At 73.8% G+C, this 57,347-nt stretch carries 46 protein-coding genes and 3 pseudogenes (1 of these 49 running past the window's edge); 27 read left to right on the forward strand and 22 right to left on the reverse strand.

Annotated elements, in window-relative coordinates:
* Window positions 1–538: 538 nt before the first annotated feature.
* Entirely contained in the window at window positions 539–988 is a 450-nt protein-coding gene (locus ACFC1R_RS22730) for a PTS glucose transporter subunit IIA (protein ID WP_375941335.1), read from the forward strand.
* 184 nt (window positions 989–1,172) lie between these two features.
* On the forward strand, window positions 1,173–2,843 hold the full coding sequence (gene ptsP / locus ACFC1R_RS22735) for a phosphoenolpyruvate--protein phosphotransferase (RefSeq protein ID WP_375941337.1): 1,671 nt from the start codon (window positions 1,173–1,175) through the stop codon (window positions 2,841–2,843).
* Window positions 2,844–2,921: 78 nt separating this feature from the next.
* On the opposite strand, the gene ACFC1R_RS22740 is transcribed toward ptsP, so the two are convergent.
* The 3 genes from ACFC1R_RS22740 to ACFC1R_RS22750 all read right to left on the reverse strand — a co-directional run bounded on the left by ACFC1R_RS22740 (window position 2,922) and on the right by ACFC1R_RS22750 (window position 6,785).
* Window positions 2,922–4,958 carry an acetoacetate--CoA ligase gene (locus tag ACFC1R_RS22740; RefSeq protein ID WP_375941339.1) on the reverse strand — a complete coding sequence of 679 codons (2,037 nt, stop codon included), beginning with the start codon at window positions 4,956–4,958 and terminating at the stop codon, window positions 2,922–2,924.
* A gap of 298 nt (window positions 4,959–5,256) precedes the next feature.
* Window positions 5,257–5,814, reverse strand: a complete 558-nt coding sequence (locus tag ACFC1R_RS22745) for an NUDIX domain-containing protein (RefSeq protein WP_375941341.1) — start codon at window positions 5,812–5,814, stop codon at window positions 5,257–5,259.
* On the reverse strand, window positions 5,811–6,785 hold the full coding sequence (locus ACFC1R_RS22750) for an NUDIX domain-containing protein (RefSeq protein WP_375941343.1): 975 nt from the start codon (window positions 6,783–6,785) through the stop codon (window positions 5,811–5,813). The genes ACFC1R_RS22745 and ACFC1R_RS22750 overlap by 4 nt, the downstream gene beginning before the upstream one ends.
* Window positions 6,786–7,386: 601 nt before the next feature.
* Here ACFC1R_RS22750 and mmuM point away from each other — a divergent pair.
* The 6 genes from mmuM (at window position 7,387) to ACFC1R_RS22780 (ending at window position 14,252) form a co-directional block, all read left to right on the forward strand.
* Window positions 7,387–8,328 carry a homocysteine S-methyltransferase gene (mmuM, locus tag ACFC1R_RS22755; RefSeq protein ID WP_375941344.1) on the forward strand — a complete coding sequence of 314 codons (942 nt, stop codon included), beginning with the start codon at window positions 7,387–7,389 and terminating at the stop codon, window positions 8,326–8,328.
* Between the two features lie 122 nt (window positions 8,329–8,450).
* Complete coding sequence (locus ACFC1R_RS22760; protein WP_375941346.1) at window positions 8,451–9,215, forward strand: IclR family transcriptional regulator; 765 nt, start codon at window positions 8,451–8,453, stop codon at window positions 9,213–9,215.
* 353 nt (window positions 9,216–9,568) lie between these two features.
* Complete coding sequence (locus ACFC1R_RS22765) at window positions 9,569–10,288, forward strand: MIP/aquaporin family protein (RefSeq protein ID WP_375941348.1); 720 nt, start codon at window positions 9,569–9,571, stop codon at window positions 10,286–10,288.
* Between the two features lie 114 nt (window positions 10,289–10,402).
* A complete protein-coding gene (gene glpK / locus ACFC1R_RS22770) occupies window positions 10,403–11,917 on the forward strand; it encodes a glycerol kinase GlpK (RefSeq protein WP_375941350.1) in 1,515 nt (504 codons plus the stop codon).
* Between the two features lie 173 nt (window positions 11,918–12,090).
* Entirely contained in the window at window positions 12,091–13,686 is a 1,596-nt protein-coding gene (locus ACFC1R_RS22775) for an FAD-dependent oxidoreductase (RefSeq protein ID WP_375941352.1), read from the forward strand.
* A gap of 257 nt (window positions 13,687–13,943) precedes the next feature.
* Entirely contained in the window at window positions 13,944–14,252 is a 309-nt protein-coding gene (locus tag ACFC1R_RS22780) for a hypothetical protein (protein WP_375941354.1), read from the forward strand.
* A 183-nt stretch (window positions 14,253–14,435) separates the two neighbouring features.
* On the opposite strand, the gene ACFC1R_RS22785 is transcribed toward ACFC1R_RS22780, so the two are convergent.
* Window positions 14,436–15,782 (reverse strand): GntP family permease, encoded by a 1,347-nt coding sequence (locus ACFC1R_RS22785; protein WP_375941460.1) that lies wholly within the window; start codon window positions 15,780–15,782, stop codon window positions 14,436–14,438.
* A gap of 204 nt (window positions 15,783–15,986) precedes the next feature.
* Complete coding sequence (locus tag ACFC1R_RS22790) at window positions 15,987–16,541, reverse strand: gluconokinase (protein ID WP_375941356.1); 555 nt, start codon at window positions 16,539–16,541, stop codon at window positions 15,987–15,989.
* 138 nt (window positions 16,542–16,679) lie between these two features.
* On the opposite strand from ACFC1R_RS22790, the gene ACFC1R_RS22795 reads away from it, so the two are divergent.
* The 3 genes from ACFC1R_RS22795 to ACFC1R_RS22805 all read left to right on the forward strand — a co-directional run bounded on the left by ACFC1R_RS22795 (window position 16,680) and on the right by ACFC1R_RS22805 (window position 18,880).
* A complete protein-coding gene (locus tag ACFC1R_RS22795) occupies window positions 16,680–17,375 on the forward strand; it encodes a FadR/GntR family transcriptional regulator (protein WP_375941357.1) in 696 nt (231 codons plus the stop codon).
* 169 nt (window positions 17,376–17,544) lie between these two features.
* Window positions 17,545–17,859, forward strand: a complete 315-nt coding sequence (locus tag ACFC1R_RS22800) for a hypothetical protein (protein WP_375941359.1) — start codon at window positions 17,545–17,547, stop codon at window positions 17,857–17,859.
* 304 nt (window positions 17,860–18,163) lie between these two features.
* Complete coding sequence (locus tag ACFC1R_RS22805; RefSeq protein WP_375941361.1) at window positions 18,164–18,880, forward strand: hypothetical protein; 717 nt, start codon at window positions 18,164–18,166, stop codon at window positions 18,878–18,880.
* 102 nt (window positions 18,881–18,982) lie between these two features.
* Here ACFC1R_RS22805 and ACFC1R_RS22810 read toward each other — a convergent pair whose 3' ends face one another.
* Window positions 18,983–20,077, reverse strand: coding sequence for an NADH:flavin oxidoreductase/NADH oxidase (locus tag ACFC1R_RS22810; protein WP_375941363.1), 1,095 nt, complete (start codon window positions 20,075–20,077; stop codon window positions 18,983–18,985).
* Window positions 20,078–20,181: 104 nt separating this feature from the next.
* On the opposite strand from ACFC1R_RS22810, the gene ACFC1R_RS22815 reads away from it, so the two are divergent.
* Window positions 20,182–20,577 carry an ArsR/SmtB family transcription factor gene (locus ACFC1R_RS22815; RefSeq protein ID WP_375941365.1) on the forward strand — a complete coding sequence of 132 codons (396 nt, stop codon included), beginning with the start codon at window positions 20,182–20,184 and terminating at the stop codon, window positions 20,575–20,577.
* Window positions 20,578–20,896: 319 nt separating this feature from the next.
* Here ACFC1R_RS22815 and ACFC1R_RS22820 read toward each other — a convergent pair whose 3' ends face one another.
* On the reverse strand, window positions 20,897–21,094 hold the full coding sequence (locus tag ACFC1R_RS22820; protein ID WP_375941367.1) for a hypothetical protein: 198 nt from the start codon (window positions 21,092–21,094) through the stop codon (window positions 20,897–20,899).
* A 166-nt stretch (window positions 21,095–21,260) separates the two neighbouring features.
* On the opposite strand from ACFC1R_RS22820, the pseudogene ACFC1R_RS22825 reads away from it, so the two are divergent.
* Window positions 21,261–22,568: pseudogene (locus ACFC1R_RS22825) on the forward strand (glycosyltransferase family 2 protein); the annotation flags it as partial.
* Window positions 22,569–22,609: 41 nt separating this feature from the next.
* On the opposite strand, the gene ACFC1R_RS22830 reads toward ACFC1R_RS22825, so the two are convergent.
* From ACFC1R_RS22830 to ACFC1R_RS22845, 4 genes are all read right to left on the reverse strand, one after another.
* A complete protein-coding gene (locus ACFC1R_RS22830) occupies window positions 22,610–23,365 on the reverse strand; it encodes a phosphodiesterase (RefSeq protein ID WP_375941369.1) in 756 nt (251 codons plus the stop codon).
* Between the two features lie 266 nt (window positions 23,366–23,631).
* Window positions 23,632–28,206: a hypothetical protein gene (locus ACFC1R_RS22835; protein WP_375941370.1), complete on the reverse strand. Its 4,575-nt coding sequence runs from the start codon at window positions 28,204–28,206 to the stop codon at window positions 23,632–23,634.
* 157 nt (window positions 28,207–28,363) lie between these two features.
* The gene (locus ACFC1R_RS22840; protein ID WP_375941372.1) at window positions 28,364–29,236 is read right to left on the reverse strand and encodes a hypothetical protein; all 873 of its coding nucleotides are present in this window, start codon (window positions 29,234–29,236) and stop codon (window positions 28,364–28,366) included.
* Window positions 29,237–29,654: 418 nt separating this feature from the next.
* Window positions 29,655–31,187: a hypothetical protein gene (locus tag ACFC1R_RS22845; protein WP_375941374.1), complete on the reverse strand. Its 1,533-nt coding sequence runs from the start codon at window positions 31,185–31,187 to the stop codon at window positions 29,655–29,657.
* Window positions 31,188–31,376: 189 nt separating this feature from the next.
* On the opposite strand from ACFC1R_RS22845, the pseudogene ACFC1R_RS22850 reads away from it, so the two are divergent.
* The 4 genes and pseudogenes from ACFC1R_RS22850 (at window position 31,377) to ACFC1R_RS22865 (ending at window position 34,589) form a co-directional block, all read left to right on the forward strand.
* A pseudogene (locus tag ACFC1R_RS22850) lies at window positions 31,377–31,934 on the forward strand (hypothetical protein).
* A 203-nt stretch (window positions 31,935–32,137) separates the two neighbouring features.
* Entirely contained in the window at window positions 32,138–32,914 is a 777-nt protein-coding gene (locus ACFC1R_RS22855; protein ID WP_045303628.1) for a LamB/YcsF family protein, read from the forward strand.
* A 125-nt stretch (window positions 32,915–33,039) separates the two neighbouring features.
* The gene (pxpB, locus tag ACFC1R_RS22860) at window positions 33,040–33,684 is read left to right on the forward strand and encodes a 5-oxoprolinase subunit PxpB (protein WP_375941376.1); all 645 of its coding nucleotides are present in this window, start codon (window positions 33,040–33,042) and stop codon (window positions 33,682–33,684) included.
* Window positions 33,685–33,716: 32 nt separating this feature from the next.
* A complete protein-coding gene (locus tag ACFC1R_RS22865; protein WP_375941378.1) occupies window positions 33,717–34,589 on the forward strand; it encodes a biotin-dependent carboxyltransferase family protein in 873 nt (290 codons plus the stop codon).
* Window positions 34,590–34,650: 61 nt separating this feature from the next.
* Here the strand turns inward: ACFC1R_RS22865 and ACFC1R_RS22870 are convergent, their stop codons facing one another.
* The 4 genes from ACFC1R_RS22870 to ACFC1R_RS22885 all read right to left on the reverse strand — a co-directional run bounded on the left by ACFC1R_RS22870 (window position 34,651) and on the right by ACFC1R_RS22885 (window position 39,577).
* Window positions 34,651–35,028, reverse strand: coding sequence for a hypothetical protein (locus tag ACFC1R_RS22870; RefSeq protein ID WP_375941380.1), 378 nt, complete (start codon window positions 35,026–35,028; stop codon window positions 34,651–34,653).
* 245 nt (window positions 35,029–35,273) lie between these two features.
* On the reverse strand, window positions 35,274–36,038 hold the full coding sequence (locus ACFC1R_RS22875; RefSeq protein WP_375941382.1) for a DUF1775 domain-containing protein: 765 nt from the start codon (window positions 36,036–36,038) through the stop codon (window positions 35,274–35,276).
* Window positions 36,039–36,271: 233 nt separating this feature from the next.
* Window positions 36,272–37,720 carry a HEAT repeat domain-containing protein gene (locus ACFC1R_RS22880; RefSeq protein WP_375941384.1) on the reverse strand — a complete coding sequence of 483 codons (1,449 nt, stop codon included), beginning with the start codon at window positions 37,718–37,720 and terminating at the stop codon, window positions 36,272–36,274.
* A 390-nt stretch (window positions 37,721–38,110) separates the two neighbouring features.
* A complete protein-coding gene (locus ACFC1R_RS22885) occupies window positions 38,111–39,577 on the reverse strand; it encodes a hypothetical protein (RefSeq protein WP_375941386.1) in 1,467 nt (488 codons plus the stop codon).
* Window positions 39,578–40,060: 483 nt separating this feature from the next.
* On the opposite strand from ACFC1R_RS22885, the gene ACFC1R_RS22890 reads away from it, so the two are divergent.
* Entirely contained in the window at window positions 40,061–41,221 is a 1,161-nt protein-coding gene (locus ACFC1R_RS22890) for an aminoglycoside phosphotransferase family protein (protein WP_375941388.1), read from the forward strand.
* 96 nt (window positions 41,222–41,317) lie between these two features.
* On the opposite strand, the gene ACFC1R_RS22895 is transcribed toward ACFC1R_RS22890, so the two are convergent.
* The 3 genes from ACFC1R_RS22895 to ACFC1R_RS22905 form a co-directional block, all read right to left on the reverse strand.
* Window positions 41,318–42,547 carry an acyl-CoA dehydrogenase family protein gene (locus ACFC1R_RS22895; RefSeq protein ID WP_375941390.1) on the reverse strand — a complete coding sequence of 410 codons (1,230 nt, stop codon included), beginning with the start codon at window positions 42,545–42,547 and terminating at the stop codon, window positions 41,318–41,320.
* Between the two features lie 361 nt (window positions 42,548–42,908).
* A complete protein-coding gene (locus ACFC1R_RS22900) occupies window positions 42,909–43,403 on the reverse strand; it encodes a hypothetical protein (RefSeq protein WP_375941392.1) in 495 nt (164 codons plus the stop codon).
* Window positions 43,404–44,266: 863 nt separating this feature from the next.
* On the reverse strand, window positions 44,267–44,524 hold the full coding sequence (locus tag ACFC1R_RS22905; protein ID WP_375941394.1) for a DUF397 domain-containing protein: 258 nt from the start codon (window positions 44,522–44,524) through the stop codon (window positions 44,267–44,269).
* A gap of 255 nt (window positions 44,525–44,779) precedes the next feature.
* Between ACFC1R_RS22905 and ACFC1R_RS22910 the strand changes: the two genes are divergently transcribed.
* Complete coding sequence (locus ACFC1R_RS22910) at window positions 44,780–45,292, forward strand: PTS-dependent dihydroxyacetone kinase phosphotransferase subunit DhaM (protein WP_375941396.1); 513 nt, start codon at window positions 44,780–44,782, stop codon at window positions 45,290–45,292.
* 159 nt (window positions 45,293–45,451) lie between these two features.
* Here ACFC1R_RS22910 and ACFC1R_RS22915 read toward each other — a convergent pair whose 3' ends face one another.
* Window positions 45,452–45,928, reverse strand: coding sequence for an NUDIX domain-containing protein (locus ACFC1R_RS22915; RefSeq protein ID WP_375941398.1), 477 nt, complete (start codon window positions 45,926–45,928; stop codon window positions 45,452–45,454).
* A gap of 144 nt (window positions 45,929–46,072) precedes the next feature.
* Entirely contained in the window at window positions 46,073–46,324 is a 252-nt protein-coding gene (locus ACFC1R_RS22920) for a hypothetical protein (RefSeq protein WP_375941399.1), read from the reverse strand.
* 351 nt (window positions 46,325–46,675) lie between these two features.
* Here ACFC1R_RS22920 and ACFC1R_RS22925 point away from each other — a divergent pair, with 351 nt between their 5' ends.
* A complete protein-coding gene (locus ACFC1R_RS22925; RefSeq protein WP_375941400.1) occupies window positions 46,676–47,686 on the forward strand; it encodes a polysaccharide deacetylase family protein in 1,011 nt (336 codons plus the stop codon).
* Window positions 47,687–47,720: 34 nt separating this feature from the next.
* Here ACFC1R_RS22925 and ACFC1R_RS22930 read toward each other — a convergent pair whose 3' ends face one another.
* Window positions 47,721–48,506, reverse strand: coding sequence for a glutamate racemase (locus ACFC1R_RS22930; protein ID WP_375941401.1), 786 nt, complete (start codon window positions 48,504–48,506; stop codon window positions 47,721–47,723).
* A 101-nt stretch (window positions 48,507–48,607) separates the two neighbouring features.
* Here ACFC1R_RS22930 and ACFC1R_RS22935 point away from each other — a divergent pair, with 101 nt between their 5' ends.
* The gene (locus ACFC1R_RS22935) at window positions 48,608–49,747 is read left to right on the forward strand and encodes a glycosyltransferase (protein WP_375941403.1); all 1,140 of its coding nucleotides are present in this window, start codon (window positions 48,608–48,610) and stop codon (window positions 49,745–49,747) included.
* 127 nt (window positions 49,748–49,874) lie between these two features.
* A complete protein-coding gene (locus tag ACFC1R_RS22940) occupies window positions 49,875–50,642 on the forward strand; it encodes an SAM-dependent methyltransferase (RefSeq protein WP_375941405.1) in 768 nt (255 codons plus the stop codon).
* Window positions 50,643–50,654: 12 nt separating this feature from the next.
* Here ACFC1R_RS22940 and ACFC1R_RS22945 read toward each other — a convergent pair whose 3' ends face one another.
* Window positions 50,655–51,305, reverse strand: a complete 651-nt coding sequence (locus ACFC1R_RS22945) for a thiol:disulfide interchange protein DsbA/DsbL (RefSeq protein ID WP_375941407.1) — start codon at window positions 51,303–51,305, stop codon at window positions 50,655–50,657.
* A 296-nt stretch (window positions 51,306–51,601) separates the two neighbouring features.
* On the opposite strand from ACFC1R_RS22945, the pseudogene ACFC1R_RS22950 reads away from it, so the two are divergent.
* The 5 genes and pseudogenes from ACFC1R_RS22950 to ACFC1R_RS22970 form a co-directional block, all read left to right on the forward strand.
* Window positions 51,602–51,841: pseudogene (locus ACFC1R_RS22950) on the forward strand (cytosine permease); the annotation flags it as partial.
* 228 nt (window positions 51,842–52,069) lie between these two features.
* Entirely contained in the window at window positions 52,070–52,513 is a 444-nt protein-coding gene (mscL, locus tag ACFC1R_RS22955; protein ID WP_375941409.1) for a large conductance mechanosensitive channel protein MscL, read from the forward strand.
* Between the two features lie 346 nt (window positions 52,514–52,859).
* Window positions 52,860–53,762, forward strand: coding sequence for a DUF6643 family protein (locus tag ACFC1R_RS22960; RefSeq protein WP_375941411.1), 903 nt, complete (start codon window positions 52,860–52,862; stop codon window positions 53,760–53,762).
* A 155-nt stretch (window positions 53,763–53,917) separates the two neighbouring features.
* Window positions 53,918–54,808, forward strand: coding sequence for an MOSC domain-containing protein (locus ACFC1R_RS22965; protein WP_375941413.1), 891 nt, complete (start codon window positions 53,918–53,920; stop codon window positions 54,806–54,808).
* 184 nt (window positions 54,809–54,992) lie between these two features.
* On the forward strand, window positions 54,993–57,347 hold the 5' portion of the coding sequence (locus ACFC1R_RS22970) for a right-handed parallel beta-helix repeat-containing protein (protein WP_375941415.1). 90 nt of this gene lie beyond the right edge of the window; 2,355 of the gene's 2,445 nt are visible here — the first part of the coding sequence; it begins with the start codon at window positions 54,993–54,995; its stop codon lies off the right edge, out of view.

Below are 57,347 nucleotides of genomic sequence, written 5' to 3' on the forward strand. Positions count from 1 at the left end.
TGACTTTTGGCACGCTGTTGAGTTCTCAAGGAACGGACGCTTCCTTCAGGCCGCCTTCCAGCGGGCCCTCCGGGCGCTTCGTTCTTTCGTGTTTCGAGCTTAGCAGATCCGTTTCCCCGGTGTTGACCAGGTGTTTACCGATCCGACTTGCTCTGTTCACCGCTGAAGCGCGGCGACCTGAGCAACGATAGCCCTTCCCGGCACCAGTGCCTAATCGAGGCGCGCACTGTCGCCCGATCGGACGCAGCAGGTCGGCCGCGGCCCTCGGCCGGCGCGATCGTCGAGGGCCACCTGCATGCCGTAGAGTGCGGCGCGTTGGCCAAGAGGACTAGACCACTTGGGCTCGCGGAGGCCGCCGACGCCAATGTGGCGGCGGTACTCGGGGGTGTGGCGCATGGCGTACGGCCAGTCAGACCCTGCCGGTGTCAGCCGCGAGACTCTTACGATATGTCCCAACTTGGCATGATTTAGGCTTCAGTCGATGTCTCCGTCGCTGCCCGCGGCGGCACGCTGTACTCCGTACTTGGGAGGCTCCACCATGACCACTGTGACCTCGCCGCTGGCCGGTCGCGCCGTCGGGCTCGTCAACGTGCCCGACCCCGTCTTCGCCGGTGCCATGGTGGGTCCCGGCACTGCGATCGACCCGGTCCGTGAGCCCACTGCCGCGGTGGCGCCGGTGGACGGTCTCGTGGTGTCGATGCACCCGCACGCGTTCGTGGTGATGGATGCGGACGGCCACGGTGTGCTGACCCACCTCGGTATCGACACCGTGCAGCTCAACGGTGAGGGCTTCGAGCTGCTGGTCAGCAAGGGCGACCAGGTCAAGCGCGGCCAGCCGGTCATCAAGTGGAACCCGGCGGCCGTCGAGGCGGCGGGCAAGTCTCCGATCTCACCGATCGTCGCGCTGGAGGCTTCGCTCGAGCAGCTCGGCGGCGTGGTCGAGAGCGGTGACGTCGCCGTCGGCGGCGAGCTGTTCACCTGGGACTGATCCCGGGTACATGCGCACCGTGCGCCGTCCCCCGCGTACTCGCGTGGGACGGCGCACCGCAGTATCGGGCCGCGGAGCGGCCACCACCCGTAGTGATCCCGAGACGGACGAGCCCGGCCCGGTCCCGACGAGTGCCACCAGGAGTGGCGAGCGGCCGGAGTGCGGGTGAAAGGAACCCAGGAAGATGGAACAGGCGCTGCGCGGTGTAGGTGTCAGCCATGGTGTCGCGATCGGCCAGGTCCGGCACATGGGTACTGCGGCCCTCGAACCGCCCGCGACCCAGGTCCCGGCCGAGGACGCGCCGCGTGAGCAGGCTCGCGCGCAGGCGGCCGTGGACGCCGTGGCGGCGGATCTGATCGCCCGCGGCAACCTGGCCGGCGGCGAGGCCCAGGCCGTGCTGGAGGCCCAGGCGTTGATGGCGCAGGACCCCGAGCTGATGGCCGACGTCAGCCGTCGGATCGCCGTCGGCAGCAGCGCTGAGCGCGGGGTGTACGACGCCTTCGCCGCCTACCGGGCGCTGCTGGCCGCGGCGGGTGACTACCTGGCCGGGCGGGTCGCCGACCTGGACGACGTCCGCAACCGGATCGTCGCCCGGCTGCTGGGCGTGCCGATGCCCGGTGTGCCGGACAGCGACGAGCCGTACGTGCTGTTCGCCCGGGACCTGGCGCCGGCCGACACCGCGCTGCTGGACCCGACGCTGGTGCTCGGGTTCGTGACCGAGGAGGGCGGGCCGACCAGCCACAGCGCCATCCTCGCGCGTGCCATGGGGGTGCCGGCCGTCGTCGCACTGCCGGGTGCGACCGAGCTGGCCGAGGGCGTCGTGGTGGCCGTGGACGGCAGCACCGGTGAGGTGCTGGTCGACCCGTCCGAGGATAAGCAGGACGAGCTGCGCCGGGCCGCCGCCGAACGGAAGGCCGCGCTGTCCGCTTCCTCCGGCCCGGGCCAGACCTCGGACGGGCACAAGGTACCGCTGCTCGCCAACGTCGGCGGTCCGGCCGACCTTCCGGCTGCGCTGGAGGCGGGCGCCGAGGGTGTGGGCCTGTTCCGCACCGAGTTCCTCTTCCTCGACGACTCGGCGAAGGCGCCGAGCGAGGAGAAGCAGATCGAGGCGTACCGGAAGGTGCTGGAGGCGTTCCCGGAGGGCCGGGTCGTGGTGCGGGTGCTGGACGCCGGCGCCGACAAGCCGCTGGACTTCCTCACCCCGGCCGACGAGCCGAACCCGGCACTGGGTGTGCGGGGTCTGCGCACCCTGCTGGACAACCCCGAGGTGCTGCAGAGCCAGCTGCGTGCGCTGGCCAGGGCGGCCGAGGGCCTGCCCGTACACCTCGAGGTGATGGCTCCGATGGTGGCGGACCGGGTGGACGCCAGGGCGTTCGCCGAGGCCTGCCGGGAGGCCGGTCTGTCGGCCAAGTTCGGTGCCATGGTGGAGATTCCGTCGGCCGCGCTGCGCGCCCGCTCGATCCTGCAGGAGGTCGAGTTCCTGTCGCTGGGGACCAACGACCTCGCGCAGTACACCTTCGCGGCCGACCGCCAGGTGGGCGCGCTGGCACGGCTGCAGGACCCGTGGCAGCCCGCGCTGCTCGACCTGGTCGCCGCTGCCGCCGATGCGGCTCGGGCCACCGGGAAGAGCTGTGGCGTCTGTGGGGAGGCCGCGTCCGACCCGCTGCTGGCCTGTGTGCTGACGGGTCTCGGGGTGACCAGCCTGTCGATGGGCGCGGCGTCGATCCCGTACGTGCGCAGCGCGTTGGCCAAGTACACGCTGGCGCAGTGCCAGCGGGCGGCGGAGGCGGCGCGGGCAGCCGACACCGCCGATGAGGCGCGGGCCGCGGCGCAGCAGGTGCTCTCCGGCGAGTGATGCGCCGGGAAGCGGTTCGAGGAGCATGACGAAGGGGCGCCCCCGCTGAGGGGCGCCCCTTCCGTGTCCGGGGACGGGTCAGGCCCGGCGCTCGCGGCCGAGGATCTCGAAGAAGCGCAGGTGGTCGAGGTTGTCGACGGAACCCGGGTTCACGGCCTGGTCGAGCGGGGTGCCGGAGAGCAGGCGCTTGACCGGGACCTCGATCCGCTTGCCGGTGAGGGTGTGCGGGAGACCCTTGACCGCGATCACCTCGTCGGGGACGTGGCGCGGGGAGAGCTGCTGGCGCAGTGTGGTCCGGATGCGGGTCCGCAGCGCGTCGTCGAGTGCGGCGCCGGGGGCGAGGACGACGAAGAGGGGCATCCAGTACCCGCCCTCGGGCTCCTCCAGGCCGATGACCAGGGACTCGGCGATCTCGGGCAGGCGCTCGACGACCTCGTAGATGTCGGAGGAGCCCATCCGGACGCCCTGGCGGTTGAGGGTGGAGTCGGAGCGTCCGTGGATGACGACCGTGCCGCGTTCGGTCACGGTGATCCAGTCGCCGTGGCGCCAGGTTCCCGGATACGTGTCGAAGTAACTGTCGTGGTAGCGCCGGCCGTCCGGGTCGTTCCAGAAGCCGGTGGGCATGGACGGTAGCGGCTTGGTGAGGACCAGTTCGCCGACCTGACCGGTGTGCGGGCGGCCCTGGACGTCCCAGGACTCGACGGCGGCACCGAGGCAGGGGGCCTGGATCTCGCCGAGGTACACCGGGAGGGTGGGGACACCGCCGACGAAGCAGCTGCAGACGTCGGTGCCGCCGCTGACGGAGGCGAGCCAGACGTCCTCCTTGACCTCGTCGTAGATCCACCGGAAGCCGTCGGGCGGGAGCGGGGAGCCGGTGGTGCCGATGCAGCGGACGGCGCTGAGGTCCAGGTCGCGGCCGGGGTGCAGCTCGGCCTTGCGGCTGGCGATCACGTAGGCGGCGGAGGTGCCGAGGACGGTGGCGCGGGTGCGGGCGGCGACGGACCAGAGGGCACCGGTGTCGGGGTGGCCCGGGCTGCCGTCGTAGGTGACGATCGTGGACCCGACGAGGAGGCCGGCGACGAGGAAGTTCCACATCATCCAGCCGGTGGAGGTGTACCAGAGGAAGCGGTCCTCCGGTCCGAGGTCGAGGTGCAGGGCGGCCTGCTTGAGGTGTTCGACCAGGATGCCGCCCTGGCTCTGCACGATGGCCTTGGGGAGGCCGGTGGTACCGGAGGAGTAGAGCACCCAGAGCGGGTGGTCGAAGGGCACCTGCTCGAAGACCGGCTCGGTGTCGGCGGCGACCAGGTCGTCCCACTGGAGGGCGCCCTCGGGGGCGGGGGCGCCGAGCAGCGGGACGTGGACGACGGCGCGCAGGGTGGGGAGTTCACGGCGCAGCTCGGCGACGACCTCGGTGCGGTCGTGGTCCTTGCCGCCGTAGTGGTAGCCGTCGACGGCGAAGAGGACGACGGGCTCGATCTGCTGGAGGCGGTCGAGGACGCTGCGGGCCCCGAAGTCGGGGGCGCAGGACGTCCAGACGGCGCCGACGGCCGCGGTGGCGAGCAGGGCGACGACGGCCTGCGGGATGTTGGGCAGGTACGCGCCGACGCGGTCGCCGGGGCCGACGCCCTGGGCGCGGAGGGCCTCGGCGAGGGAGCCGACCTGGCGGCGCAGCTCGGCCCAACTCAGTGCGGTGGGCTGCTCGGTGGTCTCGTCGAGGTGGAGGATCGCGGGCCGGTCGGCGTGCGCCGCCCGCTCCCCGTCCGGGGTGGACTCGCCGTGACGCAGGACGTGCTCGGCGTAGTTGAGGCGGGCGCCGGGGAACCAGCGGGCACCGGGCATGGACTGGTCGGTGAGGACGGCCTCGGGCGTGGTGGAGAAGCGGACGTCGAACCACTGGGTGACGGCCGTCCAGAAGCGCTCCACGTCCTCGGTGGACCAGTTGTGCAGGGCGGCGTAGCGGGCGGCGGCCTGGTCGTCGTCCGTGGCGGGCGCGAGGGGGGCGGCCGGGGCGCCGTGGTGCTCGGCGGCCCAGGTCTGGAAGGCCACCAGCTGGGTGGCGGCTGCGCGAGCGGGGGCGGGCCGCCAGAGCGGCTGTTCCTGGATGGGGGTGCTCACGGTGGTGGTCTCCCGGCCGGAGGTGGGGACGGGGGTGCTTGTGGCGGATCCCGTCCGACTGGCACTGACGTGCAGACCATGCCATGTGATCGTCGGCTGCGCCAGGGTCTCCCGGCGAGGAGCGCTGACTCTCCGGCCGGATCGGCGGCGGCAGGACGACGGGACGAGCGGTCGCAACACTCCGGGACCGGCGGGCAGCGGTGCGCCGGGACCGGCGGTGGCGGTGCGCCGGGACCGGCGGTGGCGGTGCGCCGGGACCGGCGGTGGCGGTGCGCCGTGTGGCCCGGCACGGGTCTGGTCAGAGGTGGGCGTACGCGCCTTGGAACCAGGCGGTAGACACCCGGGTGTGGAAGGGGAAGGCGAGCTGGATCGGTGCGGGGATCAGCTGCCAGCCGTCCGTCTCGTCGGTCGGCTTCGAGGGGGGAAGGTCGGCGAGGTCGCGGGCGGGCAGCAGACCGAAGAGGCAGAGGAAGCCGCCGGCCCGGTCGGAGTCGGTGGCGACCAGGGTGATCTCCTCGGCCTCGGCCTCGATGCCCGTCTCCTCGCGGAGCTCGCGCACGCACGCCTGCTGCCAGCTCTCGCCGTAGTCGACGTAACCACCGGGCAGGGCGAGCTTGCCGTAACCGGGCTCGATGGTGCGGCGGATGACCGTCAGCGCCTGACCGTCGGGGGTGGTGACGGGGAGCAGGGTGACCACGACGGGCAGCGGATTGCGGTAGCTGATCTCGCCGCAGCCCGGGCAGGTGCGGGGCCAGGCGACGGTGCCGTCCGGGTAGGCCGTACCGCACCAGTGGCAGTGCGTACCCGGGCCGTGGGGCCGGCGCTCGGCGGGGTGATCGGCCGGATGAGTGGTCATGGGGTGGATGGTAGTGGCCGGGAGAACGCCGGGGAGCCGGGACCGGGAGGTTCGCTCTCGCGGGTGGGGCGGAGCAGCGGCGGGTGGAGGACCTGGGCGTCACCGGGGCGGTAGCAGCGGGCCTTGGGGCCGCCGCGGGCTCCGCCGCGGTCCGCCGTGGAGCCGGTGCCCTCGACGAAGCCGGGGACGGAGAGGACCTTCCGGTGGAAGTTGCCCGGGTGGAGCTTCTCGTCCCAGACCGCCTCGTAGACGGCGCGCAGCTCGGGGATGGTGAAGTCGTGGCCGAGGAAGGCGGTGGCCAGGGGGCTGTACTCGAGCTTGGCGCGGGCGCGGTCGAGGCCGTCGGCGACTATTCGGGCGTGGTCGAAGGCGAGCGTGGTGACGGCGCCGTGCCCGGTGGGATCGGCTGGCTGGGCGCTCGCGGTCGCCCGGGGCGACTCCTGGGTGGGCCGGGCCCCGGTCCGTCCGCCGACGCCACCCCCGTGGGCCTCGGCGGACGGGCCGGAGGCCCGGTTGGCAGCGAGGTCGAGGGAGTCGACCCGGTGCCATGCGGCGGATGCCGCGTCGGTGCCGGCCTCAAGGGCCGGTAGATCAGGGGCGAAGGCCAGGTACGCCACCGAGACCACGTGCATCCGTGGATCACGGCCCGGGTCTCCGTACGTGCCGAGCTGTTCCAGGTGGATTCGACCGAGTGCCGTGCTCGGATCGCTGCCGAGCCGCAGGCCCGCCTCCTCGGCGAGCTCGCGGACCGCAGCCTCCGCCAAGGTCTCCTGACCTACGCGGAGGAAACCGCCCGGCAGCGCCCAGCGACCCCGGTGGGGCGGCTCGCCGCGCCGGACGAGCAGGACGTGCAGCCTGCCCTGACAGAGCGTCAGCGCGACCACGTCGACGGTGACGGCGATCGGCGCGTGGGCGCACGGCTGGTGGGCCGTCGGCCATTGCTGATCTGTGGTCACTGGTGGCGTGGCCATACCGCACCTCCCCCCGAGGAACCGGTCGTTCTCCAGCTGAGCAGAACCTAGCGCATGCCTCTGACAACCGGCCAACCATTTTTGACCTGCGGCGCGGTGGGGACGGGAGGGCGGATACAGGGGTGGTGCCGACTGTTCGGCACGGCGAGGCGCGGCGCGGCGGAGGGGGCGGCAGGGAGGGGCCGGGACAGGCGGTGAAGAAGAGGCGACCGACCGCACGACGAGGGGCAGCAGCGGACGGGCGCAGGCGCAGCGCGAACGGAACAGACTGCGGCAGGGCCGGGCGGGGGCAGGTGGCGCGGAGGAGATCGCGGCTGTACGGCGGTGGGAGTGGGGTGAGTCGTCCGCGGGACGGGGCCGGGAGGGAGGGCTCGGTCGTCCGGGTGTGGCGGCGGGAGGTGTGGGTGCTGGGCGGACGGGCTGTGGGGTGGGGTCGGGGCCTGTGGATGGGCCTGGGTGGGCGGGTGCGGCGCGCCTGGGTGGTGGGGGCGGGGTGACGGGTGTACGGAGGGGTGGGGTCTCGACGGGTGGGCCTGGTGAGTGGGGCTGACCTGGGGCGTCCTAGAGTGCAGGCACCAGTCGGCACCGTCAGGAGGAATTCGTGTCCGCCACTCCCCCCGTCCGGTCGGGCGGCTTTGCCGAGGCGCTGGCCGCCGGTCCGCTGGTGCTCGACGGAGGGCTGTCGAACCAGTTGGCGGACGCCGGGCACGACCTGTCGGACGAGTTGTGGTCGGCGCGGCTGCTGGCGGACGATCCGGCGGCGATCGTCCGTGCCCACCTCGGGTACTACCGGGCGGGCGCGAGCGTGGCGATCACGGCCAGCTACCAGGCGAGTTTCGAGGGTTTCGCCCGGCGCGGGGCCGGCCGCGCGGAGGCGGCGCGGCTGCTGGGCCGGAGCGTCGAGCTGGCACGGGAGGCCGCACGGCTGGCCGAGGTGGAGCGGCCGTTGTGGGTGGCGGCCTCGGTGGGGCCGTACGGGGCGGTGCTGGCGGACGGTTCGGAGTACCGGGGCCGGTACGGGTTGAGCGTGGCCGAGCTGGCGGCGTTCCACCGGCCCCGGCTGGAGGCGCTGGCGGCGGCCGGTCCCGATGTGCTGGCGGTCGAGACGGTCCCGGACACCGACGAGGCCGAGGCGGTGCTCGGTCTGCTCGGCGCGGTCGGGGTGCCCGCGTGGCTGTCGTTCAGTGTCGAGGGCGAGCGGACCAGGGCCGGGCAGCCGTTGGCGGAGGCGTTCGCGCTGGCGGCCGAGGTGCCCGAGGTACTGGCGGTGGGCGTGAACTGCTGCACTCCGCAGGACGCGGACCTGGCGGTGCGGATCGCCGCCGAGGTGAGCGGCAAGCCGGTGGTGGTGTACCCGAACAGCGGAGAGCGCTGGGTCGACGGCGGCTGGCAGGACGGGCCGACCTTCGCTGCGGCGGGCGGGGACCGGGAGCGGGTGGCGGGCTGGCTGGCCGACGGCGCCCGGCTGGTCGGGGGTTGCTGCCGGGTCGGCGAGGCGCAGATCTCGGGGCTCGCGGAGGCCGTACGCGCCCTCCGGGGCTGACTGCACACCCGGTGAAGCTGACAGCAACTCCGGGGAAACGTGCACGCCCGGCCGTTGGCCTGGCAGACTCATGGCGATACCACTCGGTCGACAATGTCGACCGCCTGTCAGCGGAGGTGTACATGCCCGGCCCGATCCAGTCGCTCTCCCGGGCCGCCGCGATCATGCGCCTGCTGGCCGGCGGTGAGCGTCGGCTCGGCCTGTCCGAGGTGGCCACGGCGCTCGATCTGGCCAAGGGGACCGCACACGGGATCCTGCGCACCCTGCAGCAGGAGGGCTTCGTCGAGCAGGACCCGGAGAGCGGGAAGTACCAGCTGGGCGCGGAGCTGCTGCGGCTGGGCCAGAGCTACCTGGACGTGCACGAGCTGCGCGCCCGCGCCCTGGTCTGGGCCGACGACCTCGCCCGGGCGGCCGGCGAGACGGTCTACCTCGGGGTGCTGCACCAGCAGGGCGTGCTGATCGTCCACCACGTGTTCCGCCCCGACGACACCCGGCAGGTGCTGGAGGTCGGCTCGATGCAGCCGCTGCACAGCACCGCGCTGGGCAAGGTGCTGATGGCGTACGACCCGGTCGCACGCGGGGAGTTGGGCGAGGCGCCGCTGGAGGCGTACACCTCGCGGACGCTGACCGAGCTCGGCGACATCGACGCCGAGTGCGCGCTGATCCGGGAGCGCGGCTGGGCGGACGCCATCGAGGAGACCTGGGAGGGGGTGGCCTCGATCGGCGCGCTGATCCAGGACCGACGGCGCAACCCGGTGGGCGCGGTGTGCATCAGCGGCGCGGTGGAACGGGTCTGCGAGGACGGTTTCGTGCGCCCCTCACTGGTCGCCTCGGTGCGCAGCGCCGCGCGGGCGATCTCCCGGGACCTGGGCGCCGGTCGCTTCTGACCCCCGCCCCTCACAGCGCGTCGAAGCGCGGACAGGCCGAAGCCTGTCCGCGCTTCGGCGTTCTGCCGCGTTTTCGCACCGTTTCGGGGGCGTTTCCGCGAGTGTCAGCCGATCACAGCGAGTGATGGATCACAGGAGTGTCACCCTCCCTTGACGTAGGGGCGATGCGGGGGGGAAGCTCTCCGCATGACGGTCGACATTGTCGAACGGCGTCCGGATAGAACCGGAACGCCACCGTCGGGGTGCGACCCGGGGACGGGACGCACCCGCCCCGTCGCGGACTCCCCCACCGCGACGCGCCCTCCCCCACCTGCTCCGGGCAAAACGGACGCCATACGGACAAAGGAGTCTTAGTGTCCGCCTTCTCCAACGGCGACATCTTCGTCGGCGAAACCCTCGGCACTGCCGCCCTGATACTCCTCGGCGGCGGCGTGTGCGCCGCCGTCACGCTGAAGAAGTCCAAGGCCGTCAACGCCGGTTGGCTGGCCATCACCTTCGGCTGGGGCTTCGCGGTCCTGATCGCCGCATACATGGTCGCCCCCAAGTCCGGTGCGCACCTGAACCCGGCCGTCACCCTGGCCCTCGCCGTCGACAGCGGCGACTGGAGCAAGGTGCCGGTCTACCTCGGCTCCCAGCTGCTCGGCGCGATGATCGGCGCCGTGCTGGTGTGGCTCACCTACCTCGGCCAGTTCCAGGCCAACGAGGAGCCGACGCTCGGCATCTTCTCGACCGGTCCCGAGATCCGGAACCCGATCCAGAACCTGCTCACCGAGATCATCGCCACCATGGTGCTGTGCATGGCGATCCTCACCCAGGGCCTGACCAAGGGCCTCGGCGAGTCCGGCACGGGCGTGCTCATCACCGCCTTCGTCGTGGTCGGCATCGGCCTCTCGCTCGGCGGCCCGACCGGCTACGCCATCAACCCGGTCCGCGACCTCGGCCCGCGCATCGTGCACTCGCTGCTGCCGATCCCCAACAAGGGCGGCTCGGACTGGTCGTACGCCTGGATCCCGGTGGTCGGTCCGGTCGTCGGCGGCCTGCTGGCCGGCGCGCTCTACCACGTCGCGTTCTGACAGAGCCTTCCGAGACACTCCGGGGTTTGCCCCGCACCTACCGGCGGGGACTGAGACTGCGTCACACGCACCGGCCCCGCTCCACCCGAATCTCCCACTGAGCCGAGGACCTTCATGACTGCCAACTACGTCGCCGCGATCGACCAGGGCACCACCTCCAGCCGCTGCATCATCTTCGGTGCCGACGGCCGGATCGTCGCCGTCGACCAGCAGGAGCACCGCCAGATCTTCCCGCAGCCGGGCTGGGTCGAGCACGACGCCGCCGAGATCTGGACCCGGGTCCAGTCCGTGGTCCGGGGCGCGCTGGAGAAGGCCGGTCTGACCAAGGACGACATCCGCGCGATCGGTATCACCAACCAGCGCGAGACCACCGTCCTGTGGGACAAGAACACCGGCGAGCCCGTGCACAACGCACTGGTCTGGCAGGACACCCGGACCGAGGCGCTCTGCCGCGAGCTGGGCCGCAACGTCGGGCAGGACCGCTTCCGCCGCGAGACCGGCCTCCCGCTGGCCAGCTACTTCGCCGGCCCGAAGATCCGCTGGCTGCTGGACAACGTCGAGGGCCTGCGTGAGCGCGCCGAGGCCGGCGACATCCTGTTCGGCACCATGGACACCTGGGTCATCTGGAACCTCACCGGTGGTGTCAACGGCGGCAAGCACGTCACGGACGTCACCAACGCCAGCCGCACCATGCTGATGAACCTGCAGAGCCTGGAGTGGGACGAGAAGATCGCCCAGTCCATGGAGGTGCCGATGGAGGTGCTGCCGGAGATCCGCTCCTCCGCCGAGGTCTACGGCCACGCCGTCGGCGACCTGGAGGGCGTCCCGGTCGCCTCCGCGCTCGGCGACCAGCAGGCCGCGCTGTTCGGCCAGACCTGCTTCGACGAGGGCGAGGCCAAGTCCACCTACGGCACCGGCACCTTCCTGCTGCTGAACACCGGCGAGAAGATCGTCAACTCCTACCACGGCCTGCTGACCACCGTCGGCTACCGGATCGGCGACCAGGCTCCGGTCTACGCCCTGGAAGGCTCGATCGCCGTCACCGGCTCACTGGTGCAGTGGCTGCGCGACCAGCTCGGCATCATCTCCACCGCCGCCGAGATCGAGACCCTCGCCAACACGGTCGAGGACAACGGCGGCGCCTACTTCGTCCCGGCCTTCTCCGGCCTGTTCGCCCCGTACTGGCGCTCCGACGCCCGCGGCGTGATCGCCGGTCTCACCCGGTACGTCACCAAGGGCCACCTAGCCCGCGCCGTCCTGGAGGCCACCGCCTGGCAGACCCGCGAGGTCGTCGACGCGATGGAGAAGGACTCCGGGGTCGAGCTCACCGCCCTCAAGGTCGACGGCGGCATGACCTCCAACAACCTGCTCATGCAGAACATCGCGGACGTCCTGAACGTCCCGGTCGAGCGCCCGTACGTGGCCGAGACCACCGCGCTCGGCGCAGCCTACGCGGCCGGCCTCGCGGTCGGCTTCTGGCCGGACCTGGACACCCTGCGGGCCAACTGGCACCGCGCCGCCGAGTGGACGCCGCGCATGGACGAAGCCACCCGCGAGCGTGAGTACAAGAAGTGGCTCAAGGCCGTGGAGCGCACCATGGGTTGGGTGGAGGAAGACGAGCAGAACTGACCTGAGCCGGTCGGGGCCCGCAGCCCCGACCGGCCGTCGTCGCTTCGTTCGAAGCGTCGTTTGAAGGGATCCGGCCCTGACCAGAGGGCCGGTCCCCCGGTCTCCCAGCAGAGGCCGAACCGCACACCGAGAGGAGACACGGCGCCGCCCGCACCGTGCGCCGTACACACACCATGGCAACCATCCCGACCCTGGGCGCCGAGCGCACCGCCGGACGCACCGCCTCCCGCGCCGAGACCCGCGAGCTGCTGGGCAAGGCGACCTACGACCTGCTGGTGATCGGCGGCGGCATCCTCGGCACGGCCGTGGCCTGGACCGCCTCGCAGGCGGGCCTGAAGGTCGCCATGGTGGACGCGGGCGACTTCGCCGGTGCCACCTCCAGCGCCTCCTCCAAGCTGGTCCACGGCGGTCTGCGCTACCTGCAGACCGGCGCGGTCAAGCTGGTCGCCGAGAACCACAAGGAGCGCCGGGCGCTCGCCACCGACGTGGCGCCGCACCTGGTCAACCCGCTGACCTTCTTCGTCCCCGTCTACAAGGGCGGCCCGCACGGCGCCACCAAGCTCGGCGCGGGCGTCTTCCTGTACTCCGCGCTGTCCGCCTTCCGCGACGGCATGGGCCGGGTCTCCACCGCCGCGCACGCCGCGCAGCAGGTGCCCGCGCTGCGCACCGAGGGCCTGCGCTCGGTCGCGGTCTACGGCGACCACCAGATGAACGACTCGCGCGTGGCCGTGATGACGGTGCGCGCCGCCGTCGACGCGGGCGCCGTGGTGCTCAACCACGCCGAGGTCACCGGCCTGCGCTTCACCGGCGGCCGGGTCACCGGCGCCGACCTCAAGGACCGCCTGGACGGCACCGAGTTCGGTGTCGACGCCCGGCTGGTGCTGAACGCGACCGGCCCGTGGGTCGACCACCTGCGCAAGATGGAGGACGCGGGCGCCGCGCCCAGCATCCGGCTCTCCAAGGGCGCGCACGTCGTGGTCAAGCGCCGCACCCCGTGGCGCGCCGCGCTGACCATCCCGATCGACAAGTACCGCGTCTCCTTCGCCATCCCGTGGGAGGACCACGTCCTGCTCGGCACCACGGACGAGGAGTACACCGGCGACCCGCTCGACGTGCGTGCCACCGAGGCCGACATCGACCAGATCATGGGCGAGGCGGCGCACGCGATCCGCGACGAGCACCTCGACCGCGACCTGATCACCTACTCCTTCGCCGGCCTGCGCGTGCTCCCCGGCGGCCCCGGCGACACCGCCGCCGCCAAGCGCGAGACGGTCGTCACCGAGGGCCGGGGCGGCATGCTCTCGGTCGCCGGCGGCAAGTGGACCACCTACCGCCACATCGGCCGCACCGTGCTGGAGAAGCTGGCGCACGTCTCCGGCACCGGCCTGGCCGAGGACATGTCGCCGATCGCCCGGACCGTTCCGCTGCCCGGTGTCGGCACGCCGAACGCCGTCGCGCACCGCCTGCTGATCGACCGCGAGCCCGGCTCGCGGATGCAGCCGCTGGTCGCCAAGCACCTGGCCAGCCACTACGGCACGCTCTCCTTCGAGATCGCGCACCTGATCGCCGAGAACCCCGAGCTGGGCCGGCCGATCCACGAGGACGGCCCGGACATCTGGGCCCAGGTCGCCTACGCCGCCGACAGCGAGTGGGCCTACACGGCGGACGACGTGCTGCGCCGCCGCACCACGATGACCGTGCGCGGCCTGGACACCCCCGAGATCCGGGAGCAGGTGGAGACCTTCCTCTCGAAGCGCCGCCAGGGCTGAATCCGGCAGGGACCAGCCGCTGACGGCAGGGCGGGCACCCGGGGGTGGGTGCCCGCCCTTCGGCATGTCCGGGGCCTTCGCGTGCCCGGGGCCCGTCGGGGCCGCCGACGGGGGCGGCCCCATGTCGGATGATCCGAGTACCGCTCCGGACGGTTGGCACGCCCGCCGGTCGGGCAGCACGTCACCGATCGTCGGCGGCAGCGGGACGGACGGCAGCGGCCGGACGTCGGCGGCCGGCAGGGGGGAGGAGACGGACGATGGCACGTTTCAACGCCGACGCGGCCCGCGCGCAGCGGCTGGAGGCACTCGGCGGGCGCTGGGAGTTCGAGGTGGACGGCGAGGTGTTCACCCTGCCGGCCGAACTGCCGAGAACCGCCGCGCAGCAGCTCGCCCGGCTGGACGGTTCGGATCCCGACGGCCTGCTGCGGCTGCTGCTCGGGGACCGTCAGTTCGACCGGCTGGGGCGGCACGGGATCAGCGTGCAGGACGTCACCGCGATCCTGTCGGCCCACGGCGCGGAGACCGGTATGAGCCTGGGGGAATCCAAGGCCTCGACGCGCTCCTGAACGAGCACGCCGAGGCCATCGAGGCGGATCTGTTGCGTTACTACCGGCTGGACCTGCTGGACTACCACCGCGGGGCGATGTCGGCGCGGCGGCTTCGGGTACTGCTCCAGCACCTGCCCGGGGAGAGTGCGCTGGGCCGGGCGTTGCGCGCCTCCCCGGCGGCGCCGCCCGAACGGCACGCGGCTAGACGACCAGGCTCAGCGGGAGGATGAGGGCGATGGCGACCACCGAGATCACCGTCTCCATGATCGACCAGGACTTCAGCGTCTGCCCGACGCTCATCCCGAAGTACTCCTTGACCAGCCAGAACCCGGCGTCGTTGACGTGCGAGAAGAAGAGCGAGCCGGCGCCGATGGCGAGCACCAGCAGCGCCGCGTGGGTGCTGGACATGTCGGCCGCGAGCGGGGCGACGATACCGGCGGCGGTGATGGTGGCGACGGTGGCCGAGCCGGTGGCGAGGCGGATCAGAACGGCGATCAGCCAGCCGAGCAGCAGCGCGGGGATGTGCCACTTTGCGGACCACTCGCTGACCGCGTTACCGACGCCGACGTCGATCAGGGTCTGCTTGAAGCCGCCGCCCGCGCCGACGATGAAGACGATGCCCGCGATCGGGCCGAGCGACTTCTCGACGGTGGTCGAGATCCGGGCCCGGTCGAAGCCCGCCGCCCGGCCGAGGGTCAGCATGCCCAGCAGTACGGCGGCCAGCAGGGCGATCAGCGGCGAGCCGACGAAGTCCAGGACGCGCTGGACACCGGCCTTGGGATCGTCGACCACCACGTCGGCGAGGGCCTTGCCGAGCATCAGCACGACGGGCAGCAGGATGGTGGCGAGCACCGCGCCGAACCGCGGGGTGCGCTCGGGGCGCTCGCCGACGACCGGAGCGGTCTCGGCCGGGAGGGCCAGCGGACCGACCCAGCGCTCGGCGAGCCGGGCGAACAGCGGCCCGGCGATGACCAGGGTCGGTACGGCGATCAGCAGACCGAGAGCGAGGGTCACGCCGAGGTCCGCCTTCAGCGCGTCGACGGCGACCAGCGGGCCCGGGTGCGGCGGCACCAGGCCGTGCAGCACGGAGAGTCCGGCCAGCGCCGGGATGCCGATCCGCATCAGCGGCACGCTCGCCCCGTAGGTCAGCGGGGACCGCCGGGCGACCAGCAGCACGATCGGGACCAGCAGCACCACGCCGACCTCGAAGAACAGCGGCAGCCCCAGGACCGCCGCGATCAGCGCCATCGACCAGGGCAGCATCCGCCGGCTGGAGCGGGCCAGCACGGTGTCGGCGATGATGTTCGCCCCGCCCGAGTCGGCGAGCAGCTTGCCGAGCATCGCCCCCAGCCCGATCAGCAGGCCGACACCGCTCACGGTGGCGCCGAAGCCGGTGACGAAGCTGCTGGTCAGCTTGTCGAAGGGGGCGCCGGCCACGGCGGCGAGCACGCCGGAACCGATGGTCAGGGCGAGGAAGGGGTGCAGCTTCAGCTTGGTGATCAGCAGCACGATCACGCCGATGCCGAGCAGCACGGCCGTCAGCAGCAGCCCGTCGCTGTCGGTGTGCGGGAGGGCCGGTGGGGCGGCCGCGAGGAGGGTGGGGGTCACGCGAAGTCTCCATTGACTGGCCGCACTCCGCCCCGGACCGGCGGACGCGCCGCCGCCGAAAGCGATCGGCGGCGAGCGACCGGGAACGAGGGAGTGCGGGGGCGAAGAGTGCCGGACGGGCCCCGGGAGGAGTCCCGAGGAGGCTCAGGAAGGCCCGGAGGTGAGCGGGCGAACCGCGGCTGCGGCCATCTCGACGAGTTCTGCGGGGGTGTGGACGACGTCCAGTACGACACCGTGCTCGTCCGGCTGGAGCGGTTCGAGGGTGGCGTACTGGGAGTCGAGCAGCGAGGGCGGCATGAAGTGGCCGGTGCGCTGGGCGAGGCGGTCCTCGATCAGGCCGTGTCCCCCGCTGAGGTGCAGGAAGAACGCGTCCGGGCAGCCGGTGCGCAGGATGTCGCGGTACTGCCGCTTGAGCGCCGAGCAGGTGACCACGCCGCCCGTCCCGGCCTCGGCGCGTTCGCCGAGCCAGCCGGCGAGGGCGCGCAGCCACGGGCGGCGGTCCTCGTCGTCCAGCGGGATGCCCGCCGTCATCTTGGCGATGTTGGCGGGCGGGTGGAAGTCGTCGGCCTCGACGTGGGGGAGGTCGAGCCGCTCGGCCAGCAGCCGGGCGACGGTGGTCTTCCCGACCCCGGAGACGCCCATGACGACCACGATGGGCCGGTGGGCGGTCGGGTGCTGGTTCTCGACGTTGAGAGCCATGGGGTGGTGCTCCTGTTCTGCCTGCTCGGGTGCAACCTTCACGTAAAGATATGACTTATTCAAGAGGGCGAAACTAAATCGTCATACTTTCTATGCCTGGCGGCCTGCCGCCGCACCGGGGCCCTCTACCCTGGTCGGATGGAAATCCAGGGCCTGCCCGGCCGACTCCTCGCAGACCTCGGACCAGCCATCGCCTCCGGCGAGATCCCGTCCGGCACGGTGCTGCGCAGCGAGGAGCTGGAGACCAGGTACGGCGTCTCCCGCACGGTGGTCCGCGAGGCGGTGCGGATCCTGGAGTCGATGCGGATGGTCGCCTCGAAGCGCCGGGTGGGCATCACCGTGCAGCCGAAGGCGGGTTGGGACGTCTTCGACCCGCTGGTGATCCGCTGGCGGCTCGCCGGGGCGGACCGCTCGGCCCAGCTGCGTTCGCTCGGCTCGCTCAGGGTGGCGGTCGAACCGGCCGCCGCGGCGCTGGCGGCCCGTCAGGCCACCGACGACCAGCGGCGCGAGCTGGGCGCGCTGGCCGTCGAACTGACCGTCACCGCCCGCGCCGCCGACCTGAAGACCTTCCTGCAGCACGACATCGCCTTCCACGCGACCATCCTCAAGGCCTCCGGGAACGAGATGTTCGCGCATCTCGGCGACACCGTCGGCGCGGTCCTCACCGGGCGGACCGAACACCAGCTGATGCCTCATCAGCCGAGGCCGTACGCGGTGCGGTTGCACCGGGAGGTGGCCGACGCGATCTGCGCGGGCGATCCGGAGCTGGCCGAAGCGGCGATGCGCACGATCGTGGTCGGGGCGCTCGAAGAGCTGGACGCGACCTTGGACTGATCCCCATGACCGGTTTGGGCATGATTCGGCGTTTTGCGGGCATGATCGACGCCGAACGGGGCAGTGTGTCGCTCGGGCGGCGCAACGCGCGTCACCCCGACGAGGGGCGCATCACGGCGAGGAGTGGGCCACCTCGGTCCGGTATGCCGTCCGCGCCTGGGGGTCCTGGATGTCCGCTGCACGCCGCCGCCTGCCCGACGAGGTCCGGTCGGCCGCCGTCCGGGCGTGGCTGAGCTTCTCGTGCACCTTGGTGAGCCTGATGGTGGCGACCCTGGCCTCGTACGCGCGCAGCTGGCTGCTGGCACCGGCTCTGCTGGCCACCGGGCTCGGGGTGTTCGGGACGGCCTGGTGCCTGCTGGAGATCCTGATCTCGCGTCAGATCGCCGCGCAGCGGATGCGCGGGCCCAACTCGGCGTCACCGATGTCCGGGAGCCGCGAGCCCGGCCGCCGCCGGGGCCCCGGCCGGACTCCGCTCCAGGGGTGACGCGCCCGTTGCGGCGCGGGAAGCCGGGCGGCGGTGCACGCCGCGCGGGCCCGCGGCACGGGCCGCGTGCGGGACACCGGGTGCGCCGTACGGCCGAACGGCCTACCCTCGTACCGGGGAAGGACCCGCGGCCCGTGCCGCGCGCCACCTGAAGCCGGCGGCGCCGAGTGAGCGGCGCCGCTCCTCGGGCCCGGAGCGGAGACCGCCGGGCACCCCGTCGACACACCCCCGAGGACCCCTGCGGTCCATCGCCATCCACCCACCACGGTGCGCTCCGCGCTGCCGCGGCACGGGAGGAGGAGTCATGCGGAAGAACATCTGGACGAAGAAGACGGGCAAGCCGCTGCGCCGCTGCCTGAGCTGTGCCACCGCGGTCCTGGCCGTGGCAGGCGCCCTGGCGGCCGCCCCCGCCGGCCGGGCCTCCGCCGCCACCGAACTGCCCTTCGGGCCGTACACCTGCAAGCAGGGCTTCGTCTGGCGGACGGCCGTCGCCGACGACCAGGTCTGCGTCACCCCGGCGGACCGCACCGCGACCGCCGCCGAGAACGCGGCGGGCCCCTCCCACCGGGAGCCGGGCGGCGGCCCGTTCGGCCCGGACACCTGCAAGCTGGGCTTCGTATGGCGCGAGACCCGGCCCTCCGACCACGTCTGCGTCCTGCCTTCGCGTCGCGACCAGGCTCGCAGTGACAACTCCAGTGCGGTCGTCCGACTGGTCTTCCCCGGCGGCACCCCACAGGGCGGCGTGACGGTCACCCAGCTGGGCGGCCCGGCGAGCGGGCGTCTGTTGGCGCGCGGCTTCGGCCTGAGCCCTGGCGGCGAGGTCCAGTTCTGGGCCAGCACCTCGGGGATCGAAGCGGCCCAGCTGGGCAGCCTGACCGCCACCGACGCCGGAACTCTGCGCTGGCAGTCCTTCTACAGCGCGACCTGCAGCCAGCCCCGGTCGGCGACCGTCGTGGTCCTCGACGTGGCGAGCGGCGAGGTCACCACGGCCGGAACCACCAGCATCACCCCGTGGTGCTGACCACCGCTCGTCCCTCCACCGACCGGAAGCCCCCGGCCCGCGCGCTCGCGGTCCGGGGGCCGCCGACCGCGCGCCCGGGGCACCCGTCCGGCCGATCGGCGGTCAGCCTCGGTCGCCGACGGCGAAGCCGTACTGCTCGGGCCAGTGGCGGGCGGCGCCGAGCTCGCGGGCCGCGTGCAGCGGCCAGTAGGGGTTGCGCAGCATCTCGCGGCCGAGCGAGACCACGTCGGCCCGGCCGCTCGCCACGATCTCCTCGGCCTGGGCGGGTTCGGTGACCAGGCCGACCGTGCCGGTGGCCAGGCCGCTGCCCGCGCGCACCTGCTCGGCGAACGGCACCTGGTAACCGGGACCGACCGGGATCCTCGCGTCGGGGGTCAGCCCGCCGGTGGAGACGTCGACCAGGTCGACACCGGCCGTCCGGAGCTCCTTGGCCAGCAGGACGGTCTCCTCCGGCGTCCAGCTCGGCCGGTCGTCGACCCAGTCGGTGGCCGAGACCCGGAAGACCACCGGCAGCTCCTCGGGCCACACGGCACGGACGGCCGCGACCACCTCCAGCGCGAACCTGGCGCGCCCGGCGAACGAGCCGCCGTACCCGTCGGTGCGGTGGTTGCTGAGCGGCGAGAGGAACTGGTGGATCAGGTAGCCGTGCGCACCGTGCACCTCAACCACCTGGAAGCCCGCCGCCAGCGCCCGCTCCGCCGAGTCGGCGAAGGCCGTGACCAGTTCGCGGATCTCATCGACGGTCAGCTCGTGCGGCACCGGGCCCTCCGCGGCGTACGGGACGGGGGACGGGGCGACCGTCTGCCAACCGAGCCGGTCCACCGGGAGCGGCGCACCGCCCAGGCGGGGGTTGTCGTGCGACGCCTTGCGCCCGGCATGGGCCAGCTGGATCGCCGGGACCGAGCCGTGCTGCCTGATCAGTGCGGCGGTGCGGGCCAGCTGCTCCTGCTGGCGGTCGTTCCACAGGCCCAGGTCGTACGGCGAGATCCGGCCGTCGGGGCGGACGGCGGTGAACTCGACCATCACCAGACCGGCGCCACCCGCCGCACGGGCCGCCAGGTGCGCGAGGTGGAAGTCGGTGGCGGCGCCGGTCTCGGGGCCTTCGGCGGCCGCCGAGTACATGCACATCGGGGCCAACCAGATCCGGTTGGGAACGGTCAGCGAGCGGAGGGTGATCGGCTCGAAGAGTGCACTCACGGCTGCTCCTTGGGCTGGTGCGCAGGGGTTCCGAACGACACTCGTACGATAACTCTCGTAGTACGACAGCTGTCAAACTACGATTCCTCTCGTACTATCGAGAGGTGACCGAGACCATCGCAGCCGCCGTCGGGGGCCCGTCCGTGCTTCCGGAGCCCGTCCCCGGGGAGATCCGGCTGGAGGCGGTGCTGCACGCGTTCGCGGACCCGGTACGCCTGCGGATCGTCACCGAACTCGCGGTCAGGCAGCACGAGATGACCTGCCAGGCGTTCGGCCTGCCGGTGAGCAAGTCCACCAGTACGCACCACTTCAAGGTGCTGCGCGAGGCGGGGGTGATCCGCCAGTTCCGCAAGGGGACGGCCCGGATGAGCGAGCTGCGCAGGGCCGAGCTGGACGAGCTCTTCCCCGGACTGCTGGACGGCGTACTGAACGGCGTGCTGGCTCAGCGGGCACGTACGGCGGACTGCCCCGACGGGGCCGCCGGGCAGCAGGCCGGCTGAACGGTGCGCCGGATGCGCCGACTGAGCGCGCCGGCTGAACGGACCGGCTGAACGGACCGGCTGAGCGCGCCGGCGCCGGCCGGGGGGGGCGAGACAGGATCACGAAGCCCGCCCGGAGGAGGGCCTCCGCGATGCGGATCGGGCCCCGGTGCGGCACCGCCCCGCGGCGGCCCCGGCGAGCGGGTCGGCGAGGATCCGGCCCGCGACACGGCGAGCTGGTCGCGGGCCGTCCGGCGGGAGTTCGAGGGCGGGATCCGAAGCAGGCGACCGAGGATGCGGAGGGACCCGACCCCGGCCCGGTACGGCGGCACCGGGAGGCTCAGTCCTCGTCCTCCACCTCGTCGTCCGCCTCGCGCGCGACCTTGATGCTGTGGCGTGCGGCGATCCTCAGCAGGCTGGTGATCCGGCCCCGGTACGCCTCGACGCCGTCCTCGTCCCCGGCCTCGTGGGCTGCCGCGAGGTCGAGGCGTGCCTGGGCGAGCTGATCGCGCAGCTCCTGGGCGAACACGTCGGTCACGCGTACAGGATCTATGAATGTGAAGAATTCTTCAAGTCGATCTCCGGGCCCCGACCGGCAGAGTTGCGCAAGAGTTCACCCCGGTACGGCCGTCGGACACAAATGGTCTATACCAATCGGCTAGCCTGTTCCCCGACGTTGTCAACTGAACGGCTGTGGGGGCCAGATGACTGTCGATCACCTTCCCGCACCCCCCGACGACCGGGAGCTCTACTGGTACTTCGGACCGCAACGCCGCTGGGTGCCGATCTGCACCTCGCTCGCCTTCTCGCTCACCGCGGCGACCATGCTCGCCTTCTCGCTGCGCACCCCGGCCCTGTGGCCGTTCCTCGCCGTCCTCGCACTCAACGTGCTCGCGCTGCTGCTCTCCTCGCTCAACGGCCTGCGCGGACGCCGGCTGACCCGGCACTCGCACGAGGTACTGGTCGCGGCCTGGCAGCCCGCCGCGCCACCCGGCGTCGACCTCTACCTGCCGACCTGCGGCGAACCGCTGGACGTCCTCGCCAACGCCTACCGCGCGGTGGCCGCCGTACGGGCGCCGGGCGCCCTCACCGTCTGGGTCCTCGACGACGGCGACCGACCCGAGGTCGCCGAGCTCGCCACCGCGCACGGCTACCGGTACGTCGTCCGGCCCGACCGGGGCCACCTGAAGAAGGCCGGCAACCTCAACCACGCGCTCACCCTCGGCAGCGCCGAGTACGTCGCCGTCCTGGACGCCGACTTCGCACCCCGCCCCGACTTCCTGCACCACCTGCTGCCCTACTTCGCCGACCGCCGGACCGGCATCGTGCAGAGCCCGCAGTGCTTCGACACCGACGGGTCCATGGGGTGGATCCAGCGCGCCGCAGGCTCCGCGCAGGAGTGGTTCTTCCGCTGGATCCAGCCCTCCAGGGACGCCAGCGACGCCGCGATCTGCTGCGGCAGCAACGCCGTCTACCGGCGCAGCGCCATCGACGCCGCGGGCGGCTTCGCCAGGCTGGAGCACAGCGAGGACATGTACACCGGACCCGCCCTCTTCGAGCGCGGGTTCCGCACGCTCTACGTCCCCGTCCTGGTCGCCAAGGGCACCTCGCCGGACAGCCTCGGTTCCTTCGTCAACCAGCAGTACCGCTGGGCGATGGGCAACCTGCACCTGCTCGGCGGCACCTCGCTGCGCCGGATCGGCCCACCCTGGCGGATGCGGGCCTGCTTCTACGAGGGGGTCGTCGGCTACCTGGCGACGGCCGTCAACGTCTTCGCCGCACCGCTGCCGCCGCTGGTGATGATGTACTGCTGCCCCGGGCGGATCCGGCCCTGGCACGTCCTGCCGCTGCTCGCGCCGCTCTGGCTCTGGCACGTGCTGCTGCCCCGGGTCAGCCGAACGCGCTGGCGGATCGAGGTGGTCCGCGCCAACGTGCTGATGAGCATCGCCGCCGGAGCCGCCCTCCTGCACACGCTGCGCGGGCGCAGCGCGGCCTGGGTGCCCACCGGCGCCGGGCCCGGCCGGCCGGGCGGGCCGGACCGGACCGGACCGGATCAGACCACGGGACGGTAGTGCGTGGTCAACCGGCGCTCGTCGTCGAGGACGTGGAACGCCACCATGGGCGGGTGGTCGAAGGTGACCGTCCCGCCCTCCTCCCAGGGGAGGTTGACGGTGGAGACCACTCCGGGGGCGACCAGCAACGGCAGTCCGGCGAAGGTGGTCGCCGCCGGGGTGTGCGAGTGCCCGCAGAGCAGCGCGACGACCCGCGGGTGGCGGCCGAGCAGCTCGGCCAGGCGCTCCTCGCCGAACTGCCTGATCTCGTCCACGTACGGGACGTGCAGCGCCACCGGCGGGTGGTGGAAGGCGACCAGGGCCGGCACCTCGGGGCGGGCGGCGAGCTGCCGGTCCATCCAGTCCAGGGTCTCGTCGTCCAGCAGTCCGTCGTGCCGGCCGGGGATGCTGGAGTCGCACATCAGCACCGTCGCCCCCGGCAGCTCGTGCACCCGGTTCACCGGGCCGCCGGCGGCCTCCTCGCCGAGCAGCCCGGCCCGGTAGGCCTCGCGGACGTCGTGGTTCCCGGGACAGGTGAGGACGGTGTGGCGGGAGTCCAGCAGCTTGGCCGCCGTCTCGTACTCGGCGGGCAGGCCCTGGTCGGCGATGTCGCCCGTGACCAGGACGGCGTCCAACTCGCCCGGCAGTCCGTTCAGGTAGTCCATCACCCTGGCGGTCCTGGCCGCCGCCCGCTCGCCGCCGTCGCCCTCCCGGTCCTGGCCGAGATGTACGTCGCTGACCTGTGCAAGTACCAGCATCCTGCCCCCAAGTGTCCGGTGCGGGCGGAGTTCCGGGCCCTCCGACCTCTCGTGGACCGATGCTACCGAGCCCCGGCGGGCGCGATCACCGCGGCCGCGCGGTCCCGTCGCCGGCGGGGAGTCCGGCTGCCGTACCGGCTGCGACCGTTCTGCCCCCGGGTCCGGGACCCGGCCGTCGCGGCCGTCTTGATTGTCTTGATTGTCCGTCCGGCCGAACGGCACGCGTTGCACCTCCAGGGGCCGACCCGGCCCCTGGAGGGCTGTGCTCAGACGGTTGCCGCCTCCGCCGGACGCTTGAACATCCGGGTGGCGGTGATCTCGCCGTGGATGGTCGGGCCGTCCGGGTCCTGGGGCGCCGGCAGGCCGGGGCGGAGGTGTTCCTCGACCGAGATGTACTTGAGTCCGGCCCTCAGGTCGGCGTCGTTGCGCAGCCGGATGACCAGCGGGAACTCCGCCAGCGCCGTGGTGTCGAACAGGCCGGTGGTGTAGATCAGCTGGACGCCGAGGGCGTCTGCCACCGCTCGCTGGAGCTCCAGCAGGTAGGTGGCGTTGGCGCGACCGATCGGGTTGTCCAGGAAGAGCGTTCCGGCGTGGCGCAGCTGGGACTGGCCCCGGTCGTTGGCGCGCAGCGCGGCCATCGTGCAGTAGAGCGCGATGGCGGCGGTGAGCAGCTGGCCGCCGGAGAAGACGTCGGACATCTGGCCGACGCCGACGCGCTCGGCGCGCAGCACGGCGTCCGGCTTGAGGATCTCGACGCTGACGCCCTTGGGGCCGATCGCCGCGGCGACTCCGCGCAGCAGCAGGGACATGCCGTCCCGGCGCAGGTCGGAGTTCTTCCTGACGGCGGCCCGGGTGGCCTCGTCGATGACCTCGCCGAGGCGTTCGACCAGCAGCGCGTGGTCCGGGTCCTCGAAGCGGATCCGCAGGAACTCCTGCCCCGACCACTCCCCCAGGCCCTCGGGCAGCCGGGAGAGCCGCTGGGCCGCCCGCAGGGTGGCGAGCGAGCTCTCCACCAGCCCGCGCAGGCGGTCCACGATGGACCCGCGGTTGCGCTCCAGCTGCGTCAACTCGTCGCTCAGGACGCGCAGTCGGGGCGCGAAGGCGGCGGCCCAGGCGGCGGCGTGGTCGGGCAGGGCGGCGGCGGGCAGCTCACGGATCTGCTGGCGCGCGGGGGTGCGGACGGCCTCGTACCGGGCCGCGTTGGCGTGCCGGATCAGGGCGTCGGCGGCATCGCGGACGGCGAGTTCGGCGGCGGTCAGCTCGGTGGCCGCGGCGCGCAGGGTGCGGCGGGTCTCGTTCGCGGTGCTGCGGGCCTCGGCGAGGCTGCCCAGGTACGGCTCCGAACTCTGCTCGGGCTCCTCGGGGTTGTCGCGCAGGCCGTCGCGGAGCTGGCCGGCGGCTTCGTCGAAGTCGGCGGCGGCGCTCTGCGCGGCGTCCAGCGTGCGCTGCAGGTCGGCGTACTCGGTCCTGGCCGTCTCGACCTGCTCGCGGCGCTCGGCGAGCAGCGAGGTGGCGGTGCGCAGCAGGGTCTGGGCGTGCTCGGGGTCGGTGGGGACGAGGTCCTCGGGCAGCTCGGTGTGGGCCTCGGCGCCGTCGGCGGGAGCGGAGCGCTCGGCCTCGCCGCGCAGGCGGCCGAGTTGCTCGCTGGCGGTGGCGGAGCGGGCCTCGATGGTGGCGACCAGCTCCTCGGCACGGGCGGCCGCCGCCTGGCGGGCGGGGCCGTCGGCGCCGTCGGGGCTGGAGAGCAGCTCCTCGGCCCGGGTGCGGACCTTGTTGGTGAGCCGGTCGAGTTCGGTGGCGGCGGCCGCCTCGTCGCCTTCGGCACGGGCCTGTTCGGCGCGCAGGTCGGCGCCGACGCCGACCTTCTCGTACAGCTGGGACGCCGACCGGTACGCCTCCCGCAGGGTGGGCAGCGAGGCGGGGGCCTGGTCCGGCTCGTCGGTCTCGGTACCGGCGGAGATCTCGGCGCGTTCGGCGCGCAGGGTGCGGGCGGTGCGGCGGGCGTCGTCGGCGGCGCGCTGGGCGGCACGGCGGTCCTCGTCGCAGGTGCGGGCCCGCTCGGCGCAGACGGCCTGCCGGCGCTCGCACTCGGCGGCGTCCTCGGTGAGTTCGCGGCGGCGGCGGGCCCAGTTGGCGCGCTCGCGCAGCCGGAAGGCGAGTCCGGCCAGGGCGTCGGCGCGGCGGCGGGCGCGCTGGGCGATCTCGCGGTGCTCCTCGTGGGTGGCGGCCGCGGCGGCGTGGTCGGTCTCGGCCTCGGCGTGCTCGGCGCGCAGGGTGGCGAGTTCGGCGGCGGCGGTCTCGGCGGCCACTGCCGCGGCCTGGGCGGCCTCGGCGAGTTCGGCCAGGGTGCCGGGCGGGCAGCTGGCGTGCCAGGAGGCGAGGCGGGCGGCGAGAGCGCGGTCGCCGCCGAGGCGGGCGGCGAGTTCGCGGATGTGCTCCTCGCGGGCGGTGGCGCGGGCGCGCAGCTCGCGGCGCTCGCCGTCGGCGGCGCTCTCGTCGTGCATGGCCGGGTTCGGCGGCACGACGAAGAAGGGGTGGGACACGGGCTCGTCGGTGTTCGCGATCGGGGCGATCAGCGCGGCCGCCGTGCCGACGGCGACGGTGGAGCGGGGCAGCAGGGCGGCGCTCTGCAGGGCCTCGCGGGCGCGGTCGAGCGAGCCGGGGTCGGTGACGACCACGCCGTCGACCAGTTCGGGACGGGCGGCGAGGATCGCGTCGTGGTCGGCCGGGTCGACGGACTGGGCCAGGTAGCGCCAGCCGGGCAGCGCGGGGATGCCGTGCTCACCGAGGTACTCGACGGTGGCGAGCACGTCCGGACCCGGCGGCAGCAGACCGCCGTCACCGAGGGCGGCGAGGATGCGCGAGTCGTCGGCGGCCGCCGTGCGGAGGTCGAAGAGGGTGCGCTCGGCGGTGGCGATGGCCTGGTCGAGCTGCTCGCGCAGGTCGTCGGCGGTGGCGTCGAGCACGGCGGGGGTGAGGAAGCCCTCGCCCTCCTCGGCGCCCTCCTGGTAGGGCGTCAGGGAGAACAGGTCGGCGAGCCGGGGTTCGGTGGCGAGCAGCGCGGCGGTGCGCTGTTCGGCGGCGAGGGCGCGCCGGGCGGCGGTGTGGGCGTCGCTGGCGCGGGCGGCGGCGAGTTCCGCCTTCGCCTCGAGACCGGCGGCCTCCCGGACCCGGGCGGCGGACTGCTCGGCGACGGCCCGGACCTTCTCCAGCGCGACGCCGGCGGCCTTCTCGGCGTCGGCGGCGAACAGTGCGGCGCGGGCCGGGTCGGGCTCGTCGGCCTCGGCGTCGATCCAGCCGGCCTCGACCGCCGCCTGGGTCTCCTGCTCGACCTCGGCGAGGCGCTGGCGCAGGTGCTCGTCCTCGCTGCGGGCCTTCTGGGCGGCCGTGGCGGCGGCGGTGGCCTCGGCCTGGGCGGTGGAGCCGTCGGACTGCAGCTCCTCGGCGCGCAGCTCCTCCTGGTCGGCGCGGGTCTCGGCGGCGACGGCGGCGGTCTCCAGCGCACGGGCGAGGGCGCCCGCGGCCTTGGCGCGGGCGGCGAGCGCCGGGGCGGCATCCAGCTCGGCCTCGCGGATCGCGGCGGCGACCCGGGCCACCCGGTCGGCGGCGGCGCGGTGGCGCAGCACGGCCTCGGCGGCCTGCCAGGCGGAGTGCAGCGTCCGGGCCTCGATCAGCTCGCGGCGCAGGGCGGCGGCTTCGGTGGTGGCCGCGGCGAGGCCGAGGGTGGCGTGGCGGTGGGTCAGCTCGGCGACGATCAGCGAGTGCCGGGTGCGGTCGGTCTCGGCGGCGGTGACGGCACCCGCGGCTGCGGCGACCTCGACAGCGAGGTCCTGGGCGCGGTCGCGTTCGGCGGCGGCGCGGCTGGCGAGCGCGTGGGCCAGTCGACGGGTACGGCGCTCGGCGCTGCGGTGGGTCTCGCGGACGCTCTCCCGGGCGGTGGTGCAGTCGACGATCCGCTGGAGCAGGTCGAGCGAGCCCGCGGTGAAGTCGCGCTCGGCGGTGAGTTCGGCGCGGCGGCCGAGCTTGGCGGCGAAGCCGTGCACCAGGTCGGCGAGGCCGTCGGTGTCACGGGTGTCGGTGACCGCGCGCAGCAGCAGGTCGGTGAAGTCGGAGTCGTGCTTGACCGCGAAGAGACCGGCGGCCTCGCCCTCGTCGGCGTTCATCTCGCGCTGGTAGCGGAAGAGTTCGGGGTCCAGGCCGAGCTCGCCGAGGTGTTCCGTCCAGCGGTCGTGGCCGTCCTCGAAGGTGAGGTCGAGGTACGGGTGGCCCTTGCCGGTCTCGGTGAGGGCGTCGCGGAAGCCCTTCATGGTGCGGCGGCGGCCGCGGGCCTTCTGGTCGGCCAGGTTGATCCGCTCGGCGACCGGGAGCGAGTCGAGGGTGAGACCGGGTCCCGGCCGGAACGAGTACCAGAGTTCGGCGAACTTGCGCGGGTCCGAGGAGACCTGGCGGCCGCGCCACTCGCTGACCTTGCCGACCACGATCAGCTCACCGGTGACGGTGTGCTGCCATTCCAGGGCCACGTGCCCGCAGTCGTCGGCGAGCAGGAACTTGCGCAGCACGCCGGAGCTGGCGCCGCCGAGGGTGTTGCGGTGGCCGGGCAGCATCACCGAGAAGATCAGCTTGAGCAGGACGGACTTGCCGCCGCCGTTCTCCAGGAAGAGCACACCGGCGGGGGCGGGGCGGCGCTGCGGGCCTTCCGGCTCCGCGCCGAACAGGCCGATCTGCTGCGGCGCGGGCTCGGGCACCGGTTCGCCGACGCCGCGCAGGTCGAGCACCGTGTCGGCGTAGCGGGCGCCGGCCGGTCCGATCGAGTAGAGGCGGACCCGGTTGAGCTCGTACATGAGGTGCGGATTCTCCTGGAGCTGGGCTGATCAGAGGGTGGAGCCGGGCCGTGGGGGCGGCCGGGCCGGGAGTGCGGGTGACGCCGGGAGTCCGTGACGCCGGGCGGGCGGTGCGGACGGGCGGTGCGGGGTGCGGGCCGGGTGCGGGCGGGGTGGTTCAGAGGGCGTGGAACGGCAGGCCGGCGTCGGCGACCAGGTCCTCGCTGTGGTCGGCGGGCAGCAGGCTCGCGGTACCGTCCGAGACGGCGACCACACCGAGGTCGAGCAGCTCGGCCATCGCGGCGGTACCCGCCAGGTCGCGGACCTGGAGCTGGTAGCGCGCGGTGGTGCGGTAGGTGCCGCCGGAGTCGTCCGAGACCTTCTGCAGGAAGCCGGAGTCGACCAGGAAGAGCACCGCCTTGGAGACGATGCCGATGGTCGAGCCGGCCAGGCGGCGGGCGTCCTTGGTGGCGCCGGTGGCACTGCGTCGGGCCCAGACCCGCCAGGCGGACTCCAGACCGGGCGCGTCGCTGGCCGGGTCGGTGTTCGCGCCCGCGGCCTCCGCCTGCTCTTCCAGCCGGCGGCAGGCCTGGCGGACGAAGGCGTCCACGCCGTTGACGCTGACCCGGCCGAGGTAGCCGTCGTCGGCCAGGTCCTCCGGGCGCGGGAAGGACATCGCGGCGACGGCCAGGTGTGCCAGGCCGTGCAGGAACCGGTCGGTGGACTCGGCGGCGGCGCGGCGGGAGTAGTCGCCCATCCGCACGGCGAAGACGGACTCCTCGGCGGCGGCGACGGCCATCCCCGCACGCGGGGAGACCTCCAGCACCACCAGGCCCATACCGGTCGCGACGGCGTCGGCCAGCCTGGCGAAGGCCAGGTCCTCACGGTGACGGCGGATCAGCTCGGCGTACTCCGCGTCGCGGGCCGGGAGCAGCTTGGCCTGCAGGCCGAAGGAGACCAGCCGGGCGGCGTCGGCGACGTCTGCGGGCGTGATCGGGGCCGGGGCGGGCTCGGGATCGGCCGCCCAGTTCGCGTCGGGGTGAGTGATCACGGACGGTGCTCCTTGCGGGTGGTACGGGGAGGAACTGGACGGCTCACGGGCCGGCGGCGAGCCACGGGGGGCGCGGGGTGCCGGCGGCGAGCCACGGCGGGCGCGGGGAACTGCGCGAAACGGAAGGCGTCCGTGCCGCACCGTCTCCCGGAGGGCAAGCGGCACCGGCCCAGCGCGCGGACGCGGGGCGCCGGTTGACGTCCGGCCCCGAGCGCACGGCGCCGGCCCTCCGACCCGCGCGGTTCCCCGCGCCCCTTGAGGCCCGCCGGTTGACGTCCGGTACCGGCCGGACCACGGCGGCCTTCCGCAGTGCGCGGTTCCCCGCGCCCCCGGGCCGTCTCCATCCTGGGCCTCGCCGCCGTGGGACTCGCCGTCGTGGGCCGTGCCGCCGTGGGCGCCGTCGGCTGACGGCCGGTCATCAGCTTGCGTCCTTGCGGTCGGCCGCCATGCCGACGGCGTCGAGCATGGCACTGCCGACGATCAGGTCCGCACCGCCGAACTCGGGGTCGTCCAGCCGGGTGCCGTCGTCCACCGCGAAGAGCAGGCGCTCCTCGCCCTGCCGGTACGCGGTGCCGACCGGCGGGCTCGCGGCGTGCACGGCCAGCAGGGCGACCAGGTAAGGGAGTTCCGGATCCTGCCGACGGGCCTCGGCGAGCAGGCCGGAGAGGCGTCGGGGGGCGTCGGCGGGGAGGTCGAGCAGCTCCAGCGCGGCCTCCAGCTGGGCCTCGGAGAAGCGGCTGTCGTCGGGGGTGGCCACCAGGTCGGGGTCGGGCAGCTCGGCGCCGAGGTGCTCCCGCTCGACGGGCGGGGTGAACAGCAGGTCGACCAGGTCGGCGACGCGCACCGAGACCGGGGTGCGCAGGCCGATGCCCCGGGTGAAGAAGGCGTCGGTCGGCCGGGTGGCCTCGGCTATCGGCAGGCCGAGCAGCGGGGCGAGCAGCTGGCCGTAGAGGTCGATGCCGCTGCGCGCGCTGGGCGTGGCGAAGGCCTGGCGGTCCTGCTCCGCGCGGAACAGCGGGCCGGCCTCCAGCAGGCGGGTCTGCAGCTGGGTGTGGCGGCGGATGCAGTCCTTGACGATGTCGACCAGTTCGGCGGCGCGGCGCTTGTGCTCCGGCTCCTCGGTCTCGTCGCGGGCCTTGCGGATGTTGGTGAGGATCGCGTTCTCGTGCCGGTACCGGTCGGCGATGTGGTCGAGCGCCTCGTCGATCAGGTCGGGGATGGCCTGCATCCAGTCCACCGCGCGGACGTTGCGGCGGGTGGCTTCCAGGGCGCGGCGCAGCGTCTCGGCGTACTGGACGGTGCGGTAGCGGGCCTGCTCGGCGGCGAGCTGGGCGTCGGCGAGCCGCCCTCGGCGGATCAGCACCTCCAGCTTGACCTCGGCGGCGATCTGGGCGGACGTCACGTCGGTGTCGAGCGCGCCGACCAGGACGTTGACCGCTTCGTCGGTGGTGCGCAGGTAGACGCCGCCGTCGGGACCGGGCACTTCCTCGATCAGTTTGAAGTCGTAGTCGCGCCTGATGTAGGCACCGTCGGCGGCGAAGGTGCCGTAGACCGCGCGGAAGCCCCGGTCGACGCTGCCGACGTTGATCAGCGACTCCAGCACCCAGCGGGCGACCCGTTCGTGCTCGGTGGCGGTGCGGGCCGGGTTCTGCGCGGCGACCCGGGGCAGCAGGCGGGCCAGTACGGCGTCCCGGTCGGCTCCGGTGTCGAAGTCCATGTTGAGCGTGACCAGGTCGATCACGGCCAGGCCGACCTCGGCCATGGTGTACGAGCCGTACTCGCCGGCCAGGTTGACCTTGCGGCTGTCGAGGTCGTGCAGCGGGGCCGTGCAGGCCAGCGCCTTGAGTCGGCGGGCGAGCCCTTCGTCGGCGGCCGGGCCCGGGGCGGGCCGGGCGGCTGCGGCGGGCGGCCGGAGCTCGTGCTCGGCGCTCTGATCTGCGATGGCGGTCACGGGGGACAAGATTAGAGGTTTACCCCGGGAAGGTCCGAAACGAGCCCGGTCGTCCCGGCTCCCGGCGGCCCGAGATCGAGTTGAACGCGTTCAATTCGAGGGCTGGAGTCGGCCGCGAGGCGAGCGGGCGGGAGGCCCGGCCGCCGCTCCGACACATGCGGGACATGATCGTGACAGAAACTGCCGGTCATGGGACCGGCGGACGGACAGAGCCGGGGCGGGAGCGCCGGAGCCGGAGCCCTCGAACTGCGGCGGATCAGGACCTGGCTGTGGATCTTCGTGGTCTGCCTGGTGGCCAGCGGGCCGACCGCCTTCCCGCTGCGGACCGAGTCGCGCCGGCTGGCCGACCTGATCGGCGGCTCACCGCTCGGCGGCGCCTTCCCGGAGGCGACCGCCTGGGCGGAGCGGGTGCGCGACAAACTGGCCGACACCGGCGCGCTACCCCTTCATCGCCTACGGCACCGACTGGCCGGCCTTCGCGCACCCCGTGATCGCGGTCGCCTTCCGGGGGCCGGTCCAGGATCCGGGCGCAATGTCCGGGTGATCAAGTGGGCGGTGATCGCCTGCGCCGGGGTCGTCCCGCTGGCACTGATCTGCGGTCCGCTGCGCGACATTCCGCTGTACTGGCGATTCATCGATATGTCGTTCGGCATCGTGGGCGTGCTGCCGCTGCTGATCGTGCTGCGCGGGATCCGGCGTCTGGAGCGGGCCGGCGCCCGGCAGGCCGGCCCCTCGCCGACGGCCTGACCCTGCAGGCCGTGCGCGTGCCGTGCAACTGCCAAGCGAATGCGGAGCCGTAGCGGGTTCCACCACTCGGCGGAGCGCGTGGCGGCCCGGTGCACGCTCCCCTACCGGGTCACGTTCACCCCGGCCACCGGCCAGGCCCTACCATCAACCCGAACAGCGGGCCTGGGCAGGCGCGGCAGCAGGACGCGGGAGGCGGGCGTGGCGTGGCCGATGCGGTGATCGATCTCAATGCGGATCTCGGCGAGGGATTCGGACGCTGGAGCCTGACCGACGACGAGGCCCTGCTCTCCGTGGTGACCAGCGCCAACGTGGCCTGCGGCTTCCACGCCGGCGACCCCTCCATCATGCGCCGGGTCTGCGCGCTGGCCGCCGAACGCGGGGTGCGGATCGGCGCCCAGGTCTCGTACCGCGACCTGGCCGGGTTCGGGCGCCGGGCGATGGACGTCCCGCCGGAGGAGCTCGCCGACGAGATCGCCTACCAGATCGGCGCACTCCAGGTCTTCGCCCGCGCGGCCGGCTCCCGGGTCTCGTACGTGAAGCCGCACGGCGCGCTCTACAACAAGGTGGTGGGCGACTCCGAGCAGGCGGAGGCGGTGGTGGCGGGGGTGCTGCGGGCCGGAGCGGTCTGCGACGGGCCGCTGCCCGTACTCGGACTGCCCGGCTCGCGGCTGCTGGCGGTGGCCGAGGGCGTCGGACTGCCGGTGGTCGCCGAGGCGTTCGCCGACCGGGCCTACACCTGGGCGGGCACCCTGGTACCGCGCCGCGACCCGGAGGCCGTGGTGCACGACCCGGAAGCGGTGATCGCGCGCGCCGTGGGCATCGCCCGGGACGGCCTGGTCACCGCCGTCGGCGGCGAACCGGTCGCGGTCGAGGCCCGTTCGCTCTGCGTGCACGGCGATACGCCCGGCGCAGCCCAGCTGGCCTGGCGGGTGCGCGGCGCACTGGCCTCGGCCGGCGTGCGGGTCGAACCGTTCTCCTGACAGGATCCGGCGGAGCGGCACGGGTCCAGGCACCGGCGCTGGCACCGGCGCCGGCAGGGCGGGAACAAGGGCAAGGGCGCGGCACGGCAGGGGGGTTCGGTGACGACGACAGGGGGTGGCGTTCCATGGCAGAAGGTTTGACGTTGCGCCAGGTCGGCGAGGACGCCGTGCTGGTGGAAGCCGACCGGATCGAGCGGGTGACCGCGCTGTACGTCGAGCTGCTGGCCCGGCGGGCCGAACTCCCGGAGATCACCGAGATCGTGCCCGCCGCGCGAACCGTGCTGCTGGACGGCGTCGCCGACCGCCCGCTCCTGCTGCGGACGCTGGCCGGGTGGTCGATCCCCCTGCACCCGCCCGCAGAGGGCCCGCTGGTGGAGGTGCCGACGGTCTACGACGGAGCCGACCTGGCCGAGGTCGCCGCGCTGTGGGGCGTCTCGCCGCAGGCGGCGGTCCGGATCCACAGCGAGCCCGAGTACCGGGTGGCGTTCTGCGGATTCGCCCCGGGCTTCGGCTACCTGACCGGCCTGCCGGAACGCTACGAAGTGCCCCGCCGCGAGACTCCGCGCAGCTCCGTGCCGGCCGGATCGGTCGCACTGGCAGGCCCGTTCACCGGGGTCTACCCGCGCGCCTCCCCCGGCGGCTGGCAGCTCCTGGGCCGCACCGCGCTCACCCTCTGGGACATCCGGCGCGAGCCCCCGGCGCTGCTCGCCCCCGGCGTCCGGGTGCGCTTCGTGCCGGTCCGTGGCACCGCAGACGCACCGGCGATCTGACAAAGTATCACAAACCTTCGGGAGGGCGAACGATGAGCGGCCTGCTGGTGGTGCGGCCGGGCCCGTTGACGACGGTCCAGGACCTCGGCCGGCGCGGCGTGGCACACCTCGGCGTACCTCGCGGCGGCGCCCTGGACGGACCCGCCCTGCGTGCCGCGAACCGGCTGGTCGGCAACCCGCCCGGGGCGGCGGCACTGGAGACCACCATGGGCGGCGTCGCGCTGGAGGCGCTCGCCCCGGTGCTCGTCGCGGTGACCGGCGCACCCGCCCCCGTACGGGTCGGCGGGCGCCCCGCCGCGTGGGGCGGGCCGGTGGCGGTGCCCGCAGGGGCGGTGGTCGAGGTCGGGCCCGCCACGCACGGGGTGCGCAGCTACCTGGCGGTGGCGGGCGGCTTCGCGGTGCCCGAGGTGTTCGGCAGCCGCTCGGCCGACCTGCTGTCGGGACTCGGCCCGGCACCGCTGACCGCCGGTCAGGTGCTGCCGGTCGGCCCCGCCGTCGGGCCGCACCCCGGTGTGGACCTCACGCCGTTGCCCGCTCCCCCGGCCGAACTGGTGCTGCGGCTGCGGCCCGGCCCCCGGGCCGACTGGTTCGCCGCTGCGGCGCTGGCCGGGCTGGCGCACGCCCGCTACCGGGTGGCCGCGGCCAGCAACCGGATCGCGCTGCGCACCGAGGGCCCCGCACTGGCCAGGGCCCGGACCGGTGAACTCCCCAGTGAGGGAATGGTGCTGGGGGCCGTCCAGGTTCCGCCGGACGGTCTGCCCGTGATCTTCCTCGCCGACCACCCCACCACCGGCGGCTATCCGGTGATCGGCGTCGTCCCGGCCCCCGACCTCGCCGCCGCCGCCCAGTCCCGCCCCGGCACCCCGATCCGGTTCTCCCTCCTGCGCGGCCACCCCGGCCCCTGACCGGGACGGCCCGCCCCGCGCTCCGCCGCCGCCGGGTCGGACAACTCCCCCCGGGCAGCGGTCAGTTCTTCCGGAGGGCCGCCAGGAAGACGTCGGGCTGGTCGAGACTGAGGCGCAGCTCACGCAGACGCACGGGGATCTGGACGGCGTAGGCGCGGACCGGCGGATCGACCTCCAGCCGGACCAGCCCCCTGGCCGAGCCGTTGACCAGCCAGTGTCCGCCGAAGCCGTGCACGCCCCAGCCGGTGACCCCGCCGCTGTCGGGGCCGGCGGAGCGGATCGAGCTCAGCGGGATCCGCGCGCGGAAGGCCCAGCCCAGCCGCACCGTGACGGCGCCCTCGCCGATCCGGACGCCCGCCCGGCGCCGTCCCAGGCCGAATGCGGTGGCCAGTGGGGCGAACCGACTGTCGTAGCGGATCGGGAAGTCGGAGGTTGTCACACCGTCAGCTTCGCACACCATCGGTTGGAGGAACGCCCGTTCGAACGGTCTTGACGCGGTGTTGATGCCGCGGACAGCAGCCGTACACCTCGGCTGTCCACGTTCGACCGGATCCGACCCCCGCGCCGCCCCGACGAGAACAGGACCGCGGATGAGTACCGCCCCACGGACCGCTTCGGCAGGCGCCCGGTGATCGACTGGCTCCACGCGGCCGCCCTCGGCGAGCGGGCGGGCCGGTCTGCGGATCAGCTCCCGGCGGAGCGGCGGCGCCACCAGACCGTGCCGACGACGGCTGCCGCCAGGACCACCACCACCGTGATGATCACCGGGGCGCTGCCGGAGGACGAGCTGCTGTCGGACGTCTTCGTCGCAGCCGACGCGGAAGCGGAAGCCGAAGCCGGAGCGGAGACGGACGCAGAGGCAGCGGCGGAAACGGAGGGGGAAGCGGAAGCCGGGGCACTCGGGGTCGCGGAGGCGGACCCGCTCGCGGTCGGGTCGGGCGGCAGCGGGGTCGCCCCGGCGGCCGCAGCGGCCAGCTTGAGGACCGGAGCCGGGTGCTCCGGGGTGACCCCGGACTGCGGCAGCTCGATCCAGCGGTCGACGTGACCGTCCGAGTAGGTGACCAGCGACTTGAAGACCAGTTCCCTGGCATCCGGCAGTTGCCGGACCTTGATCTTGTAGTCGGCGGCCTTGGACGGCGCCAGCGCGGGACCGGCGACGGTGTAACCGTCGGCGGCGGGCGTGAGCGTCCACCCCTGCGGACCGTCGGCGAGCGTCACGTCCCCGGGTGCGATGCCCGTCGGCAGTGCCACCCGGATCTGGCTGATGCCGGCCGTGTCCGACTCGCCCTCCGCGTTGAACGAGACGACCGCGCCGACGGCCAGCGCCTGGGCACCGTCCGACTCGACCTCGACGTGCGCCAGCGCGGGGCCCGCCAGCGCGAGTACGCCCGCCAGGGCGGCGACGGGCGTGGCGACACGGGCGAGGAGGCGCGACGGGGAACGGTTCATGAGAGCAGTTGCTCCAGGGAGGACGGAAGCACGGACGAGGACGGCCAGAGCGGCCGAACGGCCCCGCCATCATGCCCCAACCGGCGCCGACCCGGATACGGGGCGACCGTTCCCCGTCACCTCGCGCCGCACCGCCCGTCGGAGCCGCCCGTCGAGCGGGGGCGACGGCCCGGCGGGCCCCGTGCCGTCGGTCCGACCGGCGGCACGGTTCCGCACCCAGCGGATGCCTGCGGCTAGGTACGGTCCCGCGAGGTCAGCCGCCCGCGAACCGCGGCGTGGACCTCGGCCTCCTCGGCCGGGTCGGCGGCGAGGCGGCGCAGGCGCTCCAGCACCCGGACGTCGCCGGTGGTGGTGACGTGCCGGGCGGCGAGTTCGCGGGTGGTCTCCTCGCAGTCCCAGAGGCACTCGACGGCGATGCCCCGGGCGAAGTGCGGGTCGGTCACCGCCAGGGCCCGGGCAGCGCGGCCGCGCAGCTCGGAGGAGGCCGCCTCACCGTAGATGTGGCGCAGGGCGGGGACGGCGTGCACGGCGGCCAGCCGCCCCACTCCGTCGACCAGGGTGCCGATCCCGGCACCGCTCACCCCGCGGACCGAGAGCCAGCGGCGCAGCGCCGCGACCACCAGCGGGCCGTCGCAGGGCTCCCCGGTGTCGGCCAGCAGCTGGACGGCGGCCTCGCCGAGCGCGCTGTCGGCGCCGCCGCTGTCCGGGTCGGCCCAGCGGCGGGCATGGCCCAGGACCTCGGGGCCGCGCATCCGGCCGACCAGCTCCAGGGCGGCGGTGACGACGCGCTCGTCGATGTCCGCGGCCGCGGCCTCGATCAGGGCGGGTGCGCTGGGATCCTGCTGGTCCGCGAGGTAGCGCAGGGCGGCGATCCGGGCGCCGGGGGCACCGACGAGCGCGGCGTCCAGTACCGCGTCACGGTCCTGCGGGCGGACGACGGCGGCCAGGCAGCGGGCCGCCGCGGCGGCCCGGCGCGCCACCGCGCCGCTGTCGAAGGGCCCGCCCTCGGAGCCCGGCTCCGCCTGGTCGGCCCAGGCGAACACGTCGGCGGCGCTCCAGCCCGGGGTGACACCGCTGCGGTTCAGCTGCCGCTGCCAGAGGTCGAAGGGCGACTGCTCGCTCGCGGCGGCGACCCTCGGGTGCTGGGCGGCCCACAGCCGCCACGGCCTCGGCTCGTACGCGGAGCGGATGGCGGCGCGCAGCTCGGCCTCGCCGCGCTCGTCCTCGGGGAAACGCGCCAGGACGGCGGGGGCGAGGGAGAGCAGCGAGCGGTCGTCGTCGCGCAGGGCCAGCTCGTCCAGGGCCCAGGCCCAGTTGGTGCCGACGGCGGTGTATCCGCGCAGCAGGTCGAGGGCGTCGCGGCGGCCGTAGGCGGCGAGGTGGCCGAGGACCGCGAGGGCGAGGCCGGTGCGGCCCTCGTCCTGGTCGAACACGTCGGCGGGGTCGTGCAGGTGCTGCTCCAGACCGCTGAGCGGAGCCTCCAGCTCCATGTAGAGCCGCGCGTAGTAGAGCGAGCGGTTCTCGACCTGCCAGTCGGAGCGTGGATCGCTGGTGACGCATTCCTCAAGGGCGGCGAGCGCCTCGGCGCGGTCGGCTGCCAGCGCATGCAGCTGCCCGTCACCGCGGCCTCGCTGAAGGAGGCCGAGGAGGCTGGCGCTGGGCGCTATCACTGGCTCGAACATGAGGTCAGCATCCGTTGCGGCGGTCGTCGTGGGCAACGGGATTTCCGTCGCCGGGGGTTACTGGTCGGTCCTGCGTGGGCGCCCCGGGCGCCGGAATCACCGAAGGTTACCGCCTGGACGCCCCTTACGCACACAAGACCGATCAGGACTACCCGCACTCCACCGGCCCGACACCGGAACCAGCCCGCCCGCACCCGCCCACCCGCAACGGTCCGCGAATCTCCCGACAACGCACGCGGCTCGCACACAACTGCGGCGCGGCCGCGGCCTGATCAAGCCACCACCGCGCCGCCCTCGGGCGCCCGCCCCGTCTTCCGCAGCGGATCCCGCCCGTCCGCAGCGGGAACCGGCCGCCCCGGCCGGACCGGGCCCGTGCCGCCGACGGGCCGGTCAGATCGTGCGGGGCCGCTGCGGCATCACCGAGTCGATCTCGTCCCGCAGCTCGGCGACCGCCGGAATGCCCTGGTACTTCGCCGACAGCCGGTACATCTCGCGCAGTCGGTCCCACGTCCGCATCGAGGAGGTCTGACTGATCGCCGCGAGCGCCATCTTGGCCTGCACCTGCGCCTCGTCCGGCTCGCCGGAGATCCAGTAGACCGACGCGAGCGTGATCCGGTCCAGCAGGGCGGAGCGCTCCCGGCCGTTCCTGGCCCGCCGGTCGATCGCCTGCCGGGCGTGCAGTTCGGCCAGCTTGACGGCGCCCGGGTCGTGCTCGGCGAGCGTCCGGTAGACCAGGGCCTGCATGCCGTGCAGTTCGGCCTCGTCGAAGAGCAGCATCCAGCTCGGCGCCGGGTCGTCGTTGCGCTGCACGAAGAGCTGCTCGGCCTCGCCGAGCACTCTGCGGGTCGCGTCCGAGCGGCCGAGCGCGGCCTGCGCCCAGGCCTCGACGGTCCGCAGCATCGCTCTGGTCTGCGGCATCGCGCGGTCACCGCTGCTGGCCCTGGCGAGCTGCATCAGCTCCAGGGCGTCGTCGGCCCGGCCCAGGTGCAGCATCTGCCGGGCCGCCCGGGAGACCGCCTCCCCGGCGCGCGGCCGGTCCCCGGCCTCCCTGGCGGCCTGCGCGGCGATCACGAAGTACCGCTGTGCGGTGGGCTCCAGGCCCACGTCGTGCGACATCCAGCCGGCCAGCACCGAGAGGTTGGCGGCGACCGTCCACAGCCGCTGCCTCACCCCGGGGCTCAGGTCGTGCGTGAGCAGGCCGCCGACCTCGTTCAACTGGCCGACCACCGCCTTGCGTTGCAGACCGCCGCCGCGGGAGGCGTCCCAGGCCCGGAAGACCTCCACCGAGTGCTCCAGCGCGGCCACCTCGTCGGCTCCCACCGGACCGGGTTCGTACACGTCGACCACGGGGTGCGGGCCCCCCTGGGTGATCACCTTCCGGGGGCCGGGGCGCTCCGCCGCGTACGCCACGTCGGGGCCGCTGAGCCAGTCGTACAGGTTGTCGGCGATGACGGCACCGGCCGTGAGCGCGGCTGACGCCCCCACAAATCCGCGTCGGTTGAGCATGAGGTCCATTCCCGTGAACTCGGTGAGGACCGCGGCCGTCCGATCCGACTCCCAGGGTTCTGCCGACGGCGTCGTACCGGGCCTGGTTCGCCGGTGTCGTTCCAGACCGAGGTCCTCAGTGGTGACGACACGGCCGAGCCGCTCCGTGAACACGGCGGCCAGCAGCCTCGGCACCGGATCGCGCGGGATCTCCCCCTGCTCGATCCAGCGCCGCACCCGCGAGGTGTCGGTGGACAGCTGCTGCTGCCCCATCGCCGCACCCCGCCGGTTGACCAGCCTGGCCAACTCGCCCTTGGACCAGCCGGTCAGGGCGAAGAGGTCGGCGAGTCTGGCGTTCGGCACCTTGCTCACGTGAAGCCCCCAGGTTCCTCGGCTGCTTTCGACACTAGTAGCTGTGTCATGTGCCACGCGACCATTCGCCAGGCTTCGCCAGGGTCCGCCACATGGTGTACCAGTGGCAGTCGGGTGTCAGGTAGGAGTGCGCCACCTCGACTTCGGGTCGGGACGGCCGAAGACCCGGTCAGGACGTGTCTGACCGGTCGTCAACGACCGCTCCCGTGGCCTCATCCGAGGGGGTGGCGCGGCCGGGTGGCGCGCAGGCGCCGGGCACGGCCACGGCGGCAGCGGCCCCGCACTTCCCCAGGGTGCGGACGGTCCGCGACCGCCGCCGCGGGGTCCCGCCCCGCACCGTCCGTGCCCGGCGCCTGCGTTCCACCCTCCTTGCCCCGACGGTGCGCCAGGAACCCGCGCCGGCAGGGCAGTCCGTAGACGTCAGGGCGTCGGCTCTCACCGGCAGGGGCCACCAACCGGCCAGGAAGGGACTCTCACTCCCCCATGTACTCCTCAGCCACCAGCGGCACCACCCAGACCCGCACTGCGCTGCGCCCCCCCACCGCAGCCGCCGGCGGCCGACCCGGGCAGGGCCCGGCCCCGCGTGGTGCCGACCTCCGCGACCCCCGGGTGCTGGCGGGCCGCGGCCCCGGCGGACCAGCCCCGGTCCGGCCCGTCGACCAGTACGCCGCACGCACCGGGTCCGAGCGGCTGCTGCGCGGCCGGCACGTCGACCCCTCGGTGGACCGGGTCGACCCGGCGGCGCTGCAGACTCCCGCCGTGCGGGCGGCGGTCGCCAACATCTCGCGGATATGCCCCGCCTTCCTCCCCCGCCAGGTGCTCCGGGAGGGCAGCCAGCACATCCTGATCGCCGGCACCATCGGCCGGGCCCCCGTGGTCGCCAAGTGCGTGGCACCGCAGGCCCTGCGCAGCGAGCAGCACACCCAGCTGGTCGAGCGGTTCCACCACGAGGTGGCGGTCTACCGGGCCTTCGTCCGGCACCGTCCGCCGGTCCGGCTGCCCCGGCTGGTCGCGGCCGACCACGACCGTTGCGTCCTGGTGCTGGAGCGGGTCCCCGGCCGTCCGGCCTCCCGGGAGCGGCACCCGGTCAACGCGCCGACGCCCGGTGAGGTGCGCGCGGTGCTCGGCGCCGTCCGGACGCTCAACCTGTGGCGCCCGCCGACGGACGTCTTCGGCAAGCCGCTCGACTACCACCTGGAGGTCTCCCGGTTCCACTCGGTCGGCCAGTTGACCGACCGGGACGCGGGCGACCTGCGCCAGCTGCTGCACGGCGTCCAGCACACCTCCTGGCAGCTCTGCCACGGTGACGCACTGCTGGGCAACATCCTGCTCGCGCCCTCCGGTCCGGTCCTGCTCGACTGGGAACAGGCCGGGTGGTACCTGCCGGGGTACGACCTCGCGGTGCTCTGGAGCGTCCTCTCCGGGGACACCGCCGCCCGCCGCCAGATCAGCCAACTCGCCCAGTCCGGCGGGACGGTGGCGCGGGACGCGTTCCTGGTGAACCTGGTGCTGGTGCTGATGCGGGAGATCCGGCTGCACGACGTGCCCGGCGCGGGCGAGGAGCAGCGCATCATGATCCGCCGCCTGTACGACGACGCCGCCCTCGCCCGTCGAGCGGTCCGCGCCGCAGTGGGCACCCGCTGAAGCGCCGTTCCAGGCACGGCGCTTCGGAGGCACGGAACTGCCTCCGAAGCGCCGGATCGCAGAGCCGGCGAGAGGCGCCGTGCGCCCCCTGCGAGCTCAGTGCGCCCGGCGTGCGCCGCGCTCAAGGGCGGCGCGCCCGACCGCGTCGAGCACCACCTCGTCGGCCGGGAAGTACACCCGGCCGCTGAGGATGTCGCGCAGGTAGCGTTCCAGCGGGTGGCGGCGGCTCAGCCCGGGGTTCCCGGTCAGCGTGACGGCCTGCTGAACGGCCCCGGTCGTGGTGCGGTTGACGATCAGCTGGGCGGCGGCGCTTCGGTCCACGGCGGTTGGCTCGCCCCGGTCGACCCCGGCGGCCAGCCCGGCGACGAGCTCCTCGGCGGCGATCAGCGAACTCTCCATCTCGCCCAGCGCGGTCCGGTAGCGGGGCAGGTTCGCGTGGGGGTACCCCCGGCCGGAGGCTGGGGGAGGCTCCGTCAGGTTGGCGGGGGTCCGCTGGCTCAGGAAACGCACCAGCCAGTCCTGCGCGGCGCGCGCCACCCCCAGGTGGACGGCGGACAGCGCGAGGTCGTGCCAGGCCAGGTCGAGCCGCTCGGCGGCCAGTTGGGCCTCCGAGCGCGGCCCGCCCGCCTCGGTCAGCCCGATCGCGGCCTCGGCGGGTACCCGTACGCCGCTGAACAGCACGTCGTGCCCGGCGCTGGCGCGCAGCCCGAGCTGGTCCCAGACCGGGTCGACCTCGATCCCCTCGGTGTCGCCGCGCACCAGGAACAGGCCGGTCCGCGGAGCGGGCTCGTCGGTCCTGGCCCAGACCGCCATCCAGGCCAGCGCCTCGGAGCCGGTGCAGTACGTCTTCCGGCCATCCAGCACCCAGCCCCCGTCGGCCGCCCGCCGCGCCACCGTGCCGGGCAGGCCGGGCCCGCCACCGGGCTCGGTGCGCAGGGTGTTGACCAGGGCCGGCCCGCGCCGGGACTCACCGAGCAGCTTGCGGTAGACCGGGGTCGGCCAGCGGGCGGCCCTGGCCTGCTCGGCGTGCTGGAGCAGGGTGAAGGCGGCGAGTACGGCCACCGAGGCGTCACCGCGCCCGAGTTGGCCGAGCACCCGGACGGTGTCGGCGAGCGTCCCGCCGGGGCCGCCGTACCGCGGGGCCACCGTCAGGGTGAGCAGGCCGGCCTCGTGCAGGGCCTCGATCCCCTGGTACGGGAAGGTGGCGTCCCGGTCGTGCTCCTCGGCCCTGGCGGCGAGCAGGTCGACCACCCGGGGCAGGCGGGCCAGGGCCTCGGCGACGGCTGACGGGCCGTCGGTCGACCGGTCGGCGGAACGGGTGCTCATGATGCTGGGGCCTCCGGGGCGGCAGCGTGGTGCTCGGCAGACTGCGGGCGGCACACCGCGGCGGCGTGCGACGACGGACACGGCGTCCCGGGGTTCCCGGCCTCCGGCCGGGGAACACCCCTCGGCCGCTCGGCTCAGCCGGACGCGCGCCACCGGGGGGACGGAGCGTCCCCTCTCAGCAGCCCGGACACGCCGCGCTCGCGGTCCGCCGCAGGTCGAGATAGCTGCGGCGGGTCAGCAGCAGGCGGCGACACGACATGCTCGTGACTGTACGAAGCGATGATCGAAACCGTCAAGCAGCCCTCGGCCGCGGCGGAACGCCCACCCGGGCGCCGTCCGCCGCGGCGGTGACCGGAGCGGGTCAGCCCTGCTGGAACATGTCCGCGGGCAGCGGCTTCAGCAGCTGGTAGAGATCGTCCGAAATCGGCCGGTCCCAGGAGGCGATGGTGACCTGGACGCCGTCGCTGCGCCCGAACTGGGCGCAGAACACCCGCTCCTCGCTGACCTTGACCTTCTTCACGATCAGCAGGTCGTCCCCGAGCATGACCGGAAAGTCCTCCGCCGAGACGAACTCGACCGGCTCCTCGTTCTCCAGCGCCTCGAGCAGCTGGTGGACCTCGAACGGGACGCCGTCGGCCGTGTCCCTGGCCGGGGAGCCCTCCGGCAGGTTTCCGATGAACATCGCCGGGCCGCGGCCGCCGAACAGGTCGTACCGCAGGAAGATGCCCTGGCAGGAGCCGTCGGGAGCGCTCATCATCATGGCGCCGAAGTGGCCGGGCCAGTCTCCCGGGTCCATCGCGAGCACGTCGAAGTCCGGTCCTGCGGGCGGGCCGGAGCGACGGCGGAGAAATGACATGGCACCCATCGTACGTGCCCGTCAGCGGCCGGTTCACGGGGCGGGTGGGGGCTCGGTCGAGATCCACGCTCAGAGACCAATGTTGACTCTGAGCAACCACCCGGGCTACGTTCGGTTCTGCACGACAGCCGCTGTGGACTCGATCCACCGGGGGGCGGCATGTCGCAGCGCGCCCGCGTGCGCGTTCCTCACTGTGCACACCGTCATGCGACACAACAGACCCGCCGGATCACTTCCAGCTGTCCACAGACCACCAGCAGCACCACAGAACACCAAGAGCCAGGTTCGCGGGGCCCCAGGCCCGTCGCACTCGCGGACCTGCCCGGGACACCGCCGCGTGGGGGCGTGCGGATCCCGGGCACCGGTTCCACGCCTGAGTCGCTCTCGGGCGCCTGGAGCCACGCCTCCCGGCGACTGCCGACCTCTTCGGAGGCCGGGACCGGCCGACGCACCCGGGTGCGTTCGGGGATTCACCTACGGGAGGTGCTCGGCACTCGTGCCGGGCTGCACAGCAGGCGCCGTGTACGGCCGCGTGGGGGCGGTCGGCACGGCGTCTGTTGTCTGCTCATACTGTGGGCCGTTGCTTGTCTAACAGTCAACGAGTTTCCGGCCACCAGATTTATTCTCAGCTCGCGCCGGGCCCCAGGATCCGTCAGGGGGAAGCGTCCGGCATTCCGGGCCGGGATTCCCCAACGCCCCACGGGCGGAACCGACCTGACACACCCCGGACGGACCGGGCCTGCGGATTCGGCCCCTTCCGCCGTGCCCACGCCCCGGCGCGCCCGGCCCCGGCCGGATCGAGCCGGACCGGGACCGGGCTGCTCCGTTCCGATCAGGAACCGGCCCCGATCGGTCGAGCCGGGTCAGGTGAGGTCGAACTCGCCGTCCCTGGCCCCGAGTACGAATGCGCGCCACTCCGCCGGAGTGAACACCAGCACCGGCCCCTCCGGTTGCCGGCCGTCCCGCATCGCGATGTACCCCTCGACGAAGGCGATCTGCACGTCGCCCACACCCTGGCTGCTGGAGAGCCACTCCGCATCGGTGAGGTCCAACTGCGGCTTCCGGCCGCCCTCGAGGGTCCCCGTACCGCCGCTCTCCACGCTCGTCCCGACAGTGGCCACTGCTGTGCTCCTCCCGACGTCGTCCGAAGCCCCAGCGTAGCCACGCCCGCCCCACACGGAAGTGCTTGCGCCGAGGTCTCCTCCGACCGGGGCCAGTAGGCCGGTTCCGGCCGTGTCCCGGCGTGGACTGTGCTAACGGATGACACGGCCCGGTTCGCCCCGGCGGACGCGCCGGGCTGCGAGAGTGTTGGTCGCACGCCCCACCGAGTCCGCCCAGCCCGCACCTGCCGCGGCACAGGCCCACAGGAGCAGCCGATGAACCGCCGGGACGCCCCCGAGGCCGATGTCATCCCGATCTCCAACGCACCCTCCGCGCCGCACCCCGAAACCCCCGCCGCCAGGTCGACCCGGCCGGCCGGCCACGGCCGGGTCGGCGTGGTGCTGGTCTCGCACAGCGAGGAACTCGCCGCCGCCACCGGCGCGCTGGCGGTGGCCCTGGCGCAGAGCGAGGACCCGGCCCCGGTCGCCACCACCGGCGGCAGCCTGAGTGACGGCCCGGGGACCAGCGCCGTCCTGATCGCGGCGGCCGCACGCCGGGTCGACCAGGGTCACGGGGTCGCCGTCCTCTCCGACCTGGGCACGGCGGTGAGCACCGTGCGGGCCCTGCTGGCCGAGGCGGACGAGCACGGGCTGCCCTTCCCGGTCCGCTTCGCCGACGCCCCGTTCGTCGAGGGCGCGGTCGCCGCCGTGGCCACCGCCACCGCGGGCGGCGACCTCTCGGCGGTCCTGGACGCGGCCGAGGAGATGTACCGGCAGCACAAGCTCTGACCTCCCGCCGACGCACCGCGGGCCACCGATAGGACACCAACGGGCCACTGACAGGGCCCCGTCGGTTCACCACCGGTTCACCGGAAGCCACGGGCGTCGTGCTCGCGGAAGCCCGGGTGCGGCCCGGGGCGGCCGGGGTCAGCCCGGGAAGTGCGGCGGTCAGCCCGAAAGGGCGAAGACGGTCCTGCCGTCGAAGGCCAGCGCGACGTCGATCCTGCGCCGGGCGTACTCGTCGAGCTCGGGCAGGGCTGCCAGTTCGAACCAGCCGACCTCGAACGACTCGTCGTCGTTCACCCTCGCCTCGCCGGACAGCGGACGGCAGCGGAAGGTCAGGTCCAGGTACTGGGCCTGGTCCCCGTTCGGGTACTGCTGCAGCTCCGAGACGGTCACCGAGGTCAGCGCCTCCGGCAGCACCGTCACTCCGGTCTCCTCCCGGCACTCCCGCACCATCGCGTCGGCCGGCTCCTCCCCGGGGTCGAGGATGCCCCCGATCAGCGCCCACCGGCCGTTGTCGGACCTGCGGTTGAGCAGGACGCGCCCCTGCTCGTCCAGGACCACTGCGGTGACGGCGGAGAGCCAGAGCGGCCGGGTCCCCACGAGGGAGCGGAGTTCGGCGAGGAAGGGAGGGATAGCCATGGGCAGACCCTACGCGCTGGACACCGACCGGACCGTCACCCCCATGCGCCCCCACGCGCTGCGTGTGCGCCCGGCGCACGCCCGGCGCGTGCCGCACCCGTCGATCCTCGGACCGAAGGCACGGACCCGGGGTCCGGGTCGGGGTCAGGGGCCGGTGCTCCGGAACAGGGCCAGCGCCACCCGGGTGAGCAGCAGCACGCCGGCCGCCAGGCAGCCCGCCACGGCCATCGCCCAGGCCGGTCCGTCACTGTCCGGGACGAGCACCGCCACCAGGATCCCGGCGCCCACGCACGCCACGCCGACCAGACCCAGCAGCAGCCGGTGGCGCTCCAGGGCGCAGCCCCCGAACAGCCGTGCAACACGACTTTCGGGCCGGTCACTCCGTGTCTCTCCCATGGCACTCACCGTATACCCGGGTCACTCGGCACCGCAGTGCGGCCGTGCGCCCCCGCGCGGGCGCCGACGAGCCGCAGCGCGCCTCTTGAGCCTCCCTCGTACCGCCGCAAAAATCCATGAGCCGCCGTACAACCATCGGGGGACTTCGGTGGTCTCCTTTACATCGAAGGAGCCAGACCACCGATTCAACTGCATCAGCTGGACCATCCAGGACCGTCCCCGGCGAGGGTTGGGAGTCCCCTGCCGAGGGCCGGAGATCCCGGGTGCGGAGCCGCCGCGCCCTGGTGTCGGAGCCCGTTACCCGGCGCTCCGGCGGCGCCACCACGCCGCATCGGCGACCGAGGGGGACTTGTGCCGTATCCCGAATCCACCACCGTCAGCAGCCGCCCCGGCAACCGCCCCGGCGGCCGGTCGCCGTCCGCCCTCCCCACCGTCGCCCCGCCGGAGCGGGACCGGGGCAGTTGGCTGCGGTTCTCCCCGGCCCAGCCACTCTTCCGGGCCCGGGCGGCACAGCGCCTGGCCGTACTCGCGTACCACGGGGTCACCGACCCCCGGTCCTTCGGTGCGCAGCTGGACCGGCTGCGCCAGCTCGCCACGCCGGTCTCGCTGCAGGCCGTGGAGCGTGCGGTCTCCGAGGGCCGGCCGCTGCCGCCGCGCAGTGTGCTGATCACCTTCGACGACGCCGACCGCACGGTGCTGACGCACGCGCTGCCCGCCCTGGCGGCGCGGCGGATCCCGGCGGCGGCCTTCGTGATCGCCGAGCTGATCGGGACGGACCGCCCGTTCTGGTGGCACGAGGCGGCGTTCCTGGCGCAGCACGGCGGTCAGGCCCGTTCACTGCCGGCCGACGGCCGTCCCGACCAGCTGCTGACGCGGCTCAAGGCACTGCCCGATCCGGACCGCCGGCGGACGCTGCACGAGCTGCGGGTCAGTGCCAGACGCCGTCCGCCCGGGCAGGAGCAGCTCGGTCCGGACGACCTGCGGGCGCTGCGGGCGGCGAAGGTGGCGATCGGCAACCACACCATGGGCCACCCGTGCCTGAGCCGGTGCGACGATGCGACGGTGGCCGCCGAGATCGTGGGCGCGCACCGGTCGCTCACCCAGTGGCTGGGTGAGCCGCCGACGGCCTTCGCGTATCCCAATGGCGGGTACGAGCCCCGGGCGGACTCGGTGCTGCGCGGCCTCGGCTACCGGCTGGGCTTCCTGTCGGACCACCGGCTCGGTCCCCGGCTGCCGGCCCACCCGCTGCGGATCAGCCGTCTGCAGGTGGACTCGATGACCTCCACCCGTCGGTTCGACACCATCCTCTCGGGGCTCGAACCGGCGGTGCAGCGCCTGCGCAGGCACCCCGACGGGGACTGAGCCGCTCCTGCCGCCGGGCTCTCCCGGGGCGAGGTCAGCCCGCGGCGGGAACGGGCGCGACCAGCGCCAGGCCCTGGGCGTAGTGCGCCGCCGCGGCCGACAGTCGGGACGGGCGGCCGCTGTGCAGGACGGTGAGGGTGGCGGTGCCCCGGGCGGCGGTGGCATCGCCGATCCGCCGCAGGGCCTGGGCCGCGACCGCGGCGGCGGAGCCGAAGCAGACCGGCCCGCCGGTGCCCGTGGCGCCGACGGCCGCCCGGATCCGCTCCTCGACCAGCTCGTAGTGGGTGCAGCCGAGCACGATGGTGTCCGTACCGGCGGGGGTGCGGGAGGCGGCGTCCGCGACGGCGGCGTCGATGGCGGCGTCGTCCCCGCGCTCGACGGCGTCCGCCAGCCCCGGGCAGGCGATCCCGGTGACCTCGGCGGCGGCACCGCCGAACTCCTCGATCAGCCGGAGCTGGTAGGGGCTGCCGGTGGTGGCGGGTGTGGCCCAGATCGCGACCCGGCCGCCGCCGGCCGCGGCGGGCTTGATCGCCGGCACGGTGCCGATGACCGGAAGACCGGGCTCCAGTTCCGCTCGCAGCGCTTCCAGGGCGTTCACGGAGGCGGTGTTGCAGGCGACCACCAGGGCGTCCGGACGGTGCGCCGCGGCGGCTCTCGCGCAGGCGAGGGCGTGCTCGGTGACGTCCTCGGCGGTACGCGGGCCCCAGGGCATGCCGTCGGGGTCGGAGGAGAGCACCAGGTCCACGTCCGGCCGGAGCTGACGCAGGGCTGCGGCGGTGGGAAGGAGGCCGATCCCGGAGTCCATCAGTGCGATCTTCACAGGGGACGACTCTACTGGACGCCGTGACTCCCTCCGGGGACAGCGGTCGGCTCGGGCGCGGGAGCCGGGAGCGCACGGCCGCATTGCGGCAGACTGCCGGGGTGACGGTACTGCTCTGGCTGTCGGTGGTGTCCCTGCTCGGCTGGCTCTGGCTGGCCTGCGGCCACGGCCTGTTCTGGCGGACCGACCAGCGCCTGCCGCCCCGTCGGCCGCCCGGCCGTCGGCCGGAGGTCGCGATCGTGGTCCCGGCGCGCGACGAGACCGAGGTGCTGCCGGTCAGCCTGCCGAGCCTGCTGGCGCAGAAGTACCCGGGCCGGGCCCGGGTGGTCCTGGTGGACGACCACAGCGGCGACGGCACCGGCGCGCTCGCCCGGCGGCTCGCGCGGACCGGGGGGCTGCCGCTGACCGTCGTCACGCCGCCCCCGCTGCCGCCCGGCTGGACCGGAAAGCTCTGGGCGCTGCGGCACGGCGTCGAACTGGCCGGCCCGGTCGACTACCTGCTGCTCACCGACGCCGACATCGCACACGGCCCGGACTCGCTCGCCGAACTGGTCGCCGCCGCCGAGAGCAACGACCTCGACCTGGTCTCGCAGATGGCCAGGCTGCGGGTCGCCACCGGCTGGGAGCGACTGATCGTCCCGGCCTTCGTGTACTTCTTCGCCCAGCTGTACCCGTTCCGGTGGAGCAACCGTCCCGGGGCCCGGACCGCCGCGGCGGCGGGCGGCTGCTCGCTGGTTCGACGGGAGGCGCTGGAGCGGGCGGGCGGGATCGCGGCGATCCGGGGAGCGGTGATCGACGACGTGTCGCTGGCCCGCGCGGTGAAGTCGACCGGCGGCCGGACCTGGCTCGGCCTGGCCGACCAGGTGGACAGCGTCCGTCCCTACCCCCGGCTCGCGCAGCTGTGGCGGATGGTCTCGCGCAGCGCGTACGCGCAGTTGCGGCACTCGCCGCTGCTGCTTGCCGGAACGGTGGCCGGGCTTGCCCTGGTGTACCTGGTACCGCCAACGGCCACCCTGACCGGGCTGGCCGCCGGGCGGCCCGGCGTAACGGTGGCCGGTGGGGCGGCCTGGCTGCTGATGGCGGCGACCTTCCTGCCGATGCTGCGCTACTACCGGCAGCCCCCGTGGTCCGCCCTGCTGCTGCCGTTCACGGCCTTCCTCTACCTGCTGATGACGGTGGACTCGGCCGTGCAGCACCGGCGCGGCCGGGGCGCGGCCTGGAAGGGCCGGACGTACGGGTGAGGGTGCGCCGGCCCGGGGTGTCCGAGGACGGCCCGCACGGCCGGGGCGCCGCCCGTCCCACGCCCCGGGACGAGTCACCGGAGACAAGTCAGGAGACAGCCCGCCCCGCCGGGCGCAGACTGGCCCGATGGACCGTCACCTGATCTCGCGGATCGCGCACACCCACCACCCCATCGCCGCACCGCTCTTCGACGAATCGGTGCAGCGGCTGCTGGACCGCCTCCTGGGCGCCGACACCCGGCACGCGCTGGATCTCGGCTGCGGCGAGGGCGCCTGGCTGCTGCGGGCGCTGACCGCGCGGCCGAAGCTGCAGGCGGTCGGCGTGGACCTGGACACCCGGGGGCTGGCGCAGGCCCAGCAGGCGGCCGCGGCACTCGGGGTGGCCCAGCGGCTCGGCCTGCACCACCAGGACGCCCGCGAGTTCAGCGGCCCCGGGCCGTTCGACGCGGTGCTGTGCGTGGGCGCGACCCACGCGTTCGGCGGTCTGCTGCCGGCGCTCGCCGCGATCGACCGGCACCTGGCGCCCGGCGGCCTGGCCCTGGTCGGCGAGGCGTTCTGGCAGCAGGAGCCGACCGGTGCGGCGCTGGCGGGACTGGGCGGCATGTCCGCCACGGACTACGACGACCTGGCGACCACGGTCGACAGGGTGCTGGCCGCCGGGTGGACGCCCGTGTACGGGTACGTCAGCAGTCGGCCCGAGCTGGACGACTACGAGTTCTGCTGGACCGGCTCGCTCGCCTCCTGGGCGCTGGACCACCCCGACGATCCGGACAGCACGCAGGCGGCGGCCGTAGCCGCCGAGCACCGCGCGGGGTGGCTCGGCGGCTACCGGGACACCCTCGGGTTCGTCACCCTGGTCCTGCGGCGGACTGCCGACACCGGCACCGGCAGCTAGCCGGGCGGGCGCTCAGGCGCGGGCGACCAGGTCGTCCAGGATCTCCGGCATCCGCTGCACACCGCCCGCCCGGCTGGGCGAGGTACGGAAGCGGCCGCCCTGGAGCAGGACCGTCGGCACCTCGGTCACCTCGTACCGGACCAGCAGGGCGGACGCCCCGTTGGCCGCCTTGTCGACCTCCGGGGAGCGGTAGGCGGCGCGGAACGCCGCGGCGTCGATGCCCTGCCGCTGCGCCCAGTCGGTGGCCTGCTCCTCACCGGTCAGGTCCTCGCCCTGCTCCCGGACGGCGCGGAAGGCGGCGAGCTGCATCCGGTCCACCTGGCCGAGCTTCTCCAGCGTGTAGTAGAGCCGGGCGTGCGCCAGCTGGGCCTGCTCGTCGGGGCCGCCGGGCCAGACCGCCGGGATCCGGCGCAGCGCCACGTCGCTGCGGTGCCGGGCCGCCCACTGCTCCAGCGGCGCCTCCAGCTGGTAGGAGTGCGTGCAGTCGTACCAGAAGAACTCGACGGCCTCCCGGCGTTCCACGGTCCGCACCGGCCGTGGGTGGTCGAGGTGGACCGACCGGCCGCCGTCGTGCGGAACGTCCGGGGCGGCGGTGGCGGTGGGGCCGGTGAGCAGGCCACCGGCGAGGGTGAGCAGGGCGACAGTGCGCAGCAGGGAGGTCACGCGCGTCAGCCTGCCAGTCACGCAGAGCCACCGACCAGCCACCGCCCGGGGCAGCGGCGGCCGTTCACCCGATCAGAGCAGTTTGAATGCGCTTGAGCCCGTACGTCCGCACAGCGGCGCCGAGGAGTTCCCCGGCGGGGTGTGGACGATCATCCGTTGTGCGCGAACCGCCCGGAAACCAATCATGAACGGGCTCGGTGCGTCTCCTCGTGCCGCGCGACCGACGGCCGTCCCCTCCGGCCGTCGTGCAGAGCGCATGGAAAGACCGCCGCATGTCGTAATCCCCTGCCGCCTCGCTGATCGAACAGCACTGTGTCAAGACGATCCCCGAGGCCGAGCGGACCAGCACACCGCGTGATGTGCTGAGCATCCTGGTCGGCTCCAACCTCGCCTTCGGCGTCGTCGTCTTCGGCTGGCTCCCGGTCTCCTTCGGGCTGTCCTTCTGGGCCAGCACCACCGCCCTGGTCCTGGGCACCGCCGTGGGCATCGTGCTGACCGCCCCGCTGGCCCTGGTGTCGCTGCGCACCGCGACCAACCGGCTCATCCGCCGCCGCCATGATGTGGCGTCAGATCTCCCGTATTCGAATCGAGTTCTCCGTCACAGGGCGCAACTCCGGGACGCGCATTCGATGCTGGGACACGGCTGCGAAGGTTAGCCAGTTCAGGTGAACTCGGCTGGACCGCAGGGTTGTTGAGTCGGCAGGATCGTCAGCCGGGCCCGTCGGCCCCGCTCTCATGCCTCTCCCCCGAGTTTGGAGTTCCCGGTGTTCAAGGGATTCCGCAGCTTCCTGCTGCGCGGAAACGTCGTCGACCTGGCCGTCGGTATCGTCATCGGCGCGGCCTTCACCGCCGTCGTCACCGGGTTCGTCACGGCCTTCCTCACCCCGCTGATCGGTGTCGCGACCGGCGCGGTCGGCGACTTCAGCCAGAACCACTTCTCGGTCGCGGGCACCACCTTCCCCTACGGCGCGTTCCTGAACGCCCTGATCAGCTTCGTGCTGGTCGCCGCGGTGATCTACTTCTTCGTGGTGGTACCGGTCGGCCGGCTGCAGGACCGCTTCCACCCGGTGAAGGACACCCCGGTCGCCATGACCGACTGCCCCGAGTGCCTGAGCCAGGTGCCGGTCGCGGCCACCCGCTGCGCCCACTGCACCTCCGGGCTGGCCGGTCGGCCCGGGTTCCCCGCCCAGGCGGTGCAGACCCGCTGACCTCGGCCGACGCCCTACGGCGGCCCGCACCGACCTGTGCCGAGGTGCACTGACGGGCGTTCACGCCCCGGCGGACGCCACCCGTGACGTCGGGGCGGGCGCCGGGGGCTTGCCAGGGCCGTCCGCGCGCCCTCGGTTCGCGACGAGGGCACCGAAATACGTCCGGAACATAACGTTCGTCCACCGTTCGACTGTCCGTCAGGCATCGGAGTGGCCAGATCAGGGCGGCAAAATGTCGGATCTAAACACGTTCGAGCGGTTTGTGCGAGCGAAGACTCTGTAAACACTCGAACTCCTCACCCTCCCAGTCTCCTCAGCAGGCATAGTTGGGCTTACGGTATGCCCCATGACCTCGCCCCGCTCCTACGACGGAGTCGGCTACCCCCCTCCGTCCTTCTCCTCCGGCACGCCCATCTACGACAGCCTCGTCGCAGAACGCGGGGTGCCGCAGATCGCCCCGATCAACGTGCCTGCCGCCCTGCCCCCGGCCCTCCCCTCCGGCTACGGCTCGGCTCCCGGCCACGGTGCACCCGGCTACGGCTCGGGCGCCCAGGGCTTCGGCGGCCAGCAGTTCGGCGCCCAGAGCTTCGGCGCACCGGCCCTGCCCGCCCCGGCCATCCCTTCGCCCGGACTCTCCGCCCCGGGCTTCGGGACTCCGGGCGCAGGCGCACCGGGCTTCGACGGCCCGGCGGGCAACCTGCCCGCGCTGCCCCCGGCCCGCCTCGCGCTCGGCCCCGGTCCCAGCAGCAGCGGGCCCGCCACCGCGTACCTGCCCGCGCAGTCGGCCCCGGTTCCGGCCGGCTACGCCGCCGCGCCGCAGCCGTCCGCAGCCGGGTACGGCGGCATGCAGCCGGCCGTACCGTCGCAGCGCCCGATGGCCCCGGTCCCCACCCCGGCCCAGTCGTTCCAGCCGCAGGCGGGCCAGAGCTTCGGCGGGCAGAACAGCTTCGCCTCCGCTCCGCAGGGCTTCGCCGGCCAGCCCTCCGGCGGGCCCGGCCAGAACGGGAACAGCCAGGGCGGCCAGCAGTTCGGCGCCCAGAGCTTCGGCACGCAGGGCTTCGGCGGCCAGGCGCAGCAGGGGTTCGCCGACCACAGCTTCGGCGGCAACCAGTTCCGCGCCGCGCCGGTCGCACCCGTGCGGCCGGTCCAGCCGCAGCGTCCGGCGCAGTACGGCGAGCAGCAGTACCAGCAGGCTCCGGGCCAGCAGTTCGCCAACCCGCAGGCCGGTCTCCAGGCGAACGCCTACTGACCGACCGCGCACACCCCGAGAACCACGGGGCCCGGCGAACGAGGGCGCCGGGCCCGGCAGGGCAAGGGTCGACGCGAGGGCCGTCCCACCGCAGCAGGTCTGCGGCAGGGACGGCCCTCGCACATACGCGCTATCGATGCTGGCAGGATGGCGACATGCCACAGCTCACCGCACTTCACATCCACCCGCTGAAGTCCGCCTACCGCTTGAGCCCCGAGACTGCCCAGGTCGAACCCTGGGGGCTGCTGGGGGACCGCCGCTGGATGCTTGTGGACGAACGGGGCAAGGCGTACACGCAGCGTGAGAACCCGGCCGTCGGCCGGTACCGGGTGCTGCCGGGACCGGACGGTTCGCTGAGCGTGACCGGCCCGGACGGTGCCCGGCTGGAGGTGGCCGCCCCGTCGAGCGCCGACGGCGCCGAGGTGGTCAAGGCGGACATCTTCGGTTCGGTCTTCGAGGCCGCGCTGGCGGCCGAGGAGGCGCAGCGGTGGTTCGGTGAGCGGCTCCCGGGCGTCCGGCTGCTGCACCTGGACAACCCGCTCAGCCGCGCGGTGAGCCCCAAGTACGCCGCCCCGGGCGACACCGTCTCGATGGCCGACGGCTTTCCGCTGCTGGTCACCACGACGGCCTCGCTCGACGCGTTGAACGAGCTGCTGGCCACCGACCACCCGGGTGACCCGGTCAAGGGCGAGGCGCTCCCGATGGAGCGATTCCGCCCCAACCTGGTGGTTTCCGGGACGGAGCCCTGGGCCGAGGACGGCTGGCACCGCATCCGGGTCGGCGAGTTGACGTTCCGGGTGGTCAAGCCGTGCGGCCGGTGCGTGATCACCACCACCGACCAGGAGACCGGCGAGCGCCGGTCGCAGGAACCGCTGCGGGCCCTGGCCAAGCACCACCGCTTCGGGAAGCGGCTGGTCTTCGGTCAGAACCTGATCCCGGAGCGGCCGGAGGGCGTCAGCGGCGATCTGCTCGGCACCGTCCGCCTCGGCGACGAGGTCACCGTACTGGAAGCGGGCCCGGTCCCGCAGCCGGACCGCCGGGGCTGACGCGCGGCCGCCCGCACGCGGGCGGCGCAGCCGTACGCGGAAGCAGGAGCGGAGCCGTACCCGGAGCCGGAACCGAATGTCTGCTCGCTCGTTGTCCACGGTTGAGCGTCCGAGGAGCCGGGCCGGGCACGCTACCGTGGGCACGGGGCGGGCAGGTTCGACGAAGGTGGGATGACGGATCGTCATGGGTGAGCACAGGGTCCGGGTCACGCAGGACAGCGCCTCTCGGTGGCGGCGGCGCGCCGGGGAGTACGAGACGCTCGACGAGGCCCTCGCGGTGGCCGAACCCGGCGACACCCTGACGATCCGTCCCGGTACGTTCCGGGAGAGCCTGGTGATCGACAAGCCGGTCACCCTGCTCGCCGCCGAAGGCCCAGGCACGGTCAGGATCGATCCGCCCGGCGGGGTAGCGCTGCTGGTCAGCGCCGCCGTGACGGTGCGCGACCTGGTGATCGGGGGAGCCGAACTCTCCGTCCCCGCCGTACTGGTGACCGGCCCCGAGGCCGCCGCCGAGCTGGTCGACTGCCGGGTCGCGGCCCGCTCGTCGGTCGGCGTCGAGATCGCCGACCGGGCCCGCGCCACCCTGCGCGGCTGCACCGTGCACAATCCCTCCGGTCTCGGCGTCCGGCTGCGCGCCCGCGCCACCGCCGCGATCGAGGACAGCGAGCTCACCGAGGCCGGACAGGCCGGGCTCGCCGTCCTCGGCGGGTCCACCGCCCGGCTGGACCGCTGCCGCCTGCACCACGCGGGCGGCGCCGGGCTGCTCCTCGCCGACCAGGGCAGCGGTGCCGAGCTGACGGGCTGCGAGATCTACGAGATCCGGGGCAGCGGCGTACAGGCGGAGGCGCAGGCGGTGGGCCGGCTCACCGACTGCACCATCCACCGGGTCTCCGGCAACGGCCTCACCCTGGACACCGACGCCGAACTCACCCTCACCGGCTGCCGGGTGCACGACCTCCCCGAGAACGCCGCCGACCTGCGCGGCCGCTCCCGGCTCGTACTGGAGCACAGCACCGTCCGGGACTTCGGCCGGGGCGCGCTCTCGATCTGGGACCAGGGCACCCGGGTCGAGGCGCTGGCCAGCGAGATCCACAGCAGCGACGGGGACTACCCGGCCGTCTGGGTCAGCGACGGCGCCCAGCTCACCCTCACCGACTGCTCGCTGCACGACCTCCCCGACGCCCTGTTCGTCCTCGACCGGGACTCCCGCGCCACCGCCAAGGACTGCTCGTTCAGCCGGATCCGCAGCTCGGCCGTCTCGGTCAGCAGCGGTGCCACCGTCGCCCTCGCCGACTGCCGCATCCAGGAGGCCGGTACCGGCCTGTGGTTCCGCGACCACGGCAGCGGCGGACGGCTGACCGGCTGCGAGATCTCCGAGGTCGCCACCGGCGTCATCGTCACCAAGGGCGCCGACCCCGAGCTGCGCGGGTGCACCGTACGGGGCAGCGCCGACGCCGCCGTGTACGTCTCGGCGCAGGGGCGCGGCAGCTTCGAGGACTGCCGGGTCTCGCACGGCAAGGGCTTCGGCTTCCACGTCATCGACGGCTGCCGCACCGTGCTGACCCGGTGCCGGGCCGAGCAGAACGGCCGGGCGGGCTTCGAGTTCTCCGAGCCGGGACCGGTCACCGAGGGCTGCGTGTCCGACGACGTACCCGCCTCGCAGGCCGTCCCGCCACCGCGCAGCGCCCGGTCCGCCCAGCCCGCGCCGTCCGCACCGGCGCTGCAGGCGGCACAGACCGCGTCGGTCGTCCGGGTCGGTCAGGTCGCGGCCGCGCCGCTGGCCGCCGCCGCCTCCGTCGCCCTGATCGCCCCGATCCCCGACTGCCGCCCGGCCGGCGAGGCGCTGGCCGAACTCGACGCGCTGGTCGGCCTGGCCACCGTCAAGCAGGAGGTCCGCGCCCTGATCGACCTGATCTCGGTGGGCCGGCGGCGCCAGCGGGCCGGGCTGAAGGCGCCCTCGCTCCGCCGGCACCTGGTCTTCACCGGCTCGCCCGGCACCGGGAAGACCACGGTCGCCCGGCTCTACGGCGAGATCCTCGCCTCGCTGGGCGTGCTCCAGCGCGGCCACCTGGTCGAGGTCGCCCGGGTCGACCTGGTCGGCGAGCACATCGGCTCCACCGCGATCCGGACCCAGGCCGCCTTCGACCGGGCCAGGGGCGGGGTGCTCTTCATCGACGAGGCGTACGCGCTGGCTCCCGAGGACGGCGCCAGGGACTTCGGCCGGGAGGCGATCGACACCCTGGTCAAGCTGATGGAGGACCACCGCGACGAGGTGGTGGTGATCGTGGCCGGCTACACCGCCGAGATGGAACGCTTCCTCTCCACCAACCCCGGCGTCTCCTCCCGGTTCTCCCGCACCGTCACCTTCCCCGACTACTCGGCGGCCGAACTGCTGCAGATCGCCCGCGCCCAGTGCGCCGAGCACGAGTACGCCCTGAGTGCGGCCGCCGAGGCCGCCCTCCTCGACCACTTCGGCGCACTGGAGCGCGGGCCCGCCTTCGGCAACGGCCGCACCGCCCGGCTGGTCTTCGAGACCATG

Source organism: Kitasatospora sp. NPDC056138, assembly GCF_042264695.1.
Taxonomy (GTDB): Bacteria; Actinomycetota; Actinomycetes; order Streptomycetales; family Streptomycetaceae; genus Kitasatospora.

Excerpts from the sequence above, each read along its gene's own strand:
- ACFC1R_RS22965 (WP_375941413.1), top strand. The coding sequence starts at position 53,918 with ATGCCACAGCTCACCGCACTTCACATCCACCCGCTGAAGTCCGCCTAC.
- ptsP (WP_375941337.1), top strand. The coding sequence starts at position 1,173 with ATGGAACAGGCGCTGCGCGGTGTAGGTGTCAGCCATGGTGTCGCGATC.
- ACFC1R_RS22865 (WP_375941378.1), top strand. The coding sequence starts at position 33,717 with ATGAGCGGCCTGCTGGTGGTGCGGCCGGGCCCGTTGACGACGGTCCAG.
- ACFC1R_RS22900 (WP_375941392.1), bottom strand. The coding sequence starts at position 43,403 with ATGTCATTTCTCCGCCGTCGCTCCGGCCCGCCCGCAGGACCGGACTTC.
- ACFC1R_RS22890 (WP_375941388.1), top strand. The coding sequence starts at position 40,061 with ATGTACTCCTCAGCCACCAGCGGCACCACCCAGACCCGCACTGCGCTG.
- ACFC1R_RS22775 (WP_375941352.1), top strand. The coding sequence starts at position 12,091 with ATGGCAACCATCCCGACCCTGGGCGCCGAGCGCACCGCCGGACGCACC.
- ACFC1R_RS22940 (WP_375941405.1), top strand. The coding sequence starts at position 49,875 with ATGGACCGTCACCTGATCTCGCGGATCGCGCACACCCACCACCCCATC.
- ACFC1R_RS22895 (WP_375941390.1), bottom strand. The coding sequence starts at position 42,547 with ATGAGCACCCGTTCCGCCGACCGGTCGACCGACGGCCCGTCAGCCGTC.
- ACFC1R_RS22730 (WP_375941335.1), top strand. The coding sequence starts at position 539 with ATGACCACTGTGACCTCGCCGCTGGCCGGTCGCGCCGTCGGGCTCGTC.
- ACFC1R_RS22760 (WP_375941346.1), top strand. The coding sequence starts at position 8,451 with ATGCCCGGCCCGATCCAGTCGCTCTCCCGGGCCGCCGCGATCATGCGC.
- ACFC1R_RS22800 (WP_375941359.1), top strand. The coding sequence starts at position 17,545 with ATGTCCGCTGCACGCCGCCGCCTGCCCGACGAGGTCCGGTCGGCCGCC.
- ACFC1R_RS22790 (WP_375941356.1), bottom strand. The coding sequence starts at position 16,541 with ATGGCTCTCAACGTCGAGAACCAGCACCCGACCGCCCACCGGCCCATC.
- ACFC1R_RS22915 (WP_375941398.1), bottom strand. The coding sequence starts at position 45,928 with ATGGCTATCCCTCCCTTCCTCGCCGAACTCCGCTCCCTCGTGGGGACC.
- ACFC1R_RS22910 (WP_375941396.1), top strand. The coding sequence starts at position 44,780 with ATGAACCGCCGGGACGCCCCCGAGGCCGATGTCATCCCGATCTCCAAC.
- ACFC1R_RS22880 (WP_375941384.1), bottom strand. The coding sequence starts at position 37,720 with ATGTTCGAGCCAGTGATAGCGCCCAGCGCCAGCCTCCTCGGCCTCCTT.
- ACFC1R_RS22875 (WP_375941382.1), bottom strand. The coding sequence starts at position 36,038 with ATGAACCGTTCCCCGTCGCGCCTCCTCGCCCGTGTCGCCACGCCCGTC.
- ACFC1R_RS22745 (WP_375941341.1), bottom strand. The coding sequence starts at position 5,814 with ATGACCACTCATCCGGCCGATCACCCCGCCGAGCGCCGGCCCCACGGC.
- ACFC1R_RS22805 (WP_375941361.1), top strand. The coding sequence starts at position 18,164 with ATGCGGAAGAACATCTGGACGAAGAAGACGGGCAAGCCGCTGCGCCGC.
- glpK (WP_375941350.1), top strand. The coding sequence starts at position 10,403 with ATGACTGCCAACTACGTCGCCGCGATCGACCAGGGCACCACCTCCAGC.
- ACFC1R_RS22830 (WP_375941369.1), bottom strand. The coding sequence starts at position 23,365 with ATGCTGGTACTTGCACAGGTCAGCGACGTACATCTCGGCCAGGACCGG.
- ACFC1R_RS22795 (WP_375941357.1), top strand. The coding sequence starts at position 16,680 with ATGGAAATCCAGGGCCTGCCCGGCCGACTCCTCGCAGACCTCGGACCA.
- ACFC1R_RS22920 (WP_375941399.1), bottom strand. The coding sequence starts at position 46,324 with ATGGGAGAGACACGGAGTGACCGGCCCGAAAGTCGTGTTGCACGGCTG.
- pxpB (WP_375941376.1), top strand. The coding sequence starts at position 33,040 with ATGGCAGAAGGTTTGACGTTGCGCCAGGTCGGCGAGGACGCCGTGCTG.
- ACFC1R_RS22780 (WP_375941354.1), top strand. The coding sequence starts at position 13,944 with ATGGCACGTTTCAACGCCGACGCGGCCCGCGCGCAGCGGCTGGAGGCA.
- ACFC1R_RS22750 (WP_375941343.1), bottom strand. The coding sequence starts at position 6,785 with ATGGCCACGCCACCAGTGACCACAGATCAGCAATGGCCGACGGCCCAC.
- ACFC1R_RS22960 (WP_375941411.1), top strand. The coding sequence starts at position 52,860 with ATGACCTCGCCCCGCTCCTACGACGGAGTCGGCTACCCCCCTCCGTCC.
- ACFC1R_RS22835 (WP_375941370.1), bottom strand. The coding sequence starts at position 28,206 with ATGTACGAGCTCAACCGGGTCCGCCTCTACTCGATCGGACCGGCCGGC.